The organism is Polymorphobacter multimanifer (assembly GCF_014205635.1).
GTDB classification, from domain to species: domain Bacteria; phylum Pseudomonadota; class Alphaproteobacteria; order Sphingomonadales; family Sphingomonadaceae; genus Sandarakinorhabdus; species Sandarakinorhabdus multimanifer.
In genome coordinates, this window is the sequence record NZ_JACIIV010000007.1 from 54,218 (window position 1) to 108,753 (window position 54,536).

The window sequence follows — 54,536 nt, forward strand, 5'->3', positions numbered from 1 at the left end:
TCGCGCATGTGGCCGCCCTCGCCGGCTATGACGTCATCCTGTCGGACGTGGAGATGAGCCGCGCCGAGGCCGCCCGCAGCACCATCACGAAAAACCTCGCCCGCATGGTCGGCAAGGGCACCGCCACGCAGGACGCCGCCGACGCCGCCCTCGCGAGGCTCACCCTCACCACCGACAACGCCGCCCACGAAGCCGCCGACCTCGTCATCGAAGCCGCCACCGAGAACGAGAGCGTAAAGGCCAAGATCTTCCAGTCGCTCACCCTGCAGCCGCACACGCTGCTCGCCACCAACACCAGCAGCATCGGCATCACCCGCCTCGCCAGCACCACCGACCGCGCGGACAAATTCTGCGGCCTCCACTTCTTCAACCCCGTACCGCTCATGGCCCTCGTCGAGATCATCCCCGGCCTCGCCACCAGTGCCGACACCACCGCCGCCATGCACGCCTTCGCTACCCGGCTCGGCAAGACCGCGATCGAAGCTGCCGACAGCCCCGCCTTCATCGTCAACCGCATCCTCTGCCCGATGCTCAACGAGGCCATCTTCGCGCTCGGCGAAGGCGTCGGCTCGGTCGTGGACATCGACACCGGCCTCAAGCTCGGCGCCAACCACCCCATGGGCCCGCTCACGCTGGCCGATTTCGTCGGCCTCGACACGCTCCTCAGTATCATGCGCGTGATGCAGGACGGCACCGGCGACCCCAAATATCGCCCCGCCCCGCTGCTCGTCAGATATGTCGAAGCCGGCTGGCTGGGCCGCAAATCGGGCCGCGGCTTCTACGATTACACCGGCCCCGAGCCGGTCCCGACCCGCTGACCGATCGAACGCGGGGCCTTGTGATGCGGCGTCTCGCCTTCGCCGCCTTGCTCCTCGCCAGCGCCGCCGAAGCCCGTGAAGCGCCCGGACGCGCCATCGCCGATGTCGTTGCCGTGCCGGGCCCCCTCTATCGCGGGCGCTGATCGCCCCCTATAGCGCTCCGCATGAGTCACGACCCCACCCCCGAAATGATGGGCAAGACCGAAACCCTGGTCGAAGCCCTGCCCTATCTGCAGCGCTACGCCGGCTCGATCTTCGTCGTGAAATACGGCGGCCACGCCATGGGCAACGCCGGTCTCGCCCGCGATTTCGCCGAGGATATCGTCCTCCTCAAGGCTGTCGGCATCCTCCCGGTTGTCGTCCATGGCGGCGGCCCGCAGATCGGCGCCATGCTCGATCGACTCGGCATCGAAAGCCAGTTCATCGATGGCCTGCGCGTGACGTGTGAAGACACCGCCCGCATCGCCGAAATGGTCCTCGCCGGCTCGATCAACAAGGAGCTTGTCGCCTGGATCGCAGCCGCCGGCGGCCGTGCAGCCGGCATCAGCGGCAAGGACGCCGGGCTCATCCGCGCCCGCAAGATCACCCGCACCACCCGCGATCCCGGCAGCGCCATCGAGCAGGTCGTCGATCTCGGCTTCGTCGGCGAGCCCGAAACTGTCGATCGCACCATCATCGACACGCTGCTCGCCGCGGGCATCATCCCGGTCATCGCCCCCGTCGGCACCGGCTCCGACGGCCACACCTACAACATCAACGCCGACACCATGGCCGGCGCCATCGCCGGCGCGCTCGGTGCCGCGCGCCTCTTCCTCCTCACCGATGTCGCCGGGGTGCTCGACAAGGACAAGGCGCTCCTCACCGACCTGACCCTCGGCGATATCGCCACCCTGACCGCCGACGGCACTATCACCGGCGGCATGATTCCCAAGCTGGAAACCTGCGTCACCGCCATCGAAGCCGGCGTCGATGCCGCCGTCATCCTCGACGGCCGCATCCCCCATGCCTTGCTGCTCGAAATCTTCACCCGTCGCGGTGCCGGAACCCTGGTGCGCAAGGGCTAGCAGGTCCGCGCTCAGCGAACGGCAGTCGCCCCGGCTTCCGCAATCTCGCCGTCCTGCGCCGAACTCGCCCCGCTCACGCCAACGGCCCCGACCACCGCAGCACCAGCCTTCACCGGCACCGCGCCGTCGACCATCGTCCCCGGCAGCGTCAGCATCCGCAGGCCCTCGGGCTCCAACAGTCGTTGCTGCATCACCTTGGTCGGCTGGCGGAAGCCGGCAGCGGTCTTCGCCTTCGCCAGTGCGATCTCCGGCCCAACCATCGAGGCATCGTCCATCCGCGCACTCACGATCGGCACACCGGCGGGGTCCACCACCACGACCGAAACCTTCAGCCCCATCGCCACCGCCTTGGCCTCGGCCGCAGCGAGCACCGCCCTGGCGCCAGCCAGCGTCAGCACCGGCTTCTGCACCACCATCTGTGCCGCAGCCGGCGCTGCCAGCAGCAGCGCTGCCACAACAGCCGCAGCGATGGGGGCGGCGCGCATCACAGCTTGCCCGTCAGCTCGGGAAGCAGCGTGAACAAATCGCCCACCAGCCCGATATCGGCGACCTGGAAGATCGGCGCTTCCTCGTCCTTGTTGATCGCGACGATGATCTTCGAATCCTTCATCCCCGCCAGATGCTGGATGGCGCCCGAAATGCCCACCGCCACATAAAGCTCCGGCGCCACGATCTTGCCGGTCTGCCCCACCTGGTAATCATTGGGCGCATAGCCGGCATCCACCGCGGCACGGCTGGCGCCCACGGCAGCCCCAAGCTTGTCGGCAAGCGGATCGATGAACTCGTGGAACTTGTCCGCCGAGCCCAGCGCCCGGCCACCCGAGACGATGATCTTCGCACCCGTCAGCTCCGGCCGCGCCGAGCTGGTCAGCTCCGCGCCCACGAAAGACGCCTTTTCGCTGGCGCCTGCTGCCGAAACCGCCTCGACGCTCGCCGCGCCACCGGTCGCCGCTGCCTTGGCGAAGGCCGTGCCGCGAACCGTCAGCACCTTCTTGGCATCGGCTGACTTCACCGTCGCAATCGCGTTCCCTGCATAGATCGGCCGGGTAAAGGTATCCGGCCCCTCGACCGACAGGATCTCCGAAATCTGCGCCACATCGAGCTGGGCAGCCACACGCGGCGCCACATTCTTGCCGCGCGATGTAGCCGCCACCACGAACGCATCATAATCCGCCATCAGCCCCACGATCAGTGGCGCCAGATTCTCCGGCAATGCATTGGCAAAGCTCGCATCATCGGCATGCAACACCTTGGCCACGCCCGCCACCTGTGCCGCCGCTTCCGCCACCGCGGCCGAGCCTTGCCCCGCCACCAGCACATGCACGTCGCCGCCGAGCTGCCCGGCCGCGGTCACCGCCGCCAGCGTGGGATCCTTCAGGCTCGCATTGTCATGTTCAGCCAGAACCAGAACGCTCATGCCACTGCTCCCAGAACCTTGAGCTTCTCCACCAGCTCATCCACCGTCTTCACCTTCACGCCCGCCTGGCGCTTGGAAGGCTCCACCACCTTCAGCACGCTCAGCCGCGGCGTCATGTCCACGCCATAATCGGCTGGCGTCTTGGCGGCGATCGGCTTGGACTTTGCCTTCATGATGTTGGGCAGCGACGCATAGCGTGGCTCGTTGAGGCGAAGGTCGGTCGTCACCACGGCCGGCAGCGTCAGCGCCACCGTCTCCAGCCCGCCATCGATCTCGCGGGTCACATGCACCGAGTCACCCTCGGGCGCCACCTTGCTGGCAAAGGTTCCCTGCGGCCAGCCGAGCAGCCCGGCGAGCATCTGCCCGGTCTGGTTGGCATCGTCATCGATCGCCTGCTTGCCGAGGATCACAAGCCCGGGAGCCTCTTCTTCCACGATCTTCGCGAGCACCTTGGCCACGGCGAGCGACTCGGTCACCTGGTCGGTCGTGACCAGGATGCCGCGGTCCGCACCCATCGCAAGTGCTGTGCGCAGCGTCTCGGTGGCCTGCTGCACGCCGATCGACACCACGACGATCTCGGTGACGATGCCCTTTTCCTTCAGCCGGATCGCCTCTTCCACGGCAATCTCGTCAAAAGGGTTCATGCTCATCTTCACATTGGCGAGGTCAACGCCCGTGCCATCGGCCTTCACCCGCACCTTCACGTTGTAATCGACCACCCGCTTGACGGGCACCAGAACCTTCATCCCAGCTCTCCACAGGCTGCAAAACTGCCCGAACGCTTGGCGCAACCTCTCCCACACGTCAACCTTTCGCCACAACGTCCAGGCTGTCGCGGGGCGTTCTGGACAGCACCGGCACGGTCCGATACCCCGGCCACAAATCCCGGAGACCATCATCATGCAACGCCGCACCTTCCTCGCCAGCACCGGCGCCCTCGCCCTCGCCCCCACCATCGGCATAGCGCAAACGGCCGGCGCCGCAGACGCCGCCCTGCGCACCCTGCTCGACGACATCTTTTACCAGCGCGTCGAGGCCAACCCCACCCAGGCGACCTCGCTCGGGCTCGATACCGGCCCCCGCGCAGCGCTGCGCTCGCAGCTCGGCGACGAGTCGCTGGGTGCGCGAACCGCCGATCTGGCGCGCGACAAGGCCGCCCTCGCCCGGCTGCGCACCATCGACCGCGCCGCCCTCTCTCCGGAGGCGCAGGTCGATCATGAAGTCGTCGAATATCAGCTCGTCCGCGGCATCACCGGCGCCGAACGCTTCACCTATGGCAGTGCGGGCGGCCGCTACGCCCCCTATGTGCTCACTCAGCTCACCGGCCCCTATCGCGAAGTTCCCGATTTCCTCGATTCGCAGCACCGCATCCGGCCCGGTGCCAGTGCTGCCGCCGATGCCGATGCCTATATCGCGCGGCTGCGCGCCTTCCCGGAAACCATAGACGACAGCAGCGAGGCGCAAGCCGCCGATGCCGCGCGCGGCGTCTTCGCCCCCGATTTCATCCTCGATACCACCCTCAAGGTGATGGGCTCGCTCCGCGACCAGCCGCCGGAAGCCACCGTTCCCGTCCGCGCCTTCGCCACCAAGCTTGCCGCCGCCAATCTGCCGGCAGACCGCGTCGCGGAAGCCACCGCCATCATGCGTGACGAAGTCTTCCCCGCGCTCGATCGCCAGCGCGCCCTCGTCACCAGGCTGCGCGCCAACGCCACCCACGATGCCGGCGCCTGGCGCTTGCCCGATGGCGAAGCCTATTACACTGCCGCCGCCCAGGCCGCGACCACCACCACGCTGTCCGGAGACGATATCCACAAGCTCGGCCTTGCCCAGGTCGCCGAGATCAGCGCCCGGCTCGATCCGCTGCTGCGCGCCCAGGGCCTCACCCAGGGCACCGTCGGCGCGCGCCTCGTCGCCCTCAACGAGCGGCCCGATCAGCTCTTCCCCAACACCGATCCCGGCCGGGAAGCCCTGCTGGCGCAGCTCAACGCGCAGATCCGCGCCATCCAGCCGCGCCTGTCCGAGCAGTTCGCCACGCTGCCGCAAGCCCCGGTCGAAGTCCGCCGCGTGCCTGAATCGATCCAGGCGGGCGCACCCGGCGGCTATTACCAGTCCGCCACCCTCGATGGCTCGCGCCCCGGCATCTATTTCATCAACCTGCGCGATACCTTCGACCGGCCCAAGTTCGGCCTCGCCACTCTTACCCATCACGAAGCCGTGCCCGGCCATCATCTGCAGGTGATGCTGGCGCTCGAATCGACCGCCATCCCGCTCATCCGCCGCCGCGCCAGCTTCAGCGCCTATACCGAAGGCTGGGCGCTCTACTCGGAGCAGCTCGCCGACGAGATGGGGATGTACGAAGGCGATCCGCTCGGCCAGATCGGCTTCCTGCAATCGCTGCTGTTCCGCGCCACACGGCTCGTCGTCGATTCCGGCCTGCACGCCAAGCGCTGGAGCCGCGAAAAGGCCACCGACGAACTCATCGCCACAACCGGCATCGCCCGCGGCCGCAGCCAGGGGGAGATCGACCGCTATTGCGTCTGGCCGGGCCAGGCGTGCAGCTACAAGATCGGCCACACCGTCTGGGCACGGCTACGCGATGCCGTAAAGGCGAAGCAGGGCGCGGCCTTCGATCCCAAGGCCTTCCATTCCGTGCTGCTGCAAGGCCCGCTGCCGCTCACCGTCCTCGAGCGGCTGGTGGAAAGGCGCTTCCTGGCCTGATCGCGCTTTACTCGGGCTTGCCGGTCCCCACATCGGTTCGCGGCTTGCCGCGCTTCGTCGTCTGCGCCTCGGCCGTCGCAGCCGCCAGGATCGGTCCACAGGCAGCACCCTTGGCATCGCCGATATCGACAAATGCCAACAGTGCCGCAGGAGGCGCTGCAATGGCAGCCAGCCCAAGCCCGATTCCCGCGCGGGCAAGCAGTTGCGGGCTGATCACCTGAAGCTCGGGTCCTGCAAAATGCCCGCCGATCCGCACCGGGGACTGGCCCGAGAACAGGCTGAACTTCTTGGCATCCGCCCGGAACGCCACGTCGAGCTCCTCGGTCAGGAAGCTGAAGCCACCACGGCCGGTCATCACATTCTTGCGCGTGTCGATGAGGATCGGGTCGGCCGTCGCCACGCCGTTGTTGACCGTGAACGCCACCAGCCCGCAGTTGATCCGCACCGGCTCCTTCAGCTTGTCCTCGAACATCTTCTGGATGAAAGTCCCGAAATCGAGCTCGGCCAACTGCACATTGCGCGTCCAGAACGTCCCTTCGGGGATCACGAAGGCAATCCGCCCCTTCGACGTGCCGAGCGACGCATGCAGCGTGTCGCCGTCGCCCACCAGCTCCATCCGGCCCTTTATCGTGCCATTGGTGCCCGCCTCGTCGACCCCATAGCCGCCGAGCAATTGTGCAAGCGGCGTCACGCCCAGCCGCACATCATAGGTCGTCCGCGCCGGCCGCCGCCGCCAGTCGATGCCGATATCGGCCGCGACCTTGCCCCGAGCCATGGTGAAGGTGAACGGTGCAAGCGTAAGCAGCCCGTCATCGAGCTTCACAGTCACCGCCACATCAATAACCGGCACCGAATTCGACCGGACCCGGCCTACCGTGTAGCGCGCATCGGCATCGAAAATCCGCAAGCCTTCGGCGCGCAGGCTCGCATCGGGCAGCATTCGCTCGGCCGCCGCCCCGCTTGCCGCCGCAGCCGCCTCGAAACCCCGCGCCGCCACCAGATCGGGATTATAGCCGATGAAGGGTGCCACATCGAGAATATCGAGCGTCTTCGTCGTCAGGTCGGCGTCGATATGAACGCGCGGCCGGCCGTTATCGACCGTGAAGGCCCCGGCTATATCGCTGTCCCCGAAAACTCCCTGCAGCCCGGTGAAGCGATATTCGCTGCCCTGCTTCACCAGCTGCGCCGTCGCCGCATATCGGCGGGTGTCGGGAATCACGATCCCGATGATCCCGAGCAGGTCGGCTGCATTGCGCCCCCGCGCCGCGGTGGCCAGCGGCACCCCCTCGATCTCGGCCAGGCTCGGAAGCGTGCCCTTGATGTCGATCACATCGGTCGCCGTCCTCGCCTGCACCACCAGCCGGTTCTCGCCCAGCGCCACCGTCGCATCCGGGCTGAGCAGCGCGCCGGCCAGTGTGAACGGCGTTGCACGCAGCTTGCCCGTGCCCTTGAACCGCACCGCATCACCGATGCTGCCATTGCCGGCCTCGACCGACGCAAAATCCAGGTCCGCCATAAACTGCAGCTTCGGATCGCGGTATCGGACCTTGGTCCCCGCCACCAGCGCCCGGTCGATCAGCGGCAGCTCGAGCGGCTCGCCTTCGCCGTCAAAGGTCCAGCTGTTGGCGCTGCCATCGGCATTCCATTCGAGGTCGATCACGCCATCCTGCACATCGAGCCAGCGCAGCCGCCGCTTGCCGAACAGCAGCGACAGCGGCGCCACCTGCATCTCGATCCGCCCGGCCTGCACAAGCGCGGGCTGGCTCGCCCATTCCGGGTTGGACACCCGCAGCCCCTCCGCCAAAAACTTGATCTGGAACGGCGCAAAATACAGCTGGAAATCGCCCGCAACCGCAATCTCGCGCTCGGTCATGCCACCAGCGATGCTCTCGAACGGCCCTTTCAGGAACCGGCCCTTTGTCACGAACAACAGCAGCCAGATGCCGAAGACCAGCGCCACCAGCCCAAGCAGGATGTTGCGCAGCAGCCGCACGCGCTGCTCCCGAAGCGGCCTATCAGCCTCGATCATGCCACGTCCTGCCACGCCGTTCCTTCTCCATGCCAAGCTCGCGTCCGGATAATGCCTCGAGGCTGGCCGTCGGCTGAACGGGTGCAACCGTTCATCAGTTCCGCCACTTGTCTGTACAGTTCCCGCATCAAATGGATATACCCATGGCCAGCAAGACCGTCACCGACATCGCCGCAGCCATGCGCGATATCGATTTCACCATGCTCTTCACCCGGAGCGAGGATGGCACCCTCGCCGGCCGTCCGATGAGCAACAACCGCGACGTCGATTTCGACGGCGACAGCCACTTCTTCAGCTACGAACATGCCCGCACCATCGCCGACATCGAGCGCAATCCCGTCGTCGCCATGTCGCTGCAAGGCAAGTCCGGACTTCTCGGCAAGCCGCCGCTCTTCATCTCGATCCAGGGCGACGCCACGCTGATCCGCGACAAGGCAGCGTTCGAAGCCCATTGGACCAAGGATCTCGACCGTTGGTTCGAACAGGGAATCGACACGCCGGGCGTGGTTCTCATCAAGGTCCACGCGTCCCGCATCCATTATTGGGATGGCACCGACGAGGCCGATCTCATTCCATGATCACCACAAAAGTCGAGAAAACCACTTGAAACGCGCCAGTTCAAACACATCTGGAGAGAATGAAGCGCAAAAATGCGCAAATATCGGCCCATTTGTTCATTGGGGAGAAAAACAATGTCCATGATCCTGTCCCTCATCGCATCCGCCACCCTGGCACAAGCAATGCCGGCGGCGGACCTTCGCCACACCATGCCGCTTGCGCTGCGCAGCGGCACTGCCACAGCCAGCTATGCCGCAGTGCCCGACGTTACCTATCGCCAGATCGGCATGGACGCCGGCACCCGCATGAGCAGCAAGCGCTGCCTCTGGACCGCCACCATGGCTGTCGAACGCACCCTCCAGGGCAGCGCCGCCGCCGCCAGCCGCACCCTGCCCGCCGAGAAGATCTTCACTGGCAGCCGGCCCGGCGCCTGTCGCCAGCAGGAAGCGACGATCCACCGCGAAGTGGCGGCACGCGCCCCCGAATTCCGGGAGCGCCTGTTGGCACTTGCAGCAGAAGACCATCGCACGCTTGTCGATGAACTGCGCGCCGCCGACGCCGCCAACTGAGGCTAGGGTTCCAGCCGCGCGGTATCGATCCGCCAGAGCTGGAGGCTGAACCACCCACGGTCATCCTCCCAGCTCTGCACCGGCGCCCATCCCGCGGCCCGGCCGAGCAGACGCACCGCCTCCAACGACCATTTGTGGCTGTTCTCGGTATGGATCGTCTCGCCGGCGCGCAGGCTGAAGGTCTGCCCCACCGCCTCGAAACCGGTGTCGCACAGCGCTTCGAGGTGCATCTCGATACGACTGGCCGCAGCGTTCCACATCGCACGGTGCCGGAAATCACCGAGCCGCACCGTGCCGGCGAGTTCACGGTTGATCCGCGCCAGCAGGTTGAGATTGAAGTCCGCGGTCACCCCGGCGGCATCGTCATACGCCGCTTCGAGCACTGCCACGGGCTTGTCCCCGCCCGGCGCCAGGTCGAAGCCGATCAGCAGCCAGCTGTCGGCACCGAGCAGGCCGCCGAAGCCGCGCAGCAGGTCCACCGCCGCACCCGGCGCCAGATTGCCGATCGTCGAGCCGGGAAAGAAGCCGAGCCGCGGAAGATCGGCGCGCGGCAGCGCAAACCGCTTGGTGAAGTCCGCCACCACGGGCCGGACATCCAGCCCCGGAAAATCGGCCGCCAATGCCGCCGACGAGGCCCGCAGAAAGTCCCCCGAAATGTCGATCGGCACATAAGCGGCGGGCGCGATGGCCCGCAGCAGCAGCGGCGTCTTGGCCGATGATCCGGACCCGAACTCCACCACGGCACGACCTGCGCCGACCCGCGCTCCCACATCGGCCGCGCAATCGGCAAGAATGCCTATCTCGGTGCGTGTCGGATAATATTCCGGCGCATCGGTGATCGCCTCGAAAATCTCGGAGCCGCGCCGGTCGTAGAACCAGCGCGCCGGAATCACCTTTTGCGGTTGGGCCAGCCCCATGCGCACATCGCGTGCAAAGGCAGCATTCTCGAAATCATCCGCATCCGCCATACGCCCTACTCACGCCCCAAACTGAACATCGCGTGCGAGACGCACGCCGGAAAACTGCCACCTCGCGGTCGGCGGAAAGAAATTGCGCGTGCTCGCCCGGCTGCTGCCGCGCGGCGTGGCGCACGATGCGCCCTTCAGCACCATCTGCCCGCTCATGAACTTGCCGTTATATTCGCCGACCGCCCCCTCGGCGACGCGGAAACCCGGATAGGGACGGAACGCACTCGCCGTCCATTGCCAGCAATCGCCGAACATCGCCGGCGTGCCATGCGGCGCCACCGCCCCGGCACGGTCGAGCTGGTTGCCACCGCGCGGATCATGCCCGGCCGCCGCCACCTCCCATTCGGCTTCGGTCGGCAGCCGCGCGCCCGCCCAGCTGGCAAAGGCATCGGCCTCGAAGAAGCTGATATGCGTGACCGGCGCGTCCGCATCGAGCATGGCGCGGCCCGCAAGCCCGAAGCTCGACCACCAGCCTTCTTCGGCGCGCCAGTGCAGCGGTGCTGTGATCGCCTCGGCCTGCCGCCACGCCCATCCTTCGGACAGCCACAACGCCGGCTTGTCATAGCCGCCGTCGGCAATGAAATCCGCCCAGTCGGCATTGCTCACCAGCCGCTCCGCCAGCGCGAACGGCTGCAGCAGAACATCATGCGCCGGGCCTTCGCAGTCGAAAGCGAAGCTCTCGCCTGTTCCCTTGCCCTGATGGCCGATGCGGTGGATGCCGCCCTCGTGCTGCGTCCAGCCGACATGCCCCGCCAGCGACGCCGATGCGCGTGGCGCCGGCCACAGCGACGGTTCGCACGGGTTGGCTGCCATCGCATCGAGAATATCGGTCAGCAAAAGCTCCTGGTGCTGCATCTCATGGTGGCAGCCCAGTTCGAGCAGTGCCAACCGGTCTGCCGGCAGCGCCTCGGCCACACGCGCCACCGCAGCATCGACATGCGCACGCCATGCGAGCACGTCGGCAAGGCTCGGCCGGGTGATCATGCCGCGCCGGTGCCGAGCCAGTCGCGGCCCCACGGCCTCGTAATAGCTGTTGAACAGGAAACCGAACGACGCATCGAAGGGGCGATAATCCTCGATGCCGGCAAGCACGAAGGTCTCGAGAAACCAGCTGGTGTGCGCCAGATGCCATTTCGCCGGCGAGGCATCGGGCATCGACTGCACGCTGGCATCGGCGTCGGACAGCGGCGCGACAAGCGAAACGCTGCGGGCACGAACATCGTGGAACAGCGCCATCACAGAGGCCGTGCCGGTGTCCGAAACCAGCGTCAGGGGCTGCGAGCTTGCCATATGGTCTCCCTGCGCAATGCGATTGCTGTCAGCTCGGCACCCGATTCAACGGTTGGCGCCGGGCACCCACAGGATATCGCCGCTCGCCACATTGGCCAGCCTTGCCAAGACAAACAACAGGTCGGACAATCGGTTCACATAACAAAGTGCCACATCCGACAAATCCTCCCCCGCAGCGCGTGCCGCCACGGCGTCGCGCTCGGCCCGGCGACAGATGGTGCGCGCCAGATGAAGTGCGGTGGCACAGGGCGTGCCGGCCGGCAGGATGAAGCTCGTGAGCGGGGGCAGCACTGCGGTGGCGGCATCGATCTCGGCCTCCAGCCGCGCCACCTGTGCCGCCACGATCCGCAACGCGCCCGGCACATCGCCCGGCGTCGCCAGATCGGCGCCCAGGTCGAACAGGTCGTTCTGCACCCGTGCCAGCGCTTCGGCGATCTCTTCGGGCGCCGTGATCCGGGCAAGGCCGATCGCCGCATTGGTCTCGTCGACCGAGCCGACCACCTGCATTCGCGGATCGGCCTTGGAGCGGCGCGAGCCATCGACGAGCCCGGTCGAACCATCATCGCCGGTGCGGGTATAAATGCGGTTGAGCTTGACCATCAGAACCTCCGGGACAGCGACGCCGGCGTCAGGCCGGACGGTTGACCAGGAACAGCAGCACGATGAACACGATCGCCAATGCCTGGAAGGCGACCCGGTAGCTCATCATCTTGTTGGAGGCCTTGCCGCCGATATCCTTGCCGCGCGCCATGATGATGATCCCGCGCGCCAGCACGCCCAGCGTCGCCAGCGCTGCAAGGACCATGAGAATGATGAGAGCTGCCTGCATCCGCCATCATTAACCCTGAAAGGCCGCAGCCGCCATCGCAAACCTCGGCCACATCCGGGCGGATTGCCGCAGCGCCGCCGCCAGCATCGGAGTCCATGCCGCAACCAGCGCATCCGGCGACGCGTCCGCAGCCCGCCGGTCCGCCAGCGTCACGGCCTTGTCGCGCTTCGCCAGCCGCTTGCCATCGGGTCCGAGCAGCAGCGGGTGATGATGGTAGCGCGGTCCCGGCAATCCGAGCAGCGCCTGCAGCAGCCGCTGGCCATGGCAGGCGGGCAACAGGTCGTCGCCGCGCACCACATCGGTGATGCCCTGTGCCGCGTCATCGACCACCACCGCGAGATGATAGGCCACGCCGGCATCGCGCCGCGCCACGACGAAATCCCCGAGCAACGAGGGATCGACCGCGACCCGCCCTGCCCCCGCATCCTCGAACCACAGCGGCCCCGCCAGCGCCGCCGCCTGCACTGCATCAAGCCGCCACGCCGCATCTCCGGTCGCCTCGTCACGGCCCCGGCAGGTGCCGGGGTAGAGCAGGCCCTCGGGCCCATGCGGAGCATTGCCGGCGGCGGCGATGTCGGCGCGGGTGCAGATGCACGGGTAGATCACCCCCAACCCCCGCAAGTGTTCGAGTGCCGCTGCATAATCTGGCAGCCGCTCGCTCTGCCGCCACACCGGGCCATCGGGGTGCAGCCCCAGCCAGTGCAGATCCTCCAAAATGCCCGCTGCATGCTCGGGCCGGCAGCGCAAAGTGTCGATATCCTCGATCCGCGCCCGCCAGCGCCCACCGGTTCCCTGCGCCAGCGCCCAGCCCAGCATCGCCGAAAAGCCATGCCCCAGGTGCAGCGCGCCGGTCGGGCTCGGCGCGAAGCGTGTGACAATTTCATCAATATGCTGTGTTGTCATTTGCGTGACACACGAACTGTTGTATATCCCGCCAAACCACGGAATTGGCCGCCGATCGCGGCCTTGAGTGCGACAGGGCCTGTGGTCATCGGCTGATCCCGTAAATGGGAGACGGCGCAGCCATGTATCACCCCGATATCCTTTCGCCCCCCGAACATGCGCCCGATTTCCTCACCCCGCCGGAAGGCTGCCCGGCACTGGTGCTCAATGCCGATTTCACCCCGCTCTCCTATTATCCGCTGTCGCTCTGGCCATGGCAGACCGCGATCAAGGCGGCGTTTCTCGAGCGCGTCGATATCGTTGCCGAATATGATCGCGTCATCCGCTCCCCCAGCTTCGAGATGCGGCTGCCCTCGGTCATAGCACTCCGCCAATATGTGCGCCCTGCCAGCCACCCGGCGTTCACGCGGTTCAACCTGTTCCTGCGGGACAAGTTCGCCTGCCAATATTGCGGTGCGCACAATGATCTCACCTTCGATCATGTGGTGCCGCGCGCCTATGGCGGCCGCACCACCTGGGCGAATGTGACAACCGCCTGCGCACCGTGCAACCTCAAGAAAGGTGGTCGCACCCCCGCCGAGGCGCATATGCATATCCGCTCGCGCCCGCACCAGCCGACCACCCACCAGCTTCAGGAGCATGGCCGCGCCTTCCCGCCCCACCATCTCCACGAAACCTGGCGGGACTATCTCTACTGGGACACCGAGCTGCTCGCCTGAGGCCGGAGCACGACGGTCAGCCCTTCAGGCAACTTATCGGGCAGCACTTCCAGCCGAACGGCATCGCGCCGCGCCCGGTCGGTCACCGCCGCTGGAACGCCAGGCAGCACCAGCAGCGCATCGCAGCGACCGAGTGCGGCCAGCGCATTGAGGCTGAGCTCGCCGGGATCGTCGCTGGACACCATGATCTCGCGCAGTTCGGTCACCGCCGCAGAGCTGCCGGCAATCGCCGCTGCCACTGCAGCCTCGGGCGCCGCCAGCGGCCGCAACGGATCGAGCGCCCCGCCCTCGGCCAGCGACCGCTCCCACAGCCGCCGCCGGTCGGAAATAGCCGGATGGGCCGCACTCGCAGCCCTTCGCGCCCCCCCGATGGCCCGTGCAAGCCCCCCGAGCGATGCCGGCAACAACCCCTCGAGCCTCCCCCGCAACGCCCGCGCCAAACTCGCGGAAGCCCCCCCGGTCGAGATCGAAACCACCACCGGTGAGCGGTCGATGATCGCCCCCATCAGAAAATCGCTCATCGCCGGCCGGTCGACGACATTCACCAGCAACCCCCGCGCCCGCAGCCGCGCCGCCGCCGCCGCCGCTTCGACCTCGTCATCGAGTGCCACATAGGCAAGCACCGCATCCCCGGCACTTTCATCGCACCCGACACCACCGGCCGCCTCGACAAGCCGCAGTTTCGCCGCCGCCGCCTCGCCGTCGCCGACCATGATGACCTTGCGGCCGGCAAGCGGCACGAAGAGGGGAAGCACATCCATGGCGTCGCTCTGCCGTTTCAGCCTGCCACCGGCAAGGGTGCGGGCGCCACAACCCGCGTCCAGCGCGCCAGCAGCGCCATGGCCGCCGGCACCGCCCCCAACCCGGCGAGCAGCGCAAAGCGCCCGGCGGGGTGCATGGCAAAACGCTGCAACCGCGTCGCCAGCCGCACCTGCCGCGCCGTATCGCGCCGCAACTGCGCCTGGAATTGCGCAGCATTCGCCCCCGCCGCCACCATCGATCCCGCAAGGGCGCCGCCGTGCAGCGCCATCGCCATGCCATCACCGCAAAAACTGGGGATCACCGCCGCCTGGTCGCCGAGCCGCCACAGATCGTCGCCCGCATCCGGGCGCGCGAGAAAGCCGTAAGGCACGCCGGAAATCGTCAGCGGCTTCGCCAGCAACGCCTCCGCCTCGGCGAGCCGCGCCAGCCCCGGCTCGGCGAGCAGTGCGGCAAACAGCCCCTGCCAGCCACCGCCCTCTGCCTGCAAGCGCCCCGCCTCGACCAGCAGGCACAAATTCACCCGCCCACCCTCGACCGGCTGCAACCCTGCATAACCCCCCTCGAACAGCGTCACCTCCACCGCACTGCCGATCCGCGCCGCAATAGCCGGGGCCCGGAAAAACATCTTGAAGCCGATCAGCCCGGAAATCGTGCCGGCAGTGTCGCGTTTCATGCCCCGCATCTCATGCTTGCCGGTCGCCAGCAGCAGCGACCCACCAAGCTCGCCATCGCTCGTCACCGCCCGGCCATCCGCCAGATGCCGCACGGTCACTCCACGCCGCACATCCGCGCCCTGCCCCTCGGCATGTTCCAGAAGTGCCGCATCGAGCACCCGCCGGCTGATGCCGGTCGCCACGAACGGCAGCCGCACATCGACCGTCCGCTGCCCCGAATGCAGCCGCATCCGGTCGATCGGCGCCCCGCCAAGCCGCGCCAGATCGAACCCCAGCCCCGCCAGCATCGCCCCCGCCTCGCCGGACAGAAACTCGCCGCAGATCTTGTCATGCGCACCGGCCTCGCGTTCGAGCAGCAAAGCCCCCGAACCCAGCCGCGCCGCCGCCGCCGCACCCGCCAACCCGCCGCCGATGATGACAGCGCGATTCATCGAACGCTTTCGACCCCCCAGCGGAACGGAAAATGCCAACTGACGCCCGCGCGCACCCCCGCGGCATCCAATAATCGCCCCCAATCGCCCCTGGAGAACCCCCGACGCACTGACAGGGCCCCGTCATGACGGACAATCGGATGCCATCCGGCCACCGTGCTCAGCAGTTGATACCCCCGATGCGCCACCCAGTGCCGATGCAGATCGTTGATGAACCACCCGCGCCGCGCCGTGCCATCCATCCAGCGAATGAAGTCCACCAGCTCTTCATCCCCCATGTGATGCGCCACCAGCGAGGAGATGATGAAGTCCGGTGCCGGCGCATGTCGCGCATCGCCGGTGACGAAGTCGATCCCCAACCCGGCAGACGCCGTTCGCGCCACCGCCGCACTGTTCGGGTTCAGGTCATAGCCCGTCAGCGCCACCACCTTGCCGGCCCCAGCCGCCCAGCGCGCAATTGCCCGCAGCATGTCCCCATGCCCGAAGCCGATGTCGATCAAACTGAACGAATCCAGCCCCTTGGTCGCCCGCACCAGCCAGTGCAATGTCATCGGCCGTGCCATCGTCACGGTGTTCACCCGCGCCAGATCGCCCAGCACCTGCGCATAAGTCGCCGGCGGCAGGTCCGCCGCATCCATCAGCTCTGGATCATGGGCGCGCGCCGTCAGCATTACACAGTCAGCATCACACCGTGGTGAAGCGGAAGCTCTCCGCCGCCAGCCCCGGCCCGAACGCCATCGCCATGCCGGGAGCAGCCCGCGGCGTCTCCCCCGCCTCCACGCCCGCCATCAACCGCTGCAGCACGAACATCAGCGTCGCCGAGCTCATGTTGCCGCAATCATGCAAGACATCGCGCGACCCTTGCAGGGCATTCCCCTGCAATTCGAACCCCTTGTCCACCGCATCGAGGATCGTCCGCCCCCCGGCATGCACCGCCCAAAGCGCAAAATCCTCCGGCCGCTGCCCGCGCAGCAGCCCCTGCCCGTCGTTCCGCCCTGCCTCGGTGGCGAGTGCGCGCTGGATACGCCCCGGCACTTCGCCCGAAAGATGCATGTCGAACCCCTGGTCGCCGATCCGCCAGGTGATTGCGTCCGCCGAATCCGCGATGGTGGCAGCGCGGAAATCCTCGAGCGCCAACCCCTCCGGCTCGGCCGTCACCAGTGCTGCCGCACAGCCATCACCGAACAACAGCATCGACAGGATGCGCTCGAGCTCGGTCGTCTCCTGGAAGTGCAGCGTGCACAGCTCGAGATTGACCACCAGCACCCGCGCTTCCGGCTCCGAGCGCACAAAATGGTGCGCCAGCCGCAACGCGTTGACCGCGGCATAGCACCCCATGAACCCCACCAGCGTCCGCTCGACGGATGGGTCGAGCCCGGCAGCGCGCACGATCATCTGGTCGAGCCCCGGCGCGACAAAGCCGGTGCAGCTCGCCACCACCAGATGGGTGATCCGCCCGCGCTCATCGGCATCGAGCCCCAGTTCGTCGATCGCCTGCGCAGCAAAACCCGGCGCAAGTGCCTCATAACGCTGCATCCGGGTCGCAGTGCTGGGGAAGGCGCCAGGGGTGTAGAAACCCTGCTTGTCGGCCAGAAAACGGTTGGGATTCTCCACCGGCTCAACATAGCTCCAGCGGTGCGCAATGCCCGCGCGGCCGACCATGCGGCGGAACAGCAGCGCATCACGCCGCTCCTCGATCAGATCACCCACGAAGCGCATGAAGGCATCGTGCACATCATGCGGCGGAAGTGCTGTGCCGATCCGGTTGATATGCGCCTTGGCCATCGTCATGCATGTCTCCTGACCCCCGTTCGTACAGGTGCCTGTCATTGATACGGCTGGCAAGGCGGCGTGGGCGCACGGGGCGTCCCGGCAACGACACCATCCAAAGCCCCGGTGACGGGCATTGAGGAACCGCCACTGGCCTGCTAGCTGCTATGCATGAACCTGCTGCACCGCACCCCGTTCCCCCGGAGCTTCCCTGATGTCGGTTGACGACACCACCGTGCGCCGCATCGCCCGCCTCGCCCGCATCGGCATTACCGACGCCGAGGTGGCGCCTCTCGCCGCTGAACTCTCCGCAATTCTCGGCTGGGTAGAGCAACTTGCCGAAGTCGATACCAGGGGTGTACCGCCGATGGCCGCGGTGATGCCGAAGCGCCACGAATGGCGCGACGATGCCGTTACCGATGGCAATGTGCGCGAGGCCGTGCTCGCCAATGCCCCAGAAGCGCTTTCGGGTTTCTTCGCCGTGCCGAAAGTGATCGAATGAGCGTGATCGAATGAGCCTGACCGATCTCACCCTCTCCGCCATGCGTACCGGTCTCGCCGCGCGCGAATTCTCGGCATGCGAGCTGACGCAAGCGCATCTGGACGCGATGGCCGCCAACCGCCACCTCAACGCCTTCACCGTGGAAACGCCCGAGCTGGCGTTGGCACAGGCCGGTGCCGCCGATGTCGCACTCGCTTCCGGCAGCGCAGGATCGCTTGCCGGCATCCCGCTCGGCATCAAGGACCTTTTCTGCACCAAGGGCGTCGAGACCACTGCCGCCAGCCGCATCCTCGAGGGATTCGTGCCGCAGTATGAATCGACCGTCTCGGGCAAGCTGCTGGCTGCCGGCGCGGTGATGCTCGGCAAGCTCAACCTCGACGAGTTCGCGATGGGCTCCTCGAACGAGACGAGTGCCGCCGGCCGCGTCATCTCGCCGTGGAAGGCCATCGGCTCGGATGCCGAGCTCGTCCCCGGCGGCTCCTCGGGCGGCTCGGCATCGGCAGTGTCCGCCCGGCTCGCCGCGGGCGCCACGGGCACCGACACCGGTGGCTCGATCCGCCAGCCCGCCGCTTTCGTCGGCATCACCGGCATCAAGCCCACCTATGGCCGCTGCTCGCGCTGGGGCGTGGTCGCCTTCGCCTCCTCGCTCGACCAGGCCGGGCCGATGGCGCGCACCGTCGAGGATTGCGCGCACATGCTCACCGCCATGTGCGGCCATGACCCGAAGGACACGACCTCGCTCGACCTGCCGGTCCCCGATTTTGCCGCTTTGCTGAACGCCGATCTGCGCGGCAAGAAGATCGGCATCCCGAAGGAATATCGCCTCGACGGGCTCGACCCGACGATCGCGAAGCTCTGGGACGATGGCCTGGCGTGGTTGCGCGCTGCCGGTGCTGAGCCGGTCGAGGTATCGCTGCCGCACACCAAATACGCGCTGCCGGCCTATTACATCATCGCTCCCGCCGAAGCCTCGTCCAACCTGGCGCGCTACGATGGCGTGCGCTTCGGCCAGCGAGTGATGCCCGAGGGCGGCAGCCTTGCCGACATGTACGAAGCGACCCGCGCCGCCGGCTTCGGCAAGGAAGTGAAGCGCCGCATCATGATCGGCACCTATGTGCTGTCGGCGGGCTTCTACGACGCCTATTTCACACAGGCGCAGAAGGTCCGCACGCTCATCGCGCGCGATTTTGAAGCCGCGTTCGAAGTCTGCGACCTGCTGCTCACCCCCACCGCCCCCAGTGCCGCCTTCGCCTTTGGTGCCAAGGTCGATCCGCTCGACATGTATCTGAACGACGTCTTCACCGTGCCCTCCTCCCTGGCCGGCCTGCCTGCCATGTCAGTGCCGGTGGGGTTGAGCGCCGATGGCCTGCCGCTCGGGTTGCAGATCATCGGCCGCCCGCTCGATGAACAGGGCGTGCTGGGTGCCGGGCTGGCGCTGGAACGTGCCGCCGGGTTCACCGCCAAGCCGGAGAAGCGCGCATGAGCTGGATCGTCAAGGGCGAGACCGGCGATTGGGAAATCGTCGTCGGCCTCGAAGTGCATGCGCAGGTGACCGCGGAATCGAAGCTGTTCTCGGGTGCCGCCACCGGCTTCGGCGCGGAGCCGAACACCCAGGTGAGCCTCGTCGATGCCGCCATGCCCGGCATGCTCCCCGTGCTAAACGCCGAGTGCGTGCGCCAGGCCGTCCGCACCGGGCTGGCGCTGGGCGCCGAGATCAACCGCGTCTCGGTGTTCGACCGCAAGAATTACTTCTACGCCGATCTGCCGCAGGGTTACCAGATCAGCCAGCTCTACCACCCGATCGTCGGCGAAGGCGCGCTCGACATCACCCTGTCGGACGGCACCACGAAGTCGATCGGCATCGAGCGCATCCATCTCGAACAGGATGCCGGCAAGTCGGTCCACGATCTCCATCCGGCGCGCTCGTTCGTAGACCTCAACCGCTCGGGCTGCGCGCTGATGGAAATCGTCTCGCGCCCCGATATCCGTTCGCCCGAAGAAGCCGGCGCCTATGTCGCGGCGCTGCGCCAGCTGCTCCGCTACGTCGGCAGCTGCGACGGCAACATGGACGAAGGCTCGATGCGCGCCGACGTCAACGTCAGCGTCCGCCGCGCTGGTGCCCCGTTCGGCACGCGCACCGAGACGAAGAACGTCAACTCGGTGCGCTTCATCATGGCCGCGGTCGAGGTCGAGGCCAAGCGCCAGGTGGCGCTCATCGAGGGCGGCGGCACCGTTGTGCAGGAAACGCGGCTGTTCGACCCCGGCACCGGCACCACCCGCTCGATGCGCAGCAAGGAAGACGCCCACGACTATCGCTATTTCCCCGATCCCGACCTGCTCCCGGTCGAGCTGACCGAGGATTATATCGACGCCTGCCGCGCGACCCTGCCCGAACTGCCGGTCGCCAAGCGCCGCCGCTATGTGGAGGCGCTCGGGCTTACCGATTATCTCGCCGATGTGCTCACCGCCGAAAAGGCCAATGCCGCCTGGTTCGAGGCGCTGAGCGCCAGCCTCGCCACCCGCAGCGGCAAGCCGGAAGCCGATATGGCGAAGACCGCGGCCAACTGGATTGCGTCCGAACTGTTCGGCGCCCTGAAGCGGCTGGGCAAGGACATCGACACAGCCCCGGTGACCCCCGACGCCGCCGCCGAGCTGCTGGCGCTGGTGGCCGATGGCACCATCTCGAACACCGTTGCCAAGACGGTTTTCGAAGCGATGCTCGAAACCGGGGAAGGTGCCGCGGCGATCGTCGATGCCAAGGGCCTCCGCCAGGTGTCGGACACCGGCGCCATCGATGATGCCATCGCCGGCGTCCTCGATGCCAATGCGGACAAGGTCGCGCAGTATCGCGGCGGCAAGGAAGCGCTGTTCGGCTTCTTCGTCGGCCAGACGATGAAGGCGATGGGCGGCAAGGCCAATCCGGCGCTGATCAACGAGCGATTGAAGGCGCTGCTCGCGGGCTAGGCTTCACACAGCCCCAGAAAATCTATGTCGCGTCAGCCGTGAGGCTTTGCGAAGCTCTGCCCCCGAACAGGAGCCTCGCATGTCCACGCCGATCCGTGATGAAGTCAACGCCGCCAACACTGCCTATGCCGCCGATTTCGGGGACAAGGGCCGTCTCGCGCTGCCGCCGGTACGGGGGTTTGCCATCCTCACCTGCATGGATGCGCGGCTTGATCCGGCCAGATATGCCGGGCTGGCTGAAGGCGATGCGCATGTGATCCGCAACGCCGGCGGCCGCGCCAGCGACGATGCCATCCGCTCGCTCGTCATCTCGCACAAGCTGCTCGGCACCCGCGAATGGTTCGTGATCCATCACACCGATTGCGGGATGGAGCTTTTCGATGGCCCCACCATCAGCACCCTGCTCGAAACCAGCCGCGCCACAGCCAGTTTCGATGGGAAGGTCTGGACCAACACGCAAGACGAAGGCGGCTCGAAGGAAGGCTGGCATACCGCCTGGCTCACCTTCACCGATCTGGCGCAGAGCGTGCGCGACGATGTGCAACGCATCCGCAGCCATCCGCTCACTCCCGATGCCATTCCAGTGCACGGCTTCATCTATGATGTGAAGACCGGGCGGCTCATTCCGGTGGACTGAGGCGGACGCGGGAACCAAATGCCGCAGGCCGTGTTTCTGCAGCACAGGCTCCAGCCACAACCCACCAAAGGAATTTCCCGTGCTTCGCGCCGCTGTCATCTTTGCAATCATCGCCCTTGTGCTCGGCGTATTGGGCTTCGGCGCGGTCGCAGGCTTTGCGTGGGAGCTGGCAAAACTGCTTTTCTGGTTTGCACTGATTATCGCCGTGGCTCTATTCGTGCTCGGTATGACGATATACAAAAAGGTGAAGTAACCCGCTTTTCCTGTCGTCCACTTGCCCATGGATTTGCATGACCGAACCTGAAGCGGCACCGCCCGGCCGATCGCACATGATGGAACATACAGCCACGCGGACGATCATCGTGATTGCGGTGCTCGCCGTGGCATGGCTGCTCGTCGAGCTTTCCGTCTTTCTGCTCCTGGTTTTCGCAGCGCTTGTGCTCGCGGCAGTGTTTGACACGATTACCCGCGGGTTGATGCGGGTGTTGCCGATAACTCGCGGTCTTGCCCTGGCGTTGGCGGTGCTGCTGCTGCTTGCTGTTTTCGCTGGCACCTTCACCCTGTTCGGCACCCAGCTCGCCGACCAGTTCGAGACCATCACCGAAAGCATTCCGCCGGCGATTGCCCAGCTGCGCGATTTTCTCGATCGGATCGGTCTTGGGGAGCCTGCTCGGCAGCTTGTGGATGGAGGAACGCGCGACCTGTCGCGCTTTGCCGGTGATGCCGGCAGCTATTTGCTGAGCGCAGGCAATGGCATCGCCAATATCGTGCTCGTGCTGGTGGGCGCTATCTTCATCGCGGGTGATCCCGGCGCTTATCGCCGGGGTATGCTGCTGCTCATGCCCAAGCGCGCCGAGCCGGTGATGGACGCCGCCCTCGACGATGCAGCGCGAGGCTTGAGCGGCTGGATGGTCGGCCAGGCCGTGTCCTCGCTGGTGGTTGCGCTGTTCACCTGGGGCGGGCTGGCGCTGCTGGGCGTGCCTGCTTCGGGCGGGCTCGGCCTCATCGCCGGGTTGCTCGACGTGATTCCCATGGTCGGCCCGATCATCGCCGGGGTGCCCGCCGTGCTGCTTGCGTTCACCGTCTCCCCAGCCACCGCCTTGTGGACGCTGGGACTGTTCCTGCTTGTCCAGCAGCTGCAGGGCAATTTCCTGCAACCGATGATCCAGAAGCAGGCGGTGGATGTGCCACCGGCGGTGCTGCTTTTTGCCGTCGTTGCCGCCGGCGTGTTGTTCGGCTTCCTCGGCGTTCTGCTCGCCGCCCCGCTCACGGTCGTGGTGTTCGTGATGGTACAGCGCATCTATGTGCGCACCTTGCTCGGCAAGAAGATCACCATCGCCGGCGAGAAATAGCCTTCACATGAACGAATAAGGGTCGACATCGACCACCACGCGGACGCTGTTGCCCAGCGGTACGCGCACCAGCCAGTCGCGCAATATTGCGGAAAGCGGCACAGTGCGGCGGGCCGTGACAAGCAGCCGGAAGCGGTGGCGGCCGCGTAGCATGGCCAGCGGAGCGGGGGCGGGTCCGAGCACCTGCAGGCCCGTCCGCGCCGGCGCCGCCTCGGCGAGCGCCTGGGCCGCGGCGCGAGCTTCGGGCTCCTTCTCCGAGCTCACGATCAGGGCGGCAAGGCGCCCGAAGGGCGGCAGCGTCAAGTCCCTGCGGGTGGCGGTTTCATGGGCGTAGAAGGCAGCGGCGTCGCCGTGGATCAGCGCCTGCATCAGTCTCGCTTCGGGCTGGTGGGTCTGCAGCAGCACCCGCCCCGGCTTGGCGCTGCGCCCGGCGCGCCCCGCTACCTGGGCAATCTGCGCGAAGGTGCGTTCGCTGGCGCGCAGATCGCCGCCGGACAGCCCCAGATCGGCATCGATGACCCCCACCAGCGTCAACTCGGGGAAGTGAAAGCCCTTGGTCACCAGTTGGGTGCCGATGAGAATGTCGATCTCGCGTCCCTCCACCGCCGCAACAAGAGCAGCAGCACGGGCAGGGGATGTGATAGTATCCGACGTCACCAGAGCGATCCGCGCCGCCCCCCAGGTCGCCGCGACTTCCTCGGCAATTCGCTCGACGCCTGGCCCGCACGCGACCAGCGTGTCGGGCTCGCCGCAGCTCGGGCAGGCCGGCGGCACCGTCATCTCATGGCCGCAATGGTGGCACGCCAGCCGGCGGGTGAGGCGGTGCTCGACCATCCAGGCGGTGCAATTGGGGCAGTTGATCTTCTCGCCGCACGCCCGGCAGAGCGTAAGCGGCGCATAGCCGCGGCGGTTGAGGAACAGCAGCACCTGCTCGCCCCGCGCCAGGGTTTCGCTGATCGCCGCTGCCAGCGGCGGGGCAATCCAGCGGCCGCGAACCGGTGGGGTCTTGCGCAGGTCGACCGCCGAAATGTCGGGCATCGCCGCCCCGCCGAACCGCGCTGGCAGCAGCAGGTGGCGGTAGGTGCCCCGCTCGGCCTGCACCCGCGTTTCGATGGCGGGCGTGGCGCTCGCCAGCACCACGGTGGCGCCTTCGAACTGTGCCCGCATCACTGCGACGTCGCGGGCATGGTAGTGGACACCATCTTCCTGCTTGAAGCTCGTCTCATGCGCTTCGTCGACGATCGTCAGCCGCAGGTCCTTAAACGGCAGGAACAGCGCCGAGCGGGCCCCCACCACCAGTCGCGCCCGGCCATCGGCGATGGCGGCATAGGCGGCGCGGCGCTCGCTGGTCTTGAGGTCGGAATGCCACGCCACCGGCGGGCTGCCGAAGCGCGCCGCCAGCCGGGCGGTGAAAGCGGCGGTGAGCGCGATTTCCGGCAGCAGCACCAATGCCTGGCCTCCGGCCCTGAGGGCTGCGGCAATCGCCTCGGCATAGACTTCGGTCTTGCCCGATCCGGTGACGCCTTCGAGCAGAAATGGTGCAAAGCCACCCGCTGCCACCGCCTCGGTCAACGCCCGCGCTGCGTCGGCCTGCGCCGGTTCGAGGGCTGGCGGTGCGAAGTCCGGGTCGGGCGGGGCCGGCAGTTGCCCGGCGGGCACCGTCTCCGCCGCCAGCACGCCGACGTTCACCAGCCCGCGGATTACCGCTTCTGACACATCCGCCGCACGGGCGAGGTCGCGCACCGTGCCGGCCCGGCCCTCAAGCGCTGCCAGCGCCTTGCTGCGCTCGGGCGTCAGCCGCGGTGGCTGGGTGCCCGACAGCCGATACTCGACAATTTGGCGCTCGCCGAGTGCAGCCACCGAAGGCAGCACCATCCGCAGCACGCCGGCCAGTGACGCCAGATAATAGTCAGCCACCCAGTCGCAGAGCCGGCGCAGCGGCTCGGGCACAAGCGGCAGCGGCAGCACGCCCGCCACGGCGCGCAGACCCTTGCCGGTGAACGCCGGGCCCTCCAGCCCGTCCCACACCACGCCCATGATCTGGCGCGGCCCGAGCGGCACCAGCACCGCCTGGCCGGCTTCCAGCGACTGTCCCGCAGGCATGGCATAATCCAGCGGGCCGAGGCCCGCCTGCATCACCACCACTCGAACCTGCTCAGCCATGGCATGGCGATAGCCCTCGCGCTTGACCCGCTGCAAGCCAGCACTTACGCCCCGCCCATGATACCCCGCTATTCCCGCCCCGAAATGGTTGCTCTCTGGGAGCCGCAGACGCGCTTTCAGATCTGGTTCGAGATCGAGGCGCATGCCACCGATGCACTCGCCGAGCTTGGCGTGGTGCCCAAATCCGCGGCGCAAGCCATCTGGGCCAAGGGGGGCTTCGACATTGCCCGCATCGACGAGATCGAGCGCGAGACCAAGCATGATGTCATCGCCTTCCTCACCTCGGTTGCCGAGCATGTCGGCGAGCCGGCGCGGTTTCTCCACCAGGGGCTGACCAGCTCGGATGTGCTCGACACCTGCCTCGCGGTGCAGTTGGCCCGCGCCTCGGACATATTGCTTGCCGACATCGATGCGCTGCTAGCGGCGCTCAAGGTCCGTGCCTTCGAGCACAGGCACAGCGTGTGCATCGGCCGCAGCCATGGCATCCATGCCGAGCCGGTGACCTTCGGGCTGAAGATGGCGCAGGCCTATGCCGAATTCAGCCGCAACCGGGTCCGGCTGGTGGCGGCGCGGGCCGATATTGCCACCTGTGCGATTTCGGGGGCGGTCGGCACCTTCGCCAACATCGATCCGCGGGTCGAGGCGCATGTCGCGGCCAGGCTCGGGCTGACGGTGGAGCCGGTGAGCACGCAGGTGATTCCCCGCGATCGGCATGCAATGTTCTTCGCCACCTTGGGGGTCATCGCCTCGTCGGTCGAGCGGCTGGCGACCGAGATCCGGCATTTGCAGCGGACCGAAGTGCTGGAAGCGGAAGAATATTTCTCGCCCGGCCAGAAGGGCAGCAGTGCCATGCCGCACAAGCGCAACCCGGTGCTGACCGAGAACCTCACCGGCCTGGCGCGGCTGGTGCGGGGCATGGCGCTGCCGGCGATGGAGAATGTGGCGCTCTGGCATGAACGCGACATTTCGCACTCGAGCGTGGAGCGGATGATCGGCCCCGATGCCACCATCACCCTCGATTTTGCGCTGGCGCGGCTGACCGGGGTGATCGAGAAGCTGATCGTCTACCCCGAGCGGATGCTGAAGAATTTGAACAAGATGGGTGGCCTCATCCATTCGCAGCGGGTGCTGCTCGCCCTCACCCAGGCTGGCGCCAGCCGCGAGGATTCCTACAGGCTCGTCCAGCGCAACGCGATGAAGGTGTGGGAGTCGGACGGCGCCTTGCAGCTCCAGGCGCTGCTCGAAGCCGATCCGGACGTCACCGCGCATCTGCCGCCGGCCGCCATCGCCGGGAATTTCGACCTCGGCTATCATCTGAAGGCGGTGGACACGATCTTCGAGCGGGTGTTCGGGCCTGCCTGAAGTTTCCGAAGTTTACACGAAACGCAGTTTTTCGGGCAAGTTGTTTTCAGACCTTGTTGTTCGATTTCAAAGACTTAGCATGTCATAGCCGTGCGGGAGCGGCCCGCATCCGCATCAGCGCGGCGGGCTGACCGCCGGCGGCAGATCGCGGCCCATGGCGGTGAAGGCGGCGCGGACGTCCGGCCGCGCCTTCAGCGTGCGCAGGCCGGCGCGGTGGCGTTTGTCGATCGCACCTTCGCGGTCTTCGATGAGCAGGGGCTGGAGTTTCCAGAGCATGGCGGGGGCGCGACCAGGGTCCTTGAGTTGCGCCACGACGAGTGCCGCGGCGGCATCGTTGCGGCCAAGGCAGATGAGGGCGCCGAGCAGGGCTTCGGGGTTGGCGGGCTTTTCCCCGGCCAGCAGCGGGGCGGCGGCGGCCTCGGCGTCGGCAGTGCGGCCGAGCTGGGCCAGGGCGCAGCTGCGCGTCATGGCGATGAACAGCCGGCCATAGGGGGAGGCGGCCTCGGCCTTGGTATCGGCGAAATCGGCGGCAGTGAGGGCGGCCTGGGGGCGATCGAGCTCGACGGCGAACAGGCCCCAGTTGATGATCTGGGCAATGAGGCCGCCACGGCCTTCCATGCGCGATCTGGCGAGGCTCTCGTAGCGGGCGAGCGCTTCGTCATCCCGCCCGAGATGGCCCAGCAGCCGGGCTTCGAGATCGACGAGCCAGAGATCCTCTTCCGGCAGCGCATCGAGCGCGGCGGGATCGGGGGCGGCGCCGGCGGCGACCACCAGCGCATCGGCCTCGCGCGCGGCGTTGTTGAGGGCGCTGGCATAGGCGAGGCGGGCGGCGCCATCGGCGGGATCAGCATCGAAGCGGGCTTTCGTGCGCGCCACTTCGGCATTGCTGGCGGTGCGCGCGCCCGGCCCGAGGCGGGCTTCGATGGCCGGCCAGAGCGGGGTGAAGCGGCGGTCGATCGCCATGGTGAGGAGTGCCGAGGCTTTCTGGATGCGCGCCAGCAGCGCTGTCGCCTCCTCGGTGCGTTGTTGCGCGAGCAGGCCGGGGATGGCGCCTTCGATCAGGCCATCGACGGTGCCTTCGCTGGCGGTCCCCTGCAGCCAGCCGGCGTTGATGAGGGTGAGATCGAGATCGAAAACGCGGGATGGGTCCTGGCCCAGGTTGGTCCGCAGCCGATAGACCATTTCCGGCGTGACGAGCTCGAGCGCCTTGGGGTCGGTGGCGGCAAGCAGCACGAGCGTCTCGGCCGCCGGCACATGCTTGTCGGTGAACAGCTGCAGCTTGAACAGCGTGGAGAGCACCGCGACATTGGGCGCCGGATCGGTGGAGACGGCGAACTCGATGGCGGTGCGCGCCTCCTCCAACCGGTTGAGCCGGGCGAGCAGAAAGCCGCGCAACTGCTCGATGCGGCCGCGCTCGGCAGGCAGGCTCGTGCGGGCAAGCGCGGCATCGAGGCCGGCGAGGGCTTCGGCCTCGCGGTTCTCGTTCATCAGCACCAGGCCCTGCTGGATGGCGGCCTGCACGGGCTCGCCGATATCGAGCGGTTGCGCTGCAAGCGGGGCGGTGGCGAGCAGGAGGGCGAGTGCGAGGGAGGGGGCAAGGATACGCATGCCCGCAACATGACGGCAGCGGCAGGGGCTGGCAATGGCATGCATGTCGCGGCAAGCTTGCGGCAAAAGGAGCGAATGCCATGGCGCGGGTCGAGTTCTTCTTCGATTGTTCGAGTCCCTGGACCTATCTGGGGTTCGACGGGCTGGTGAAGGCGCGGGCGCAGGACCGCTTCGAGATCGACTGGCGGCCTTTCCTGGTGGGGGGCGTGTTCAACACGGTCAACAAATCGGTCTATGAGGCGCGTGCTGCCGAGGCGAACCCCAAGACGCTGTATTTCTGGAAGGATCTGCACGACTGGATCCGGCGATCGGGGCTGGCGATCAAGTGGCGGCCGAGCATCTTCCCGATCAATTCGGCGCGGGCGATGCGCTGCGCGCTGCTCGCCGACGATGCGGGGGTGTGCGAGGCATATGCGCGGCGGGCGTTCGAGCTTTACTGGGGGGAAGACCGTGACATCGCCGATCCGGCGGTGCTGGCGGAGGCGTGTGCGGCAGCGGGGCTCGATCCGGCGGCGACGCTCGCGGCGGCGGACAGCCCTGAATTGAAGGCGCGGCTGCGGGCGAACACCGACGAGATCATCGCGCGCGGCGGCTTCGGCACGCCGACCTTTTATGTGGGCGACGACATGTACTTCGGGCAGGACCGGCTGGTGCTGGTGCGCGAGGCTTTGAAAGGAGCCGGGGCACGCGCATGAAGCCCGCCGAGCTGCCGCCCTGCGATGTGGTGCTGCGCGGCGGGATCACTTCGGGGCTGGTGTATCCAGGTGCGCTGGTGGTGCTGGCGGCGCGCTGGCAGTTTCGCAACATCGGCGGTGCCTCGGCGGGAGCGATCGGCGCCGGGCTGCTGGCGGCGGCGGAATATGGCCGGCGCAGCGGCACCAATGCCCAGGCGTTCGCCGAGGTGGCGGGCATTCCGGCCGAGCTCGGGGCGCGCCGGCAATATTGGCAGCCGACACGGCTGCAGCGCTTGTTCCAGCCATCGCCGGCGCTGGCGCCGGCGATGGCGCTGGTGTGGACGCTGCTGCGCGCCCGGGCGAAGCGGCGGAGTGCGGTGCTCGATCTGCTTGCCAGCGCCTGGCCGGGGCTGGTGACGGCGGCCGGGCTTGCGGCGCTGGCGGCGGTGGCGCTTGGAGTCCAGCGGGCGGGGGACGGCTGGTTGTGGCTGGCGGGGCTGCTGGTGTTCGGCGGCGCGCTGGCGGCATGGCTGGCGCTGCTGCTGAGCCGCTGGCATTTCGATCTGGTACGGCTGGGGATGGGGCTGTGCCCCGGCAGCATGGCGGGGTGGGACGCTGCGACGCCGCTCGACACGCTGCGCAGCGAAGGGGCGTTTGCGGACTGGATGCATGCGGTGATTCAGAGCCTTGCCGGCCGCGCGGCGGATGCGCCGCTGACGATGCGCGACCTTTGGCGGGCGGACCGGCTCGAAGCAGACGGGGGATACCCGGAAGATGCGAGCGAGTGGGACGCCGGGCGCGACATCGACCTGCTGCTCACTACCACCAATGTCTCGCAGCGGCTGCCGGTGAGCTTTCCGTTTCTGGAGGCTTCGGGGACGACCCTGTATTTCCGAGAGGACGATCTGCGGCGCGTGCTGCCGGCGGCGGTGGTGGCGCATCTGGTGGCCGCTTCCGACCCGCGCTTCGCGCTGGCGAAGGATGGTGAGACCTTCCACCGCCTGCCCTACCCGCCCGACCTGCCGGTGGTGCTGGGGTTGCGGCTGTCGCTCAGCTTTCCGCTGCTCATATCGGCGGTGCGGCTGTGGGTGACGCAGGGGTGGCGGCCCGGCAATGCCGGATCGCGCGCCAATGCGCTGGCGCAGCTGAAGCCGATCTGGTTTTCCGATGGCGGGATCACCTCCAATTTTCCGGTGTCGAGCTTCGATGCGCTGCTGCCGAGCCGGCCGACCTTCTGCATCAACCTCGCCGACATGGACGAGCGCGACCAGCGCCTGGGAAAGGTGCCGATCGTTCGGATGACACGGGGCAATGCCGACGGGATCATGGTGCCGCACGGGGCGAGGGTGGACCGCAGCCTCGCGGGCTTTCTGGGCGCGATGGTCGAATCGGCGCGCAACGGCCGCGAGAACGAGCTGGCAGCGATGGCGGGGCAGCGCGACCGGATCGTTACGATCTTGCTCGATCCGACGAGCCAGGGCGGGCTCAACCTCGACATGGATGGCGACACGATTGCAGCACTCGACAAGGCGGGGCGCGAGGCGGGGGCAGAGCTGAACGCGCGTTTTGCACCCGGCGGCAAGGCATGGCGGAACCATCGCTGGCTGCGGTTGCGCACCTCGCTGGCGGCGATCGAGACCGCAGCGCTGCAGTTCGGCCGGAATGCGCGCAAGGTCGACGCCGGGGGTGCGAGCTATGCGCTGCACGAGCTGCGCTACAGCCTGGAAGACGTGCCTTCCTATGGCTTTGGCAAGGCGCATCATGACCGCGCCTTGCATTGGGCGAAGCGGCTGGCGTCGGGGGCCATGCTGCTCGAAGCGGCGCGGGAGGCGCCGCCGGGGCCGACGCTGTTCGGCGGCACCCGGCCGCAGATGTCGCACTCGCCCACGCCCGACAAGGGGGCACCGCGCCCCGGCGCCACGCTGGTGCTGCAGCCGAACCGGGGGCGCGATCCGCGCAAGGGCTGATGCGGCAGAGCATCGCGGTTCCCAAAGCCGCGGCACTCGGGCAGGAGCGCCGGCATGATCCGCTTCGGCCCGATGAGCATCACGCTGCTGCTGTGCGCGGGCCAGGGGATCGTGCTGGCGGGGCTGCTGCTGCGAGCACGGCGCAACCGGGCGGCCAACCGCTGGCTGGCGTTGCTGATCCTGGCGGTGGCGGCGCTGATCACGCCGTTCATCATCGGCTATGCGGGGTTCTACGATCGGTGGCCGCGGCTGAGCTTTGCGCCCTTCTCCCTCACGCTGGCGTTCGGGCCCCTGGTGTATCTCTACACGCTGAGCCTGGTCGATGCGCCGCCGGCGCGGGTGTGGCCGCACTTCATGCCGGTGCTGGTGCAGTTTCTGGCGGATGCGCTGGTCTTTCCCTTTCCGTTGGAGACCAAGAACTGGTGGAACACGGTGGCGCATTCGCCGCTGATCTCGCCGGTGTTCGAAGCGGGCACGATCGTCAGCCTCGGGCTTTACGGGCTTGCGGCGTGGCGGCGGTATCGGGGGTATCGGCGCTGGCTGGATGACAACCGCACCGATGGCGTGGACGTCGATCCGAGCTGGATCCGGAATTTCCTGATCGCGCTCATGGTGGTGGCGGTGATCTGGCTCGGCTTCATCATCGCCAAGCGGATCGATCCCGGCCGGGACTATTTCGACCAGTTCCTGCTGTATGTGACCTTCTCGGCACTGGTGCTCTATCTGGGGATTGCCGGGTGGCGGCATGCCGAGACGGCGTTTCCGCACGTCTCGCGTGCGAGGGTGCCGGAGGTGGCGGCGGGGGTGGAAAAGGGTCGTGATTGGGTCGTGCAGGGGCAGGAATGGGTGCGAATGATCGATTCCGGGGCGCATTGGCGCAATCCGGAGTTGACGCTGGCGGTGCTGGCACGGGCGCTGGGGACGAACACCGCCTATCTCTCCCGCGCATTGGGGGCGGCCAGTGGCGAGAATTTCAACACGCTGATCAACCGGCGACGCGTGGCGGAGGTGCAGCGGCTGCTGGCGGCCGGGGATGCGCGGGACCTGATGGCGCTGGCGTTCGAGGCGGGGTTCAACTCCAAGGCGAGCTTCAACCGCGCCTTTGCCGATCTGGCGGGGATGAGCCCGAGCGCCTGGCGGCTCAAATCGCGAAAATCGCCTGCCATCTGAGCTTGTGAGGCGCTTGGGCGGGTGGGTTTCGGCAGATCGGAAGGGTCAACCCCGACCGGAGCCTTGCCCGATGCGACACCTGTTCCTTGCTGCTGCCGTGATCGTCACCGTCCCTGCGCACGCTGCCTATTCGCCGCGAGTCATTGCCGCCGAAGATGCCAGCCGGGATGTGGCGCTGCTGCGGCGCGCGCTGGAGACGGTGCATCCCGGGCTGTATCGCTACACCCCCAGGGCGGGGATCGATGCAGCGTTCGCGCGGCTGGAGGCGGCGGCGGCGAAGCCGATTACCGAGCTGGCGCTGCACGGCGAGGTGGCGCGGATGCTTGCCACGATCCACTGCGACCACACCAAGGCCGAGATGTCCGACGCACTGACGCGGTATCGCGAGACCGAGCCGACGCACCTGCCGCTGCGCTTCCAGCTGATCGAGGGGCGGATGATCGTGGTGTCGAACGATGCGCAGGTGGGCGCACCGCCGCCGGGCAGCGAAATTCTGACGATCAACGGCATGACGGTGCCGGCGCTGCTGCTCAAGCTGGCGCCGCTGGTGGCCTATGATGGCAGCACCGACCAGGCGATTGCCGCCAAGCTTGCCGATGATGGCGACCTGATGGGCGATGACTTCAACGAGAATTGGCCCGCACTGTTCGGCTTTGCCGATGCCTGGACGATCGACTGGAAGCCGGTGGGCGCGCTGAAGGCGACGACATCGACGCTGCGGCCGGCGACGTTTGCCGCCTGGACCGGTCTCAAGGGTCCGGGTGCCAGATATCGCAGTGAATTCTACAACAGCGTGACGTGGCGGCTGAGCGGCAAGGTGGCGCGGTTGCAGGTCGATACGTTCGTGAATTATCGCAACCCGGTACAGGCGACCGCCTATCTCGGCGGGTTTTTCGAGGCCATGGCGGCGGCCGGCACCGAGCATCTGATTCTCGACTTGCGCAACAATGGCGGCGGCTCCGAGGATGTGTCGGTGGCGCTTGGGCGCTATCTGATGGCCAAGCCGTTCCTGTGGTCGAAGCCGGTGCGATACAAGGCGGTGCGCTATGGCGACCTGCCGCAGTATTTCGAGACCTGGGGAGACCGTGCGGCGCGCTTCGAGCCGCCCATGGCGCTGTTCGCACAGACTCCCGAGGGGTGGTTCGACCGGATTCCGGTGGCGCGCGGGGCGGAGACGACCGACGAGGACTCGACAATGCCGCAGCAGCCGGTGGCCAAGGGTGGTTTTCGCGGCCGGCTGACGATCCTTTCAGGGGCGCGCAACGGCTCGGGCGCCACCCGCACCATAGCGCAGCTGAAGGAAAAGGCGGGGGCGATGATTGTCGGCGAGGACAGTGCGGGGAGTGCCGAAGGGCCGACGTCGGGCGCCATCTTCCTGCTCAGGCTGCCGGCGAGCGGGATGAAGGTGCGGATTCCCGAAGCCTGGAACCGCACCGACATCGCACAATTTGTGCCCGGCAAGGGGGTGGCGGTCGATGTGCTGGTGGTGCCGACACTCGCCGATTTTGCTGGGGGACGCGACCGGGCGGTGGAGGTGGCGCGCGGGGCTTCGCCGGCGGTGGTGGATGTGGCGGGGTTGGCGGCCAAGGCGCTTGCGGGGCGCTGGACGGGGACGCTCGATTATCGCGATTATGGGAATGACAGCCGCACCACGCTGCCGGCGATGATGGCGAGCGATGGCCGGTCGCTCGACTGGACCTATGACGATGGCCCCGGCAAGATCGTGCGATCGGCCGACCGCTGGACGTTTGCAGCCGATGGCCGAACGCTTGGCATTGGCGGGAGAGGCAGCGGCGGCGGCGGCGAGCCCGAGATGTGGCACGTGGTCGAGGCACGTACGGCGAGCGACGGCGGTGTGACCCTGGTGTTCGACGGGGAGGTTCTGGAAAATGGACGGAAGGTGATTGCGCGCAAGATCCTGACGCGCAACCAGGCGACGTTGCGGATCACCAAGATGACGCGGGTGGCGGGCGAACCGTTCGTGATGCGGCAAAGCCATGAGTTGCGCGCAGCCCCTGCGGCGGACTGAGCGAAAGCTTTACTGGATCGGCCGGATGTCGACGCCGCCGGCGGCTTCGAAGGCGGCGCGGGCGGCGGCGGCATCGATGGCATTGTCGTGGATGGCCACGCGCACGGCTTCGACCGGCGGCATGGCGGTTGGGTGGTGCGGCTCGGTGCCGGCGTCGGTGGCGTTGCCGGGGCGCGCGCCTTCGGGACTGGCGATGACGAGGTTGGGGGTGGCGCCCATGTCGGTGATGAAGACGTCCATCACCCGCCGTGCGGCATCGGAATCCTCGAAACGGGCGGACAGCATGGCCATTGTGGTTCTCCCTTTCGAGGGCAACGCATCAGCAGGGTGCGGAGTTCCCGGCGCGCGCCGGCGTGGCCGTCATGAAAAAAGGGCCGGCCCTGCGGGCCGACCCTTTCTGCAGTCTTCCCGTGCGAAATCAGCGCGGGGTCACGTCCGGTGTCGTTCCGGCGCCATCGGTCGGAGGCGTAGGGCTCGTCGGGGGCGTCGGCGGTGTGGGAGCGGTGGTGTCTTCTGCCGGCGCCTGCTGCTCGGTGGGGGCTGGCGGGGTGGGCTGCTCGGGGGGGACCGGCTGGAAGGCCAGCGCGGGAGCGGCAAACATGGCGGCAATGGCCGCAACAGTGATCGAACGCATCTTGTTTCTCCAATCTGTTTCGGCAGGAAATCTGCCCCTCGGGACCACACCTGTCATGCGGCCCGTCAGATCACCTAACTGCCAAAATTCAGATTTGCCTGAACCCCGGATAAACGACCGGTCAAGGTGAGCCAAAATTGCCATGAATTGTTTTTTCGCGATGATTTCACCGCTGATGACGAACGAAATTGCTATTCCTGCCGATTCCTGACTGTTTGTTCAGCTTCGCAAGACATAGCGACATTCCTGCAGGCGTTTGACTGGAACGCGCCCTGCGAGCGCGGGCGCTGCGAGCCGGATATGCGCGGGGAATGGTGCCGGATGAGGGGATTGAACCCCCGACCTTCGGTTTACAAAACCGCTGCTCTACCGCTGAGCTAATCCGGCCTGGATGAGGCCTGCCCTAAAAGGCAATGCCGATCAGGGCAAGAGCGCAAACACCACACAGGCATCGTCCTCGAGCGCCTCGAACGGCGGCTGGAGGCTGACCTGCACGGCGGGTTCTCCGGCCACGCGTCTGCCGGTGACCATGATCGACTGCGGCGCGGGCGGGGGCGGCGGCGGGGGTGCTGCATATTCCACATCGGTGCGCGCTTCGGCACGGCCATAGCTCGGCCAGCCGGCGAGCACATCGGTGCGGCAGGCGCGGCCGGTGGGGTCGATGACCTTGACCGGACCCATCCGGCTGCCCGTCGCTTCGGCCGCGGCGCGGGCGCGGCGGGTGGCGTCCTTCACCGCCTCCACCTGCAGGAAAGTCTTGGCGGCATTGTCGGGCTCGAGATTGAAGCGAACAGGGTCGATCGCCTGCGGCCTGGCGGCGACCACGGCGGCATAGGCGGATTCGAGCGCTGCGAGATCACGCACTTCGAGCAGAATGCTGGCCTGGACTTCATAGCGCTCGATCTTGTCGGCGCGGTCGTTGGTCTGGAGGTTGCCCTCCTTGTCCTTGTATTGCTCGTAGAGCGGCGTGGTGCGGAAGGTCGTTGCGATGCGCACCCGGTCGGCGCCCTGGCTGCGCAGGACGGCGTCGATCTCGCGCACCTTTGCCGCTGCCGCTGCAAGGGCGGCGTCCGACGTGCGCTCGACGGCGCTGAACCGGGCACCGAACTGTGCGCGGTTGGCGGGAAGCTCGGTGCGCACCATGCCGATCGAGGCGATGATCGGCTCGCGCATCCACCACGGCGCGGGCACATAGCGCGCGCCGAGCTCGGCGGGGGGTACCTGTGCCAAGGCGGGGGTGGCCAGCAGCGCAAGGGCCGCAAGGGCAGCAAGACGGGTGGTCATCGGCAGGTCTCCGGGCAGGTCAGGGGCAACCGAACGCACAGGCGGGATCGTCCTTCATGTGGATGATCCGCACGATCATGCCGCCGCGCTCGCGGCGCGGATCGGTGAAGGCAGCGGCGATGGTGCCGGCTTCGGGCGCCATCAGCATGTCGGTGGTGCGGCCGAAGGCATCGGCCATCGTTGCCACCATCTGGCCCTTCTCGACCTTCGATCCGAGCGGCGTGACGAGCGTTGCCCAGCCGCCGCGCGGCGCCCGCACCGCCGCCAGCGCGTTGCCGACCACCATCGTCGGCGGCGGCTCGGCCACCGGGCCCGGCAGCATCTTCTGCTCGCGCATCAGGTTGAGGAGGCCATCGACTCCGCGCTTGACCAGCACCGCGTCGAAGCGCTCGGGCATGCCGAGCTCGAGCGTCACCGCCGGAACGCCGTCGTCGGTCAGCGTGTTCTCGACCGTGCCCTTGTCGCCGCGATCGAGCTTGATGACATCGGGGGCGAGCAGCTCGGCCATCCGCTTCGTCCGCGCCGTGGAGGCAAAGGCGTACATCACATAGGCGGTGCCGCGCGACTGGGTGTGGAGATCGACCGCGAGATCGGCATTGGGGCGCAGCAGCTTCTGCCACAGGAGCGCGGCGTGATGATCGACATGGCCGCCGTCGACCTTGCCCGGCATGGCGCGGTTGAGGTTGGCGGCAGAGCGGCTGTCGTTGGCGGCGAATTCGCGGGCGTTCTGCAGCAACCCCGGCGGATTGAGGCCCGGGACCGCGACCAGCGTGCCCGAAAGCGCTGCCCGATCGAGCCCCGCGACCAGCTTGTGGATGACGTCGATGCCGTTCAGTTCGTCGCCATGGATGCCCGCCGTCAGCAGCAGCCGCGGGCCGGGGCGGGCGCCCTTGACCACGATGACCGGCACCAGCCAGCGCTGGCCGGTCGCGGTCTCGCCGGCGCGAAACCAGTAGCGCGTCGTCTGCCCCGAAGGTGCATCGGCTGCATCGAGCGCATCGATGACGGCGATGCCATCGAGGGCGCCCACCGGCTGTGTCTGAGCGGCGATCGGCTGGGCCAGCAGCAGCGCCGCCGCCGCGCCCCCGACAAGGCGGATCATGCTTCGCCTGGCACGCTGGCGATGATGCGCAGCGCATGGATGCGGTCTGGCGCGATCAGCTCGCCAAGCGCTGCATAGACGGCGCGCTGGCGGGCGACGCGGCTCATGCCGGCAAAGGCTGCAGCACTGATGGTGACGGTGAAGTGCGATTCGGCACCGTCGCCGCGGTGCCCGGCATGGCCGCGGTGCTGGTGGCTGTCATCGGTCACGTCGAGCGCCGCCGGTGCGAGGGCGGCGGTGAGGCGGGATGCGATTTCGGTGGCGAGCGGGCCCATGGTGTCTCCTGTCGAGACCGCAATAGCCGCGCGCGGGAGCAAAGGACATGGTTTTTGGCGTGGTGATTGTGCGCGCGCGATGCCGATCGGGCGGATTCGCCCGGCTATGGCGTTGTGCGGCATCCATGCCCATATCGGCGGCCCGCCCGCTGCTGTTACGGCGGACATGGAAGGATCTGCGGCGATTACCAGCACGGGCAACAGCGGCCACAGTCGGTGGCATGGGCGGGTGGAACAGCCGGCACCGCCGGCGTGCTCGCATCCCGGCTGCGCGCTGCCGGGGGAATTTCGAGCGCCGCTCTCCAACCGCATGCCGGGGGACCGCGGCGGCTGGCAATGGTTCTGCCTCGAGCATGTGCGCGCCTTCAACGCCCGCTACAATTTCTTCGACGGGCTGAGCCCGGACGAGATCCACACCGCGCAATCGCCGCTTGCCGGCTGGGAGCGGGTGGTGAACGAGGCCGGGCGCGAGGCCTTTCACTTCGGCGATGCGCATGGGGTGTTCGAGGAGGCGCGGCCTGCGTCACGCCCGGGCGCGCGGCCCGCAGCCAGCCGCCGCTGGCCCGAGGCCGGGGATGCGCGCGCGCTGGGGACGCTCGGACTCGACGACGCCGCAACCGGGGCGGATGTGCGGCGCATCTACAAGGCGCTGGTCCGCCGCTACCACCCCGACAGCAATGGCGGCGACAGGTCACACGAAGGAAAGTTGCAGGCCGTCGTTTCAGCCTATACGCATCTGCGCGCACAACCGCGTTTCAAGACGGAGCTTTGAAGTCCAGTGGCCACAGCCCCCAACCTCTCCGAAGCAGCCCTGCCGCAAGGCGGCACTGCCATGATGGCGCCCGATATCACGGTCGATGCGCGCGAGATGTTCGGAGTCGATATCGACATGGCTGTGCCGGCGTTCTCGATGGCCGATGAGCGCGTGCCCGATCTCGACCCTTCCTATGTGTTCGATCCCGATACCACGCTCGCCATTCTTGCCGGCTTTGCCTTCAACCGCCGGGTGATGGTGCAGGGCTATCATGGCACTGGAAAATCCACGCATATCGAGCAGGTGGCGGCGCGGCTGAAGTGGCCATGCGTGCGGATCAACCTCGACAGCCATATCAGCCGCATCGATCTTATCGGCAAGGATGCGATCGTGCTCAAGGATGGCCAGCAGATCACCGAGTTCCGCGAGGGCCTGCTGCCCTGGGCGCTGCAGACCCCCACTGCCCTGGTGTTCGACGAATATGATGCCGGCCGGCCCGATGTGATGTTCGTGATCCAGCGCGTGCTGGAGGTGGAAGGCAAGCTGACGCTGCTCGACCAGAACCGGGTGATCCGGCCCAGCCCGTGGTTCCGGCTGTTCGCCACCGCCAACACCGTGGGGCTGGGGGACACGACCGGGCTTTACCATGGCACCCAGCAGATCAACCAGGGCCAGATGGACCGGTGGAGCATCGTGACGACGCTCAACTATCTGCCGCACCACACCGAGACCGCGATCGTGGTCGCCAAGGAGCCGAGCTTCGACAGCGATGCGGGCCGCAAGACGGTGGCGAGCATGGTGCGGGTGGCGGACATGACGCGCGCCGGCTTCATCGGTGGCGACATCAGCACGGTGATGTCGCCGCGCACGGTCATCACCTGGGCGCAGAATGCCAAGATCTTCAACAATGTGGGCTTTGCCTTCCGGCTGAGCTTCCTCAACAAGTGCGACGAGGCCGAGCGCGGCATCGTGGCGGAATATTACCAGCGGGTGTTCGGCGAGGAGCTGCCCGAATCGATCGCGGTCAAGGCGCGGCGCTGAGGCGCTTGATGCTGCGGCCTGGCTGGGGGAGCTTCTGAGATGGCCACGCCCGAGAACCCGATCGAAGATTTCCGCGCTGCCGTGGCCGCCACGCTGCGCGCCATGGGCCATGCCCCCGGCGATACGCGCTGGGAGGTGGAGCTTGCCTATACCGCCGACAAGCCGAGCTGCTTCGGAGACAGCGCGCGCGTGCCGCAGCCGGGCCGGGCGCTGCCGGCGGATCAGGTCGCCGAAGTGCGCGGCTGGGCGGACAGTTTTGCGCTGCGCCACCGCCACCATGATCCGCGGCTGCACGGCAAGGAGCAGCCCGATGCCGGGGCGGCGCGCGAGATCTGGAATGCGCTCGAACAGGTGCGCTGCGAGGCACTGGGTGCCGAAGGGATGGCCGGGGTGGCGAAGAACCTCGACCGGATGACCGAGACGCGGGTGCGCACCGACCCGATCGTGCGCGCGCGCACGGCCGAGGAGGTGCCGCTGGCGACCGCACTCGGCCTGCTCGCGCGCCAGCGGCTGACCGGGAGTGCGCCGCCGGCAATGGCGCAGAACGCGCTCGACCTGGTGCGCGACGACCTGGAAAGCCGCGCCGGGGTGCATCTCGACGAGCTGGCGCAGGTGACGCACGACCAGGCTGCCTTTGCGCAGGTGATGCGCCGCGTGCTCGCCGACCTGGGGCTGGGAATCGACCCCGATGCCGAGCCCGACAAACAGGACAACAGCGAGAGCGAGGACGAGCAGGAGCAGGACGCACCCGGCGACTCGCAGGATGAGGACGAGCAGCAGGGCGGGCAGGAGGAATCGACCGAGACGCGCGCCGAGCAGGGCGACGAGCCGCCGGACGATGCCGAAACGCGCGAGGTGGAGATGGACACCGACATGGTGTCCGACGCCGAGATGGGGGATGACGGGCAGGAGGGGATGACCCCGTGGCGGCCGAGCACGCCGCCGTCCGAGCTGCCGCCGGGGTTCGATTACAAGGCCTTCACCACCGCGCATGACGAGGTGATCACCGCCGAGGAGCTGTGCGACGCCGATGAGCTGACGCGGCTGCGCGCCTATCTCGACCAGCAGCTGGTGCCGCTGCAATCGGCGGTGACCAAGCTTGCCAACCGGCTGCAGCGGCGGCTGATGGCACAGCAGAACCGCAGCTGGGATTTCGACCAGGAGGAAGGCATTCTCGATGCCGCGCGGCTGGTGCGGATCGTCACCAACCCGGCGCATGCGCTGAGCTACAAGATCGAGCGCGACACCGATTTCCGCGATACGGTGGTGACGCTGCTGATCGACAATTCAGGATCGATGCGCGGCCGGCCGATCAGCATCGCCGCCATCTGTGCGGATATTCTGGCGCGCACGCTCGAACGCTGCGCGGTGAAGACCGAAATCCTCGGCTTCACCACGCGCGCCTGGAAGGGCGGGCTTTCACGCGAGAAATGGCTTGCCGCCAGCCGGCCGCTCAAGCCGGGCCGGCTCAACGACTTGCGGCACATCATCTACAAGCCCGCCGATGCGCCGTGGCGAAGGGCGCGGAAGAACCTCGGGCTGATGATGCGCGAGGGGCTGCTCAAGGAGAATATCGACGGCGAGGCGCTGCTCTGGGCGCACGACCGGCTGCTGGCGCGAAACGAGGACCGGCGGATCCTGATGGTGATTTCGGACGGCGCGCCGGTCGATGACAGCACGCTTTCGGTGAACAGCGGCAATTACCTGGAGCGGCATCTGCGGCAGGTCATCAAGCAGATCGAGGGCCGGTCGCCGGTGGAGCTGATCGCCATCGGCATCGGCCATGATGTGACGCGCTATTATTCGCGCGCCGTGACGATCATGGACGCCGAGCAGCTCGGCGGCACGATCATCGACCAGCTGGCGGCGCTGTTCGAGGCCGATGCGCCGAAGCGCGGGCGGAAATAGGCTGCCGAAGCTCGCGGTTTTCGCGCGCTTCCCGACGCCGGGGGCGGCGAAGACGCGGCTGATCCCGGCGCTGGGGGCGACGGGGGCGGCAGCGCTGCACAGGCGGCTGGTCGAGGACACGCTGGCGGTGGTTCGCATGTCCGGGCTGGACTTCGCGCTGCACATCACGGGCGCCGATGCGGAGGCCTTTATCACGTGGCTCGGCGAGGTGCCGCTGGTGGCGCAGGGCGAGGGCGACCTTGGCGCGCGGCTGGCGCGCGTGCGCTGCCCGTGCCTGTTGATCGGCACCGATTGCCCCGATCTGACGCCTGACCATCTGCGCGAAGCTGCCGCACTCGTTGCGGCCGGCACGCCGTGTATCGGGCCGGCCGAGGATGGCGGCTATTGGCTGCTCGGGCTGCCCAGGCCGCGACCTGACCTTTTCGAGGACATGGCCTGGGGTACCGACAGCGTCTTTGCCGCAACCCATGCGCGGCTGCCCGAGGCTGTGCTGCTGCCGATGCTCGCCGATCTGGACCGGCCCGAGGACCTGGCCCGCTGGCCCGGGCTCGCATGAGCGTCGCCATCATCATCCCGGCGTGGAACGAGGCGACCACCCTGCCGCGGCTTGCGCGCTGCCTCGCCAGCCTCGATCCGCAGCCGGCGGAAATCCTGCTCGTCGATGGCGACAGCAGCGATGGCACGCTGGCGCTGGCGCAGGCGCTGGGCATTCCCGCGATCCGCGCGGCAAAGGGCCGGGGGCGGCAGTGCAATGCCGGCGTGGCGGCGACGACGGCGCCGATCGTGCTCATTCTGCATGCCGACACCTGGCTTCCCGATGATGCGGTGGCGGTGGCGGCGCGGACGATGGCGGACCCGCGCACCGTGCTTGCCGGGTTCACTGCGATCCTCGCCGGGCCCGAAAAGACGCGCTGGGTGACGTCCGCACACAATTGGCTGAAGACCTTCTATGCCCCTGCCCTGTTCCGGCCCTGGCTCTTCGTGCGCGGCGGGCGGCTGCTGTTCGGCGACCATGCGATGTTCATGCGCCGAACTGCGTTCGAGGCCATCGGCGGCTTCGACGAGTCGCTTGCGGTGATGGAGGAGGCCGATCTCTGCGTCCGCATCGTGCCGCATGGCCGCACCCGCCTGCTCAGCCGCACCGTCACCACTTCGGACCGGCGGGTGGCGGCCTGGGGCGAGTGGAAGGCGAACTGGATCTACCTCAAGATCGGCATCCGCTGGGGACTGGGGGTGCGGGTGAAGACGCTGGGCACGCTTTACCCGGACGTGCGCTAGGCTTCCACGCGGGCACGGACGAAGCCGGCCGCCACCGCATGGGCAATGAGCCGGTCGAGCCAGGCGGCGGCGGTTGGCGGGCAGGCCGGGAGCAGCGACGAGCGCGCTTCGAAGCGCGGATTGCGGAGCAGATAGGCGGTGTAGAGCGCTGCGGCGGCGGCGTGCCAGCGGCGTTCTCTGGCGGGCAAGCTTTCGGGATCAAAGGCTTCGGGCGCCACGAAATCCGGCGTGCCGAGGCCGGCGCGGGCCATGGCGGCGCCGATTGCGGGAATGGGCGTCGGCGTGGCCGCGGTCAGGTGCAGCGTCTGGCCGGCGAAACTGTCGAAGCGCTCGACCATCGCCAGCAGCCCGGCGATGACATGGTCGATCGGCACCAGATCGAGCGTGGCGTTAGCGGCGGCGGGCAAGGTGCGGATGCGGCCTTCGGCGATCAGCTTGAAGATCATGTAAATGTTCTCGAAGCGCGAAATCCGCCCGTCGGCGGACGCCCCGACGACGACCGAGGGCCGGGCGATGACGAAATCGAGGCCGGAGGCATGGACGAGCGCTTCGGCGGCGGCCTTGCTCGCCTCATAGCCGTTGGTGAATTCGCGACCGACCGCACCTTCTGCGATCGGCCCATCCTGCGTGCCACAGACATAGGCGGTGCTGATGTGCAGCAGCCGCGCGCCGGCGGCGGTGGCCAGGGCGATGGCGTTGCGGGTGCCGCCGAGATTGACGGCAGCAAGGTCCAAGGCGGCTGCGTCGAAGGCGGTGATCGCGGCGGCATGGACAAGCAGATCGATGGCGGGCGGAGTGGCCAGCCCGAAGCCGGGCAGCCGCACATCGCCGCTGACGGTGACGATCTCGCCGGCGGCGGGCGGCGGGCCATCGGCGCGGCTCGGCAGGCGCGAGCCTCGATTGTCGATGAGCGCATGGCGGCGGTGAACGAGCGCGGTGACGGCATGGCCGGCTGCGGCAAGCCCGCCGACAAGCTCCGCGCCGATCAGCCCTGCCGCACCGGTGACGAGAATGCGCATGTCAGCAGCAGCTCGCTGCCGGGGCCGCCGCAGTTGCAGGGGTGAACGGCAGGCCGCCGCCACAGCCTTCGAACACGCCGAAATGGCGGCTGAAATCGCCGAAGAAATCGAAATGCGCTGCAAAGCGGGTTTCGGCGAGCATCTTCCAGCTGTTGCCGCAGAGGCGGAACAGCTGGCCGGTTTCCATCGCATGATGCTTGTCGAGCACGAACCGCTGCGGATGGCCCTCCATGGTGCCGCGATAGCGGACGGCCTGGCCATAATCCTCGCATTCGGGCTCGAGACCATCGAGCTTGAACAGCCTCCAGGTGGCCGAATGAAAGCCGATGCCTTCAAGCATCGCTGCGATGGCGGGATCACCGATGCCGAGCGGGCGATCGCTCACCAGCCGCGGATCGGCGAAGCCGGCGGCCTTGGCGTGGGCGAGGAAATCCCCCCAGTAGAGCGCCCCCGACAGGCACTCGCCGTGCAGCACGGGATCGGACTTGAGCGCCTCGGGCACCCGGCGATCGGCATAGACATCGGAGAAATACAGCTCGCCGCCAGCTTTCAGCAGCCGGTGCGCGGCGCGGAACACCGCCGCCTTGTCGGCGACCAGGTTGATGACGCAGTTGGAGACGATCACGTCGAACGATGCCGGTGCGAGCGGCAGCGCATCCAGCTGCTCGATATCGCCTTCGAGAAATGCCGTGTTGGCGAAGCCGAAGCGGTCCGCATGCCAATCCTGATGGGCGCGGGCCACCGCGAGCTGCTCGGGCGTGGCATCGACGCCGGTTACATGACCGGCGGGGCCGACAAGCTGGGCGAGAATATAGGCATCCTGCCCGGCGCCGGAGCCGAGATCGAGGATGCGGGCACCGGCAATTTCGGCCGGGGCGATCAGGCCGCAGCCATAATAGCGACCTTTCACGTCGGGATGTACGTTGGCCAGTGCGGTGCGCACGGCGGCGCCTGGCGCCTCGGCGGTGGCGCAGGCATCGGTGCGCAGATCGGCGCTGCCCTGCAGCACCTGGCCATAATATTCGCGGCTGTTCTCGATGTTCATCCCATCCCCCTGCCCCGCCATTTCGTACCGGGCTTGTAAACCGATGCCTAGCCAATACGAATGGCATGCACCAGCGATGCGCCACAGGAACCCAGATGCCCGATATCGTCCCCCTCGACCCCGCGAAGTTCCGCGATCCGCTGATCACGGCGAAGGGCGAGCCGCGCGCGCAGGTGGCATTGGTGGCGCTGGAAACGCTGTGGTTCAACACCGGCACGCTGTGCAACCTCGCCTGCCGCAACTGCTACATCGAAAGCTCGCCGACCAACGATGCGCTGGTGTATCTGCGGTTGGCGGAGTTCGCGGCGTATCTGGACGAGATTGCGCAAGATCGGCTTCCCGTGCGCGAGATCGGCTTCACGGGTGGCGAGCCGTTCATGAACCCCGACATGGTGGCGATGCTGGCGCTGGCACAGGCGCGCGGCTTCAGCGTGCTGGTGCTCACCAATGCGCTGCGGCCGATGCGGCGCTTCGAAGCCGCGATTGCAGCGCTTCCGCGCGAGCGACTGACCTTCCGGGTGAGCCTCGATCATCACGGTGCTGCCGTGCATGATGCCGAGCGCGGGGCGGGGGCCTTCGGCAAGGCGCTGGAGGGCATCGGCTGGCTGGCGGCACAGGGCTTTGCCATCGCCGTGGCGGGACGTCACTTGACGCACGAGAGTGCTGCAGACGCGCAGGCGGGCTATACAGCGCTGTTCGATGGCCTCGGCCTGCCCTGCCCGCCGCTGGTGCTGTTTCCGGAAATGGACGCCCAGGCCGATGTGCCCGAGATCAGCACCGGCTGCTGGGAGATTCTCGGCACCAGCCCGGATGCGCAGATGTGCGCCACCTCACGGATGGTCGTGAAGCGGCGCGGGGCTGCGGCACCGGTGGTGCTGGCATGCACGCTGATTGCCGATCATCCCGGCTTCGAGATGGGGTCAACGCTGGCGGAGGCAACGCGGGCGGTGCCGCTCAACCATCCGCACTGCGCGCGCTTCTGTGTGCTGGGCGGGGCCAGCTGCTCGAACTGAGCGGAGGCGACCACTCAAGCTGAGCGGAGGCGACCCACTCAAGCTGAGCGGGTCAGCACTTCTTCGTCTTGCCGGCGATGACATTGCCGACCACGGCACCGCCGCCGGCGATCAGCGCGCTCTCGCCGAGGTTGCCGCCGAGCAGGGCAGCGCCGATGCCGGCAGTGGCGGCGCCGACGACGGTGGCACGCTTTTCGGAGCGCTTCTTGGCGGCGAGGCACTGCCGGCGCGATTCATAGCGCTTGCCATCATGCTCGTAATAATCGCGGTTTTGCGCCGCGGCAGGCAGTGCCGGAATGCTTGCGGCAAGGGTGGCGATCGCCAATGTGGTCAAGATACGCATGAACTCTGCTCCCGTGAAATGATGCGCCAAAAATGGCCACGGCGGTTGAACGATGGCTGAACGCAGGTTCACAGGGCGTTCAGCGCAAGATGGCGAGACTATTGGTAGTGTGTACTAGTGTACTTTCGCATCCGGAGCATCGCGCATGATTCGCTGGTCCCTTGCCGCTCTTGGCGCCGCAGCACTGCTGGCGTCCACAATCGCCACCTCGGCAATCGCCGGTGACCGCAATGGGTATCGTGGCGACGGCTATCGCGGTGGCGGGTATCGGGGCGGCGGCTATCGCGGAGACGGGTATCGGGCTGGTTATCGCGGCGACGGTTACAGGGGCGGTTATCAGGGCGGCTTTCGGGGCCAGCCGCGGGGGTATGGCCGGGCCTATGCACCGCGCGGCGGGTTCTACCGGCCACCGGCCTATGTCGTGCGGCCGGTGCCGGTGTATGGCAGGGGTTTTCGGGGCGGTTTTCGGGGCGGCTATGGCTATGGCCGCGGTTTTCGCGGTGGTTTTGGCGGCTATCATCCTCCGGTGGTCGTGGTACCCGTTGCAGTGGGCGGGTTTGGCTATGGCGGCGGTTTTGGGGGCGGCTATGGGGGCGGCTATTACGATCCGTGCCGGCCGACCGGGGCCGGCGCTGTCGTGGGCGCAGTGACGGGCGGGCTGATCGGCTCCGGGCTGTCACGGCCGTATGACGGCGGGCTGGGCACGGTGATCGGCGCCGGGATTGGCGCGCTGGCCGGCAACGCCATCGAAGCAAGCGGCCGCTGCCCCTATTGAGCTTTTACCCCTGTTGCACTTCAACGACCCGGAACACGGCGCCCGAGCCGGCTTCGCGGACGAGATCGACGCGGCTGCCATTCCAGTGATAATCGAGGTGGCGGCCCTGCACCGGGCTGGCGGCACAGTCCGGATGGAACAGTGCCACGCATTCGCCGCCGGCGTGGCGGACGCTGGGATAGACCAGCCCGTCGCTGCCGCTGTTCCGAAGGTCGGCCCCCAGCGCCTGGCCGGGAGCATAGTCTTCGGGCGCAAGCGCGGGGTGGGCGGCCGCACCGCGCAGGTCGGAGAGGCTGGCCTTCACGGTGAGGATGATCTCGCGGAACTGCGATGACCAGCCGGGGGCTTCGCGCGTGCGCGCCATGAAGCGGCCATGGTGGTGGATCGTCTCGAACAGCGCCGTCTCGAAGGCGCGGGCCACATAGAGCACGCCGAACGTCCCGTCCGAAAAGCGGCTCGGCCGATCGGGGCTGGCATGGGTGAAGGGCGCCATCAGCCAGGAGGCACCGGGGCCGCCGACGCGGCGCGCGGCAGGCACCAGGTCGAGCCGGCCGACGCTGGCGGTGATGCGCGGGTTGGTCTTCTGCTCGGCGGAGAGCAGCAATGGCCAGTCTGCCGGGTCGGCAATGTCTTCGAAGAGGTCGATCGGCGGGAAGGCGCTGCGGATGATGCGGACCGCACCGGGCCAGTCGACTTCGGCGCCCGGCAGCGCCGTGCTCGTCACCAGCCGCTCACCAGCCGCCGCGCTCGGCATCGAGGTAGCGGCGCACGCGCATCAGGTCGGTCAATTCGCCGCCGAGCATCACGTCGAGCGCCGAGCAGCCATCGAAGGCGGTGTTGGCGGCCTTGATCCAGCCATAGCCGCGCTGCGGCTCGGAGAAGATGAGGCGCAGCGCCTTGTGGATGCCGAGCAGGTTGGAAAGCCGCGCCCGGCCATCGCGCGACATTCGCCCCGGCCCCTCGGCCTTCCAGCGGCGAAAGCTGCGGACCGGCATGTCGAGCAGCGTTGCCGCCTGTTCGTCGGTGATCGCCCATTTGCCGAACAGGTTGACGACGGCACGGAACATCGCCGCAGCTTCGTCTTCGGTGATCGGCACGCGCGCAAATGGTGTTGGTCCGGTCTCGACAGGCAGCAAGGCAAGCATCAGCCATTTCTCCTTATGGCATGATATAGGGCTTTGGTTGCCATTTGGCAATCAATGGCCGGCAATGGCCTCGAGGAATGCCGGGCCCCAGGCCTTGAGCTTGCCGGCGCCGACGCCCGAGATGCCTGCCATTGCCTGCAAGGAGCGCGGGCGGGCGGATGCCATGGCGCGCAGCGTGGAATCGTGGAAGATGACATAGGGCGGCAGCCCCGCCTCGGCGGCAAGCTCGCGGCGCAGCGCCCGCAGCGTCTCGAACAGCGGCGCGTCGGCCGGCGACAGGCCCTCGGCGGGTGCGGCGCTGGCGCGGCCACGGCTGGCGCGCAGCGGCTTGGGAGCGGCCTGCTTGAGCGCCACCTGGCCTTCGCCCTTGAGGATCGCACGCGCGGCGGGGCCGAGCAGCAACCCCTTGTGCTCGGGGTCGCGCCGCAGCGCATCCATCGTCTCGAGCTGGCGCGCCAGATCCTTCCAGCGGCCGGCATCGACACCGCTGCCGATGCCCCACACGCTCAGCTTGTCGTGGCCGAACCGCTCGGCGCGCTCGTTGCCGTTGCCGGTGAGCACATCGATCACATGCTGGGCGCCGAAACGCTGGCCGGTGCGATAGACGGCGGACAGGAATTTGCGCGCTGCCTCGGTCATGTCGTCGAGCAACGGCGGGTTGAGGCAATTGTCGCAGTTGCCGCACGGCTCGGGCTCGGGCTCGCCGAAATAGCGGAGCAACGGCTGGCGGCGGCACCGGGCGGTCTCGAGGAAGCTCAGCAGCGCCTGCAGCCGCACCTCCTCGCGCGCCTTGTGCGCGGCATTGCCCTCGCCGCCATCGATGAAGCCGCGCAGCCGCTGGACATCGGCGGCGCCCCAGAGCAGCTGCGCCACGGCTGGATCGCCATCGCGGCCGGCGCGGCCGGTTTCCTGATAATAGGCCTCGATCGATTTCGGCAGCCCCAGATGCACCACGAAGCGGACATCGGGCTTGTCGATGCCCATGCCGAAGGCGATCGTCGCGGCCATCACCATGTCTTCGGCGCGCACGAAGGCGGCCTGGGCGGAGCGGCGCTCCTCGGCTTCCAGCCCCGCATGATAGGCGCGGGCATTGATGTTTGCGGCGCGCAGCCAATCGCGCACCTGCTCGGTGGCAGCACGGGTGGGGGCGTAGATGATGCCGCACTGGCCGGCGTGCGACTGGACGAAGGCGAGCAGCTGCGCCTTGGCGTCGGTCTTGGCGGTCACCTGGTAGCGGATATTGGGGCGGTCGAAGCCGGCGACCACCATGTCCGCCGGGTCGATGCCGAGCTGGGCGCAGATGTCGGCGCGCGTCTCGATATCGGCGGTGGCGGTGAGTGCTATGCGCGGCACGCCCTTGAGATCGTCGCACAGCGCCTTCAACTGCCGGTATTCGGGACGGAAATCATGCCCCCATTGGCTGACGCAATGCGCTTCGTCGATGGCGATGAGCGCGATTTCGCTGCGGCCGAGCAGGGTGCGGAAGCCGGGACTGAGTGCGCGCTCGGGGGCGACATAGAGCAGATCGAGCGTGCCGGCGGCGAGCGCATCGAAGGTTTCGTGCGTGTCGGTACTCTGGCTGTTGAGACTGGCGGCGGCGACGCCATTGGCGCGCAGAGCCCGCACCTGATCTTCCATCAGCGCGATCAGCGGCGAGATGACGAGGGCCGTGCCGGGGCGGACAAGGGCGGGAATCTGGTAGCAGAGCGACTTGCCGGCCCCCGTGGGCATGATCGCCACCACATCGCGGCCGGCGCACACCGCCTCGATGACCGGTTCCTGCGAGCCGCGGAACTGCGCATAGCCGAAGACCTCGGCCAATATGTCGTGGGGGCTCTTTGCCAGGGGGCGGGATTGCATCGGCCACCGATAGCGGCTCGGTGCAGTGGCTGCTATGGGCTGCAGCCATGAAAATCCTGAAATTCCTGGCCTCGGCGCGCGGGCTGCTGATGGGGGCGGCGCTGTTGCTGCTGCTGCCCTATGGGCTGGGGGCCTTGTCGAGCAATGCTTCGGCGGCGGCAGATGCGGTGCAGCCGATCCGCCTCACCACGACGCCGCTGCCGCTCAACCGCGACGATCCCGGCCAGACGCGCATCGGCGCGCTGGCCTTTCTGGGCGCGGTGCAGGTCCGCAGCACGGCGGAGGGTTTTGGCGGCATTTCGGGGCTGCAGACCGATGGCCGCGGGCAGTTTCTGGCCGTCACCGACACCGGCAACTGGCTGGCGTTTCGCAGCATCGAGCGCGGCGGCCGGCTGGTGGGGCTGGAGGGCGCCGTGACGGCGCCGCTGCTGGACACCGAAGGCATGGCCGCGATCGAAAAGGCCGATGCCGATGCCGAATCGCTTGCGTGGGACCCCGCCACCGGGGCGGTGACGATCGGCTTCGAGCAGGACCATCGGCTGATGCACTATGCCGGCATCGACCCTCGCCGGCCGGAGACGCTGGCGCGCAGCGCCACCCGCACCGAGCGCTGGGCCGGCATGGTTGACTGGCCGCGCAATGGCGGTGCCGAATCCCTGGCGGTGCTGCCGGGGGGGGCGCGACTGGTGATTGCAGAGGACCCCAGCCACGACGGCGGCCATCTGGCGCTGCTCGACAGCAGCGGCGAGATCGGGGGCGGCGAGATCCGGCGGCTGGGCATTCCGGGGTTGCCCGAGCATCGGCCGACCGACGCCGTGGCGCTCGATGCGACCCGCGTGCTGGTGCTGCACCGGCGCTTCAACCTGCGTGGCCAGGGGGCGGGGCTGACGCTGATCGACCTTGCGCCTGCGCTGGCTGGGGGCACGCACGTGCCGAGCACCGAACTGGCGCGCTGGGAGGCGCCGGTGACGCTCGACAACATGGAGGGGCTCGCCATCGCCCGCAGCGGCGACCGCGTGTTCCTCTACATCGTGTCGGACGACAATCTGAACAGCCTGCAGGCGACGATCGTGATGAAATTCGAGCTGCTGTTGCCGCAATAGCAGAAAGGCCCGGATCGCTCCGGGCCTTCTGGCATTGCAACCGGGTCGACGCGATCAGGCGGCGACCGGCTCCTTGGTCACCTTCTTGGCGATCTCGCGCTTCAGCTTGACGCAGCGATCCGAGAGCAGATCGGCGTTGGTCTTGAGCAGCCAATTGTCCAGCCCGCCGACATGCTCGACCGAGCGAAGGCCGTTGGTCGAGACGCGCAGGCGCACCGAGCGACCGAGTGCTTCGGACATCAGCGTCACATTCTGCAAATTGGGCAGGAAGGTGCGCTTGGTCTTGTTGTTGGCGTGGGAGACGTTGTTGCCAACCATCCGGCCCTTGGCGGTGAGCTCGCAAACGCGCGACATGATCTTTGTCCCTGATACTGCCGGCCGGGGCCGGGGCGGTTCGAATCGGTTTGCCAAGCAGACAGGGGCGGACCCCGGCCGGTTCAGCGGCAAGGGCGCGTCGTTAGCCGAGTGCCGGGCTTCGGTCAACTCTCGTTGCGCCGGAGGGCGTGCCACATGGGGCGACATCGAGCCTCTTCCCCAAGCAACGCCGGGCGACTAGGCTCGTGAAAGTGTAGCGTTCGATCTCTCGTAGCCCAAGGTGTCCGATGCCCTATTTCGCGATTCACTGCATCGACAAGCCCGATTCGGCGGAGCTGCGGGCCGCGACGAGGCCAGCACACCTGGCCTATATCAACACGATGCTCGAGCGCGTGCTCGTCGCCGGCCCGCTGCTGCGCCCCGATGGTCGCGCCATGGGCAGCCTGCTGATCATGGAATTCGACGACCGCGACGCGGCGATCACCTTCTCGACCGACGATCCCTATCATCAGGCAGGGCTGTTCGAGAGCCGCTCGGTCACCAACTGGCACAAGGTCCTGCCCGCCGGTTGAGGCTTCAGGAAAGCTCGGCGCCTTGAGCTGCAGCCATGGCGCCAAGGGCGGCGCGAATGTCGGTGCCCGGCGCATCGAGCCAGCCGTGCATCGCCGCCGAAACCGCGCCCAGATCGATCGAGCGCACCATTGCCTTGATCGGCCCCACGCCGGCGGGCGTGATCGAAAGCTGCTCCACCCCCAGCGCCAGCAGCGCCAGCGCCTCGAGCGGGCGGCCGCCCATCTCGCCGCAGACGGTGGCGGGCTTGCCGGCGGCGGCGGCGGCGCGGATGATTCGCCGCAACACGCGCAGGATGGCCGGGGAAAGCCAGTCATAACGGTCCGCCAGCCGCGGGTTGGCACGATCGGCGGCGAACAGGAACTGGGTAAGATCGTTGGTGCCGACCGAGACGAAATCGGTCATCGGCAGCAGCTCGTCGAGCGTCTCGATGATGGCGGGCACCTCGATCATGGCGCCGTAGCGGACCTGTGCCGGCAGTGCATGGCCGGCGCGCCCCAGCAGCTCCGCCTGCGCCTCCACAAGCGCGCGCGCCTCGGCAAACTCCCAGGGCTCGGACACCATCGGGAACATGACGTTGAGCGTGCGCCCGGCGGCGGCTTGCAGCAGGGCGCGCGCCTGCACCTTCATCAGCCCCGAGCGGCCAAGCGCCAGCCGCAGTGCGCGCCAGCCCATCGCCGGGTTCTCGTCATCCTCGCCGCCGTTCAGATAGGGCACCGTCTTGTCCCCACCGATGTCGATGGTGCGGAAGATCACCGGGCGCGGTCCGGCGGCATCGAGGACGGCCGTGTAGAGCGCCTGCTGCCGCTCGCGGCGCGGCAGTGTGGCCGAGACGAGGAACTGGAATTCGGTGCGGAACAGCCCGATTCCGTCCGCCCCGGTCGCATCGAGCGCTGCGGCATCATCGGCCAGGCCGGCGTTCATCATGATCTGCACGCGCTTGCCATCGCGCGTGACCGCCGGCGCGTCGCGCAGCAAGGCATAGCGCTCGGCGCGCTTGGCCTTGGCGGCGCTCATCTCGGTGTAGCTCTTGATCATTGCCGCCTGTGGCCGGATCAGCAGCGCACCATTGGCGGCATCGACGATCAGCTCGTCCCCATCCGCCACCTGCGCGAACAGCTCGGGCACGCGCCCAAGCATCGGCACCCCCATGGCGCGCGCGACAATCGTCACATGGCTGGTCAGGCTGCCTTCCTCCAGCACCACGCCCTTGAGCCAGCGGCGATCATATTCGAGCAGCTCGGCCGGCCCGAGATTGCGGGCGATGAGGATCATCTCGGTCTGCAGGCCCTGCTGGGCGGCGGTGCCGAGCTGGCCCGCCACGATCCGCAGCAGCCGGTTGGCGAGATCATCGAGGTCGGTCAGCCGCTCGCGCAGATAGGGGTCCTCGATCGAGCGCATCCGCGCGCGCGTCTTGGCCTGCACCCGGTCGATCGCTGCCTCGGCGGTCAGCCCGGTCTCGATCGCCTCGTTGATCCGCCGCAGCCAGCCCTCGTCATAGGCGAACATCTTGTAGGTCTCGAGCACGTCCTGATGGTCCCCGCCGCCGGCGAACTCGGCCTGGCCCATCATGCCGTCGATCGCCTCGCGCAGCTTGCCGAAGCCGGCGCGCACGCGGTTGCGCTCGGTCTCGGGATCGTCCGCCACGGTATGCTCGATGACGACACGCGGCTGGTGGAACACCGCCAACCCGCGTGCCAGCCCGTCGACGAGCTTGAGGCCGGCCAGCCGCGCCGGGGCGGAGCTGGCGGTGCGCGCCGCCGCGGCCTCGGCATCATCGACCAGCCCGGCGCCGTGGATCAGCTCGGAAAGCGCCATTGCCACCGTCTGCAGCGCCTCGATCTCGATCTCCTGATATTCGCGCGGCTGCGCGTGCTGGACGGCGAGCACGCCGATGGCCGCCTCGCGCCGCACGATCGGCACACCGGCAAAGCTGTGGAATCGCTCCTCGCCGGTTTCGGGGCGATAGGCGAAATCGGGGTGGGCCTGGGCTTCGGCGAGGTTGAGCGGCTCGCGGCGCGCGGCGATGACGCCGACAAGCCCCTGCCCCATCGCCAGCCGCGTGACGTGCACCGCCTCCTGCGCAAGGCCCTGGGTGGCGAACAGCTCGAGCTTGCCTTCGCGGAGCAGGTAGATGGAAGCGACTTCGCTCGACAGCGCTTCCGCGACAATCCGCACCACCCGCCCGAGCTTGGCTTCAGCACCGCTACGCGACGCCATCACCTCATGGAGGCGACGGAGGATCTCGCGGGCGGCGCTTACAGGAGGCATCGGGCGGGCGGCATCAGGCGGCAGCGTAGGCGATGGGCGGCGCGCGGGTGGCGAGCGCCTCATTGGCTTCGCGCACCAGCTCGTCGATGATCTCGGCAACGGGCTGCTCGGCGGTGACCATGCCGACCGACTGGCCCGCCATCAGCGAGCCGTTCTCGATATCGCCATCGACCACGGCACGGCGCAGCGCACCCGCCCAGTAGTGCTCGATCTCGAGCTGGGCGGCGGGCAGATCGACCTCGCCGGCATCGAGCCGGATGGCGACTTCGCGCTGCTTGGCCATGAAGGCTTCCGACCCGGCGTTCTTGAGGGCGCGCACCGGGATGACCGGCAGCCGCTGATCGAGCTGCACGCTGGCGATGGCATCGCGCGCCGAGGCGCGGACGAATGCCTTCTTGAAATTGGGGTGCGCCACGCTTTCGGCCGAGGCGGCGAAGCGCGTGCCGAGCTGCACGCCGTCAGCACCCATCCTTGCCCACATCGCCACGGCAGCACCGCGGCCGATGCCGCCGGCCACGAACACCGGCACCTGGGTGATGACGGGCAAAATCTCCTGCGCCAGCACCGAAAGCGACACCGGGCCGATATGGCCGCCAGCCTCCGAGCCTTCGATGATGATGGCATCGGCGCCCGAGCGCACCAGCTTCTTTGCCAGCGCCGCGGTGGGGGCGAAGCACATCAGTTTGGCGCCACCGGCCTTGATGGCCTCGATGGCGGCGCCCGAGGGCAGGCCGCCGGCGAGCACGATATGGCCGACCTTGTGGCGAGCGCAGACCGCGATCAGCTCCATCATCGCCGGGTGGAGCGTGATGAGGTTGACGCCGAACGGCTTGTCGGTGAGGGCGCGGGTGGCG

At 67.7% G+C, this 54,536-nt stretch carries 55 protein-coding genes and 1 tRNA gene (2 of these 56 running past the window's edge); 26 read left to right on the top strand and 30 right to left on the bottom strand.

The window, feature by feature from the left end; genetic code table 11:
• A protein-coding gene (locus FHS79_RS05665) for a 3-hydroxybutyryl-CoA dehydrogenase (protein ID WP_184196691.1) crosses the window boundary here: on the top strand, positions 1–818 show its 3' portion. 46 nt of this gene lie to the left of the window's left edge; 818 of the gene's 864 nt are visible here — the last part of the coding sequence; its start codon lies beyond the left edge, outside the window; it ends in the stop codon at positions 816–818.
• Positions 819–982: 164 nt separating this feature from the next.
• A complete protein-coding gene (argB, locus tag FHS79_RS05670; RefSeq protein ID WP_243452696.1) occupies positions 983–1,882 on the top strand; it encodes an acetylglutamate kinase in 900 nt (299 codons plus the stop codon).
• An 11-nt stretch (positions 1,883–1,893) separates the two neighbouring features.
• On the opposite strand, the gene FHS79_RS05675 is transcribed toward argB, so the two are convergent.
• Genes FHS79_RS05675 through FHS79_RS05685 form a run of 3 tightly spaced genes read right to left on the bottom strand, consistent with a single transcriptional unit; the run spans position 1,894 to position 4,045 of the window.
• Positions 1,894–2,367, bottom strand: a complete 474-nt coding sequence (locus tag FHS79_RS05675) for a GlcG/HbpS family heme-binding protein (RefSeq protein WP_184196694.1) — start codon at positions 2,365–2,367, stop codon at positions 1,894–1,896.
• Positions 2,367–3,299 (bottom strand): electron transfer flavoprotein subunit alpha/FixB family protein, encoded by a 933-nt coding sequence (locus tag FHS79_RS05680; protein ID WP_184196697.1) that lies wholly within the window; start codon positions 3,297–3,299, stop codon positions 2,367–2,369. The genes FHS79_RS05675 and FHS79_RS05680 overlap by 1 nt, the downstream gene beginning before the upstream one ends.
• Complete coding sequence (locus FHS79_RS05685; RefSeq protein WP_184196700.1) at positions 3,296–4,045, bottom strand: electron transfer flavoprotein subunit beta/FixA family protein; 750 nt, start codon at positions 4,043–4,045, stop codon at positions 3,296–3,298. Before FHS79_RS05685 ends, FHS79_RS05680 begins: the two co-directional genes overlap by 4 nt.
• 154 nt (positions 4,046–4,199) lie before the next feature.
• Between FHS79_RS05685 and FHS79_RS05690 the strand changes: the two genes are divergently transcribed.
• Positions 4,200–6,017 (top strand): DUF885 domain-containing protein, encoded by a 1,818-nt coding sequence (locus FHS79_RS05690; protein WP_184196703.1) that lies wholly within the window; start codon positions 4,200–4,202, stop codon positions 6,015–6,017.
• Positions 6,018–6,024: 7 nt separating this feature from the next.
• Here FHS79_RS05690 and FHS79_RS05695 read toward each other — a convergent pair whose 3' ends face one another.
• Positions 6,025–8,046, bottom strand: coding sequence for an AsmA family protein (locus FHS79_RS05695; protein WP_184196706.1), 2,022 nt, complete (start codon positions 8,044–8,046; stop codon positions 6,025–6,027).
• A 143-nt stretch (positions 8,047–8,189) separates the two neighbouring features.
• Here FHS79_RS05695 and FHS79_RS05700 point away from each other — a divergent pair, with 143 nt between their 5' ends.
• Together FHS79_RS05700 and FHS79_RS05705 are read left to right on the top strand one after the other, a co-directional pair.
• Positions 8,190–8,624: a pyridoxamine 5'-phosphate oxidase family protein gene (locus FHS79_RS05700; RefSeq protein WP_184196709.1), complete on the top strand. Its 435-nt coding sequence runs from the start codon at positions 8,190–8,192 to the stop codon at positions 8,622–8,624.
• 114 nt (positions 8,625–8,738) lie between these two features.
• The gene (locus tag FHS79_RS05705; RefSeq protein WP_184196712.1) at positions 8,739–9,173 is read left to right on the top strand and encodes a hypothetical protein; all 435 of its coding nucleotides are present in this window, start codon (positions 8,739–8,741) and stop codon (positions 9,171–9,173) included.
• 2 nt (positions 9,174–9,175) lie between these two features.
• Here the strand turns inward: FHS79_RS05705 and egtD are convergent, their stop codons facing one another.
• Genes egtD through gluQRS form a run of 5 tightly spaced genes read right to left on the bottom strand, consistent with a single transcriptional unit; the run spans position 9,176 to position 13,163 of the window.
• Positions 9,176–10,141 carry an L-histidine N(alpha)-methyltransferase gene (egtD, locus tag FHS79_RS05710; RefSeq protein WP_184196714.1) on the bottom strand — a complete coding sequence of 322 codons (966 nt, stop codon included), beginning with the start codon at positions 10,139–10,141 and terminating at the stop codon, positions 9,176–9,178.
• 9 nt (positions 10,142–10,150) lie between these two features.
• Entirely contained in the window at positions 10,151–11,431 is a 1,281-nt protein-coding gene (gene egtB, locus FHS79_RS05715) for an ergothioneine biosynthesis protein EgtB (RefSeq protein ID WP_184196717.1), read from the bottom strand.
• A 45-nt stretch (positions 11,432–11,476) separates the two neighbouring features.
• Positions 11,477–12,031 (bottom strand): cob(I)yrinic acid a,c-diamide adenosyltransferase, encoded by a 555-nt coding sequence (locus tag FHS79_RS05720; RefSeq protein ID WP_184196719.1) that lies wholly within the window; start codon positions 12,029–12,031, stop codon positions 11,477–11,479.
• 28 nt (positions 12,032–12,059) lie between these two features.
• Positions 12,060–12,260 (bottom strand): twin transmembrane helix small protein, encoded by a 201-nt coding sequence (locus tag FHS79_RS05725; protein WP_184196722.1) that lies wholly within the window; start codon positions 12,258–12,260, stop codon positions 12,060–12,062.
• 9 nt (positions 12,261–12,269) lie between these two features.
• Positions 12,270–13,163 carry a tRNA glutamyl-Q(34) synthetase GluQRS gene (gene gluQRS, locus FHS79_RS05730; protein ID WP_184196724.1) on the bottom strand — a complete coding sequence of 298 codons (894 nt, stop codon included), beginning with the start codon at positions 13,161–13,163 and terminating at the stop codon, positions 12,270–12,272.
• 122 nt (positions 13,164–13,285) lie between these two features.
• Between gluQRS and FHS79_RS05735 the strand changes: the two genes are divergently transcribed.
• On the top strand, positions 13,286–13,882 hold the full coding sequence (locus tag FHS79_RS05735) for an HNH endonuclease (RefSeq protein ID WP_184196727.1): 597 nt from the start codon (positions 13,286–13,288) through the stop codon (positions 13,880–13,882).
• On the opposite strand, the gene FHS79_RS05740 is transcribed toward FHS79_RS05735, so the two are convergent.
• From FHS79_RS05740 to FHS79_RS05755, 4 genes are read right to left on the bottom strand one after another with little or no spacing between them, the layout of a single operon-like run.
• Positions 13,855–14,643, bottom strand: a complete 789-nt coding sequence (locus tag FHS79_RS05740) for a precorrin-2 dehydrogenase/sirohydrochlorin ferrochelatase family protein (protein WP_184196730.1) — start codon at positions 14,641–14,643, stop codon at positions 13,855–13,857. The two genes, FHS79_RS05735 and FHS79_RS05740, sit on opposite strands and share 28 nt — an antisense overlap.
• 17 nt (positions 14,644–14,660) lie before the next feature.
• A complete protein-coding gene (locus FHS79_RS05745; RefSeq protein WP_184196733.1) occupies positions 14,661–15,749 on the bottom strand; it encodes an NAD(P)/FAD-dependent oxidoreductase in 1,089 nt (362 codons plus the stop codon).
• On the bottom strand, positions 15,746–16,420 hold the full coding sequence (locus tag FHS79_RS05750; RefSeq protein WP_207792233.1) for a methyltransferase domain-containing protein: 675 nt from the start codon (positions 16,418–16,420) through the stop codon (positions 15,746–15,748). The genes FHS79_RS05745 and FHS79_RS05750 overlap by 4 nt, the downstream gene beginning before the upstream one ends.
• Positions 16,421–16,433: 13 nt before the next feature.
• Entirely contained in the window at positions 16,434–17,540 is a 1,107-nt protein-coding gene (locus FHS79_RS05755; RefSeq protein ID WP_184196736.1) for a type III polyketide synthase, read from the bottom strand.
• A gap of 193 nt (positions 17,541–17,733) precedes the next feature.
• Here FHS79_RS05755 and gatC point away from each other — a divergent pair, with 193 nt between their 5' ends.
• From gatC to FHS79_RS05785, 6 genes are all read left to right on the top strand, one after another.
• Complete coding sequence (gene gatC / locus FHS79_RS05760) at positions 17,734–18,021, top strand: Asp-tRNA(Asn)/Glu-tRNA(Gln) amidotransferase subunit GatC (protein WP_184196739.1); 288 nt, start codon at positions 17,734–17,736, stop codon at positions 18,019–18,021.
• Between the two features lie 10 nt (positions 18,022–18,031).
• On the top strand, positions 18,032–19,504 hold the full coding sequence (gatA, locus tag FHS79_RS05765; protein WP_184196742.1) for an Asp-tRNA(Asn)/Glu-tRNA(Gln) amidotransferase subunit GatA: 1,473 nt from the start codon (positions 18,032–18,034) through the stop codon (positions 19,502–19,504).
• On the top strand, positions 19,501–20,985 hold the full coding sequence (gene gatB / locus FHS79_RS05770) for an Asp-tRNA(Asn)/Glu-tRNA(Gln) amidotransferase subunit GatB (RefSeq protein WP_184196745.1): 1,485 nt from the start codon (positions 19,501–19,503) through the stop codon (positions 20,983–20,985). The genes gatA and gatB overlap by 4 nt, the downstream gene beginning before the upstream one ends.
• 79 nt (positions 20,986–21,064) lie before the next feature.
• A complete protein-coding gene (locus tag FHS79_RS05775; RefSeq protein ID WP_184196748.1) occupies positions 21,065–21,622 on the top strand; it encodes a beta-class carbonic anhydrase in 558 nt (185 codons plus the stop codon).
• Positions 21,623–21,701: 79 nt separating this feature from the next.
• On the top strand, positions 21,702–21,875 hold the full coding sequence (locus tag FHS79_RS05780) for a DUF1328 domain-containing protein (protein WP_184196751.1): 174 nt from the start codon (positions 21,702–21,704) through the stop codon (positions 21,873–21,875).
• Positions 21,876–21,912: 37 nt separating this feature from the next.
• Positions 21,913–22,974, top strand: coding sequence for an AI-2E family transporter (locus FHS79_RS05785; RefSeq protein WP_184196754.1), 1,062 nt, complete (start codon positions 21,913–21,915; stop codon positions 22,972–22,974).
• 3 nt (positions 22,975–22,977) lie between these two features.
• Here FHS79_RS05785 and FHS79_RS05790 read toward each other — a convergent pair whose 3' ends face one another.
• A complete protein-coding gene (locus tag FHS79_RS05790; RefSeq protein ID WP_184196757.1) occupies positions 22,978–25,137 on the bottom strand; it encodes a primosomal protein N' in 2,160 nt (719 codons plus the stop codon).
• A 57-nt stretch (positions 25,138–25,194) separates the two neighbouring features.
• On the opposite strand from FHS79_RS05790, the gene purB reads away from it, so the two are divergent.
• Positions 25,195–26,499: an adenylosuccinate lyase gene (gene purB / locus FHS79_RS05795; protein ID WP_184196760.1), complete on the top strand. Its 1,305-nt coding sequence runs from the start codon at positions 25,195–25,197 to the stop codon at positions 26,497–26,499.
• Positions 26,500–26,613: 114 nt separating this feature from the next.
• Here the strand turns inward: purB and FHS79_RS05800 are convergent, their stop codons facing one another.
• Positions 26,614–28,107 (bottom strand): hypothetical protein, encoded by a 1,494-nt coding sequence (locus tag FHS79_RS05800; protein WP_184196763.1) that lies wholly within the window; start codon positions 28,105–28,107, stop codon positions 26,614–26,616.
• Between the two features lie 80 nt (positions 28,108–28,187).
• Between FHS79_RS05800 and FHS79_RS05805 the strand changes: the two genes are divergently transcribed.
• The 4 genes from FHS79_RS05805 (at position 28,188) to FHS79_RS05820 (ending at position 33,947) form a co-directional block, all read left to right on the top strand.
• Positions 28,188–28,802 (top strand): 2-hydroxychromene-2-carboxylate isomerase, encoded by a 615-nt coding sequence (locus FHS79_RS05805; protein ID WP_184196766.1) that lies wholly within the window; start codon positions 28,188–28,190, stop codon positions 28,800–28,802.
• Entirely contained in the window at positions 28,799–30,748 is a 1,950-nt protein-coding gene (locus FHS79_RS05810) for a patatin-like phospholipase domain-containing protein (RefSeq protein ID WP_184196769.1), read from the top strand. Before FHS79_RS05805 ends, FHS79_RS05810 begins: the two co-directional genes overlap by 4 nt.
• A 54-nt stretch (positions 30,749–30,802) precedes the next feature.
• Positions 30,803–31,918 carry a helix-turn-helix domain-containing protein gene (locus FHS79_RS05815; protein WP_184196773.1) on the top strand — a complete coding sequence of 372 codons (1,116 nt, stop codon included), beginning with the start codon at positions 30,803–30,805 and terminating at the stop codon, positions 31,916–31,918.
• A gap of 70 nt (positions 31,919–31,988) precedes the next feature.
• Positions 31,989–33,947, top strand: coding sequence for a S41 family peptidase (locus FHS79_RS05820; protein ID WP_184196776.1), 1,959 nt, complete (start codon positions 31,989–31,991; stop codon positions 33,945–33,947).
• Between the two features lie 9 nt (positions 33,948–33,956).
• Here the strand turns inward: FHS79_RS05820 and FHS79_RS05825 are convergent, their stop codons facing one another.
• The 6 genes from FHS79_RS05825 to FHS79_RS05850 form a co-directional block, all read right to left on the bottom strand.
• Positions 33,957–34,238: a hypothetical protein gene (locus FHS79_RS05825; RefSeq protein WP_184196778.1), complete on the bottom strand. Its 282-nt coding sequence runs from the start codon at positions 34,236–34,238 to the stop codon at positions 33,957–33,959.
• Positions 34,239–34,365: 127 nt separating this feature from the next.
• Positions 34,366–34,581 carry a hypothetical protein gene (locus FHS79_RS05830; protein WP_184196781.1) on the bottom strand — a complete coding sequence of 72 codons (216 nt, stop codon included), beginning with the start codon at positions 34,579–34,581 and terminating at the stop codon, positions 34,366–34,368.
• 312 nt (positions 34,582–34,893) lie between these two features.
• A tRNA-Thr gene (locus FHS79_RS05835) sits at positions 34,894–34,968 on the bottom strand.
• Positions 34,969–35,001: 33 nt separating this feature from the next.
• Positions 35,002–35,865, bottom strand: a complete 864-nt coding sequence (locus FHS79_RS05840) for an SIMPL domain-containing protein (protein WP_184196784.1) — start codon at positions 35,863–35,865, stop codon at positions 35,002–35,004.
• A gap of 19 nt (positions 35,866–35,884) precedes the next feature.
• The gene (locus FHS79_RS05845; RefSeq protein ID WP_184196787.1) at positions 35,885–36,967 is read right to left on the bottom strand and encodes a succinylglutamate desuccinylase/aspartoacylase family protein; all 1,083 of its coding nucleotides are present in this window, start codon (positions 36,965–36,967) and stop codon (positions 35,885–35,887) included.
• The gene (locus FHS79_RS05850) at positions 36,964–37,242 is read right to left on the bottom strand and encodes a BolA family protein (protein ID WP_184196790.1); all 279 of its coding nucleotides are present in this window, start codon (positions 37,240–37,242) and stop codon (positions 36,964–36,966) included. The genes FHS79_RS05845 and FHS79_RS05850 overlap by 4 nt, the downstream gene beginning before the upstream one ends.
• A 79-nt stretch (positions 37,243–37,321) precedes the next feature.
• On the opposite strand from FHS79_RS05850, the gene FHS79_RS05855 reads away from it, so the two are divergent.
• From FHS79_RS05855 to FHS79_RS05875, 5 genes are read left to right on the top strand one after another with little or no spacing between them, the layout of a single operon-like run.
• Positions 37,322–38,014, top strand: coding sequence for a DnaJ domain-containing protein (locus FHS79_RS05855; RefSeq protein ID WP_243452697.1), 693 nt, complete (start codon positions 37,322–37,324; stop codon positions 38,012–38,014).
• 60 nt (positions 38,015–38,074) lie between these two features.
• On the top strand, positions 38,075–39,037 hold the full coding sequence (gene cobS, locus FHS79_RS05860; protein ID WP_184196988.1) for a cobaltochelatase subunit CobS: 963 nt from the start codon (positions 38,075–38,077) through the stop codon (positions 39,035–39,037).
• A gap of 39 nt (positions 39,038–39,076) precedes the next feature.
• Positions 39,077–40,945, top strand: a complete 1,869-nt coding sequence (gene cobT, locus FHS79_RS05865) for a cobaltochelatase subunit CobT (protein WP_184196793.1) — start codon at positions 39,077–39,079, stop codon at positions 40,943–40,945.
• Positions 40,920–41,501 carry a TIGR04282 family arsenosugar biosynthesis glycosyltransferase gene (locus FHS79_RS05870; RefSeq protein ID WP_184196796.1) on the top strand — a complete coding sequence of 194 codons (582 nt, stop codon included), beginning with the start codon at positions 40,920–40,922 and terminating at the stop codon, positions 41,499–41,501. Before cobT ends, FHS79_RS05870 begins: the two co-directional genes overlap by 26 nt.
• Entirely contained in the window at positions 41,498–42,223 is a 726-nt protein-coding gene (locus FHS79_RS05875) for a TIGR04283 family arsenosugar biosynthesis glycosyltransferase (RefSeq protein WP_184196799.1), read from the top strand. The genes FHS79_RS05870 and FHS79_RS05875 overlap by 4 nt, the downstream gene beginning before the upstream one ends.
• Here FHS79_RS05875 and FHS79_RS05880 read toward each other — a convergent pair.
• Together FHS79_RS05880 and FHS79_RS05885 are read right to left on the bottom strand one after the other, a co-directional pair.
• Complete coding sequence (locus FHS79_RS05880; RefSeq protein ID WP_184196802.1) at positions 42,220–43,242, bottom strand: SDR family oxidoreductase; 1,023 nt, start codon at positions 43,240–43,242, stop codon at positions 42,220–42,222. The genes FHS79_RS05875 and FHS79_RS05880 overlap by 4 nt on opposite strands.
• 1 nt (position 43,243) lies before the next feature.
• Complete coding sequence (locus FHS79_RS05885) at positions 43,244–44,287, bottom strand: methyltransferase domain-containing protein (RefSeq protein ID WP_184196805.1); 1,044 nt, start codon at positions 44,285–44,287, stop codon at positions 43,244–43,246.
• A gap of 95 nt (positions 44,288–44,382) precedes the next feature.
• On the opposite strand from FHS79_RS05885, the gene FHS79_RS05890 reads away from it, so the two are divergent.
• Positions 44,383–45,300, top strand: coding sequence for a radical SAM protein (locus FHS79_RS05890; protein WP_184196808.1), 918 nt, complete (start codon positions 44,383–44,385; stop codon positions 45,298–45,300).
• 52 nt (positions 45,301–45,352) lie between these two features.
• Here FHS79_RS05890 and FHS79_RS05895 read toward each other — a convergent pair whose 3' ends face one another.
• Positions 45,353–45,643, bottom strand: coding sequence for a hypothetical protein (locus FHS79_RS05895; protein WP_184196812.1), 291 nt, complete (start codon positions 45,641–45,643; stop codon positions 45,353–45,355).
• 145 nt (positions 45,644–45,788) lie between these two features.
• On the opposite strand from FHS79_RS05895, the gene FHS79_RS05900 reads away from it, so the two are divergent.
• Complete coding sequence (locus FHS79_RS05900; RefSeq protein ID WP_184196815.1) at positions 45,789–46,418, top strand: glycine zipper 2TM domain-containing protein; 630 nt, start codon at positions 45,789–45,791, stop codon at positions 46,416–46,418.
• A gap of 4 nt (positions 46,419–46,422) precedes the next feature.
• Here FHS79_RS05900 and FHS79_RS05905 read toward each other — a convergent pair whose 3' ends face one another.
• The 3 genes from FHS79_RS05905 to recQ are packed head-to-tail and all read right to left on the bottom strand — an operon-like array spanning position 46,423 to position 49,423.
• A complete protein-coding gene (locus tag FHS79_RS05905) occupies positions 46,423–47,172 on the bottom strand; it encodes an RES family NAD+ phosphorylase (RefSeq protein WP_184196818.1) in 750 nt (249 codons plus the stop codon).
• On the bottom strand, positions 47,150–47,563 hold the full coding sequence (locus FHS79_RS05910; protein WP_184196822.1) for an MbcA/ParS/Xre antitoxin family protein: 414 nt from the start codon (positions 47,561–47,563) through the stop codon (positions 47,150–47,152). Before FHS79_RS05910 ends, FHS79_RS05905 begins: the two co-directional genes overlap by 23 nt.
• 51 nt (positions 47,564–47,614) lie before the next feature.
• On the bottom strand, positions 47,615–49,423 hold the full coding sequence (gene recQ / locus FHS79_RS05915) for a DNA helicase RecQ (RefSeq protein ID WP_184196825.1): 1,809 nt from the start codon (positions 49,421–49,423) through the stop codon (positions 47,615–47,617).
• Positions 49,424–49,470: 47 nt separating this feature from the next.
• On the opposite strand from recQ, the gene FHS79_RS05920 reads away from it, so the two are divergent.
• Positions 49,471–50,526 (top strand): esterase-like activity of phytase family protein, encoded by a 1,056-nt coding sequence (locus tag FHS79_RS05920; protein ID WP_184196828.1) that lies wholly within the window; start codon positions 49,471–49,473, stop codon positions 50,524–50,526.
• A 54-nt stretch (positions 50,527–50,580) separates the two neighbouring features.
• On the opposite strand, the gene rpmB is transcribed toward FHS79_RS05920, so the two are convergent.
• Positions 50,581–50,880 (bottom strand): 50S ribosomal protein L28, encoded by a 300-nt coding sequence (gene rpmB, locus FHS79_RS05925; protein WP_184196831.1) that lies wholly within the window; start codon positions 50,878–50,880, stop codon positions 50,581–50,583.
• Between the two features lie 248 nt (positions 50,881–51,128).
• Between rpmB and FHS79_RS05930 the strand changes: the two genes are divergently transcribed.
• Entirely contained in the window at positions 51,129–51,413 is a 285-nt protein-coding gene (locus FHS79_RS05930) for a YciI family protein (protein ID WP_184196834.1), read from the top strand.
• 4 nt (positions 51,414–51,417) lie between these two features.
• On the opposite strand, the gene ptsP is transcribed toward FHS79_RS05930, so the two are convergent.
• Both ptsP and FHS79_RS05940 read right to left on the bottom strand, forming a co-directional pair.
• A complete protein-coding gene (gene ptsP / locus FHS79_RS05935) occupies positions 51,418–53,682 on the bottom strand; it encodes a phosphoenolpyruvate--protein phosphotransferase (protein ID WP_184196837.1) in 2,265 nt (754 codons plus the stop codon).
• 13 nt (positions 53,683–53,695) lie between these two features.
• A protein-coding gene (locus FHS79_RS05940) for an NAD(P)H-dependent flavin oxidoreductase (protein ID WP_184196840.1) crosses the window boundary here: on the bottom strand, positions 53,696–54,536 show its 3' portion. 185 nt of this gene lie beyond the right edge of the window; only the last 841 of its 1,026 coding nucleotides appear in the window; its start codon lies beyond the right edge, outside the window; it ends in the stop codon at positions 53,696–53,698.

Excerpts from the sequence above, each read along its gene's own strand:
- argB (WP_243452696.1), top strand. The coding sequence starts at position 983 with ATGAGTCACGACCCCACCCCCGAAATGATGGGCAAGACCGAAACCCTG.
- FHS79_RS05675 (WP_184196694.1), bottom strand. The coding sequence starts at position 2,367 with ATGCGCGCCGCCCCCATCGCTGCGGCTGTTGTGGCAGCGCTGCTGCTG.
- FHS79_RS05680 (WP_184196697.1), bottom strand. The coding sequence starts at position 3,299 with ATGAGCGTTCTGGTTCTGGCTGAACATGACAATGCGAGCCTGAAGGAT.
- FHS79_RS05685 (WP_184196700.1), bottom strand. The coding sequence starts at position 4,045 with ATGAAGGTTCTGGTGCCCGTCAAGCGGGTGGTCGATTACAACGTGAAG.
- FHS79_RS05690 (WP_184196703.1), top strand. The coding sequence starts at position 4,200 with ATGCAACGCCGCACCTTCCTCGCCAGCACCGGCGCCCTCGCCCTCGCC.
- FHS79_RS05695 (WP_184196706.1), bottom strand. The coding sequence starts at position 8,046 with ATGATCGAGGCTGATAGGCCGCTTCGGGAGCAGCGCGTGCGGCTGCTG.
- FHS79_RS05700 (WP_184196709.1), top strand. The coding sequence starts at position 8,190 with ATGGCCAGCAAGACCGTCACCGACATCGCCGCAGCCATGCGCGATATC.
- FHS79_RS05705 (WP_184196712.1), top strand. The coding sequence starts at position 8,739 with ATGTCCATGATCCTGTCCCTCATCGCATCCGCCACCCTGGCACAAGCA.
- egtD (WP_184196714.1), bottom strand. The coding sequence starts at position 10,141 with ATGGCGGATGCGGATGATTTCGAGAATGCTGCCTTTGCACGCGATGTG.
- egtB (WP_184196717.1), bottom strand. The coding sequence starts at position 11,431 with ATGGCAAGCTCGCAGCCCCTGACGCTGGTTTCGGACACCGGCACGGCC.
- FHS79_RS05720 (WP_184196719.1), bottom strand. The coding sequence starts at position 12,031 with ATGGTCAAGCTCAACCGCATTTATACCCGCACCGGCGATGATGGTTCG.
- FHS79_RS05725 (WP_184196722.1), bottom strand. The coding sequence starts at position 12,260 with ATGCAGGCAGCTCTCATCATTCTCATGGTCCTTGCAGCGCTGGCGACG.
- gluQRS (WP_184196724.1), bottom strand. The coding sequence starts at position 13,163 with ATGACAACACAGCATATTGATGAAATTGTCACACGCTTCGCGCCGAGC.
- FHS79_RS05735 (WP_184196727.1), top strand. The coding sequence starts at position 13,286 with ATGTATCACCCCGATATCCTTTCGCCCCCCGAACATGCGCCCGATTTC.
- FHS79_RS05740 (WP_184196730.1), bottom strand. The coding sequence starts at position 14,643 with ATGGATGTGCTTCCCCTCTTCGTGCCGCTTGCCGGCCGCAAGGTCATC.
- FHS79_RS05745 (WP_184196733.1), bottom strand. The coding sequence starts at position 15,749 with ATGAATCGCGCTGTCATCATCGGCGGCGGGTTGGCGGGTGCGGCGGCG.
- FHS79_RS05750 (WP_207792233.1), bottom strand. The coding sequence starts at position 16,420 with ATGCTGACGGCGCGCGCCCATGATCCAGAGCTGATGGATGCGGCGGAC.
- FHS79_RS05755 (WP_184196736.1), bottom strand. The coding sequence starts at position 17,540 with ATGACGATGGCCAAGGCGCATATCAACCGGATCGGCACAGCACTTCCG.
- gatC (WP_184196739.1), top strand. The coding sequence starts at position 17,734 with ATGTCGGTTGACGACACCACCGTGCGCCGCATCGCCCGCCTCGCCCGC.
- gatA (WP_184196742.1), top strand. The coding sequence starts at position 18,032 with ATGAGCCTGACCGATCTCACCCTCTCCGCCATGCGTACCGGTCTCGCC.
- gatB (WP_184196745.1), top strand. The coding sequence starts at position 19,501 with ATGAGCTGGATCGTCAAGGGCGAGACCGGCGATTGGGAAATCGTCGTC.
- FHS79_RS05775 (WP_184196748.1), top strand. The coding sequence starts at position 21,065 with ATGTCCACGCCGATCCGTGATGAAGTCAACGCCGCCAACACTGCCTAT.
- FHS79_RS05785 (WP_184196754.1), top strand. The coding sequence starts at position 21,913 with ATGACCGAACCTGAAGCGGCACCGCCCGGCCGATCGCACATGATGGAA.
- FHS79_RS05790 (WP_184196757.1), bottom strand. The coding sequence starts at position 25,137 with ATGGCTGAGCAGGTTCGAGTGGTGGTGATGCAGGCGGGCCTCGGCCCG.
- purB (WP_184196760.1), top strand. The coding sequence starts at position 25,195 with ATGATACCCCGCTATTCCCGCCCCGAAATGGTTGCTCTCTGGGAGCCG.
- FHS79_RS05800 (WP_184196763.1), bottom strand. The coding sequence starts at position 28,107 with ATGCGTATCCTTGCCCCCTCCCTCGCACTCGCCCTCCTGCTCGCCACC.
- FHS79_RS05805 (WP_184196766.1), top strand. The coding sequence starts at position 28,188 with ATGGCGCGGGTCGAGTTCTTCTTCGATTGTTCGAGTCCCTGGACCTAT.
- FHS79_RS05810 (WP_184196769.1), top strand. The coding sequence starts at position 28,799 with ATGAAGCCCGCCGAGCTGCCGCCCTGCGATGTGGTGCTGCGCGGCGGG.
- FHS79_RS05815 (WP_184196773.1), top strand. The coding sequence starts at position 30,803 with ATGATCCGCTTCGGCCCGATGAGCATCACGCTGCTGCTGTGCGCGGGC.
- FHS79_RS05820 (WP_184196776.1), top strand. The coding sequence starts at position 31,989 with ATGCGACACCTGTTCCTTGCTGCTGCCGTGATCGTCACCGTCCCTGCG.
- FHS79_RS05825 (WP_184196778.1), bottom strand. The coding sequence starts at position 34,238 with ATGGCCATGCTGTCCGCCCGTTTCGAGGATTCCGATGCCGCACGGCGG.
- FHS79_RS05830 (WP_184196781.1), bottom strand. The coding sequence starts at position 34,581 with ATGCGTTCGATCACTGTTGCGGCCATTGCCGCCATGTTTGCCGCTCCC.
- FHS79_RS05840 (WP_184196784.1), bottom strand. The coding sequence starts at position 35,865 with ATGACCACCCGTCTTGCTGCCCTTGCGGCCCTTGCGCTGCTGGCCACC.
- FHS79_RS05845 (WP_184196787.1), bottom strand. The coding sequence starts at position 36,967 with ATGATCCGCCTTGTCGGGGGCGCGGCGGCGGCGCTGCTGCTGGCCCAG.
- FHS79_RS05850 (WP_184196790.1), bottom strand. The coding sequence starts at position 37,242 with ATGGGCCCGCTCGCCACCGAAATCGCATCCCGCCTCACCGCCGCCCTC.
- FHS79_RS05855 (WP_243452697.1), top strand. The coding sequence starts at position 37,322 with ATGCCGATCGGGCGGATTCGCCCGGCTATGGCGTTGTGCGGCATCCAT.
- cobS (WP_184196988.1), top strand. The coding sequence starts at position 38,075 with ATGATGGCGCCCGATATCACGGTCGATGCGCGCGAGATGTTCGGAGTC.
- cobT (WP_184196793.1), top strand. The coding sequence starts at position 39,077 with ATGGCCACGCCCGAGAACCCGATCGAAGATTTCCGCGCTGCCGTGGCC.
- FHS79_RS05870 (WP_184196796.1), top strand. The coding sequence starts at position 40,920 with ATGCGCCGAAGCGCGGGCGGAAATAGGCTGCCGAAGCTCGCGGTTTTC.
- FHS79_RS05875 (WP_184196799.1), top strand. The coding sequence starts at position 41,498 with ATGAGCGTCGCCATCATCATCCCGGCGTGGAACGAGGCGACCACCCTG.
- FHS79_RS05880 (WP_184196802.1), bottom strand. The coding sequence starts at position 43,242 with ATGCGCATTCTCGTCACCGGTGCGGCAGGGCTGATCGGCGCGGAGCTT.
- FHS79_RS05885 (WP_184196805.1), bottom strand. The coding sequence starts at position 44,287 with ATGAACATCGAGAACAGCCGCGAATATTATGGCCAGGTGCTGCAGGGC.
- FHS79_RS05890 (WP_184196808.1), top strand. The coding sequence starts at position 44,383 with ATGCCCGATATCGTCCCCCTCGACCCCGCGAAGTTCCGCGATCCGCTG.
- FHS79_RS05895 (WP_184196812.1), bottom strand. The coding sequence starts at position 45,643 with ATGCGTATCTTGACCACATTGGCGATCGCCACCCTTGCCGCAAGCATT.
- FHS79_RS05900 (WP_184196815.1), top strand. The coding sequence starts at position 45,789 with ATGATTCGCTGGTCCCTTGCCGCTCTTGGCGCCGCAGCACTGCTGGCG.
- FHS79_RS05905 (WP_184196818.1), bottom strand. The coding sequence starts at position 47,172 with ATGCCGAGCGCGGCGGCTGGTGAGCGGCTGGTGACGAGCACGGCGCTG.
- FHS79_RS05910 (WP_184196822.1), bottom strand. The coding sequence starts at position 47,563 with ATGCTTGCCTTGCTGCCTGTCGAGACCGGACCAACACCATTTGCGCGC.
- recQ (WP_184196825.1), bottom strand. The coding sequence starts at position 49,423 with ATGCAATCCCGCCCCCTGGCAAAGAGCCCCCACGACATATTGGCCGAG.
- FHS79_RS05920 (WP_184196828.1), top strand. The coding sequence starts at position 49,471 with ATGAAAATCCTGAAATTCCTGGCCTCGGCGCGCGGGCTGCTGATGGGG.
- rpmB (WP_184196831.1), bottom strand. The coding sequence starts at position 50,880 with ATGTCGCGCGTTTGCGAGCTCACCGCCAAGGGCCGGATGGTTGGCAAC.
- FHS79_RS05930 (WP_184196834.1), top strand. The coding sequence starts at position 51,129 with ATGCCCTATTTCGCGATTCACTGCATCGACAAGCCCGATTCGGCGGAG.
- ptsP (WP_184196837.1), bottom strand. The coding sequence starts at position 53,682 with ATGCCTCCTGTAAGCGCCGCCCGCGAGATCCTCCGTCGCCTCCATGAG.